Genomic DNA, 57,671 nt, shown 5'->3' with positions numbered 1-57,671 from the left:
GGTCGGCCCGATACCAGATCTTTTATTGGGGCAAGTGCCAATAGCATTGCTGTTGCGTAGCATCCAGGATTACTGATTTTTATCGGCGAGCTTAATGATATTTTTCCTTGCTTGATGTTGTCGAGCTCGGGAACCGAATAATACCAATCCTCGTCAAATCGATAGTCTGCTGATAAATCAATTAATACACCGCTTTTTTGACAAGCTTCCAGTGCGTTCACATAAGGAGCTGCTAGTCCATTCGGTAGTGCTAGCACCACTATCGATGTTTGCTTGTTAGCAACTTGCTCTGGTGATAAATCTTCAACGACTAGGTCATCGAAACCATCGACGATGGAATTGATTGTCTGGCCTTTCAATTGGCGCGAGCTGACCCATGCCAATTCGAGTAAAGGGTGACCTTTAATTAAAGAGAGTAGTTCTTTTCCAACATAGCCTCTAACACCAACGATGCCAATTGTATATTTTTTTTCGGCCGGATTTTTTTTGTTGTTCATTGTCTTATTATCCCTTCTAATTCAATGTAGGTTCTTTGTTTAGCGCCAGCTGAACGCAATTGTTAATTTGTTGAAAGTCAGTCAGTCCTTTCCAGAAAATAATCCATTGATCGGTTTTGTAACAACCGTCTGATTTTTTGTAGTAAAAATTATTTACCTGGTTGTCAGGTTTGGCTCGCCAGAAAAATTGAGGAATGTTTGCCGTCATTTTTTCCCATACTGCTTTTCCCAGTCCTTCCCCTTTGGCGTCGTCAGCCACAACAAACTTATCTAAAAATGGAATGTCGTTGAGTTTAGTAACAACGGCTGCCGCTCGATAGCAATAAGTAATGTATGCCTTGTTGATAATTGTTTTTTCAAAATAATTATCGTCAAGCTTTTTAGAAAAGCTCGATTCCAGAAGGTGTCTTAACTTGGATTTTTTGATTGTTTCTGAATCATCATGAACCATGATTGATTCGCCTCTTCTTATCAAAGTACCAGAGCCTTTATGTGTAAAAAGTTCTTTCGCCAGATTGGCTGGCTTAGTGATCGAAACTGATGCCGTTGAAGGTAGTTGACTTAAGATCTCTGCGACCTGTTTCACCTTAAGTTTCATACCACCATGAAGCCAGGGTTCCTGAATTAACTGATTGTATTCGGTGACCAGGTTGACAGAAGAAATCACTTTTCCTGCTTCATTCAAAAGACCACCGCTTTCAGTTAGAAAGATAATTTTGTAAGGTTTGAGGGCTATCGCCAACTGATTGGTTGCAATATCCGCGTTGATATTCAAACATTGTCCAGATTCAGTTTCAGCCAGTGATGATAAAATGGGAATGGCGCCGCTTTTTATCGCCATAGAAATCGGCTCCAGGTCTATTTTAGAAACCTCGCCCACTAACCCCAGCTGGGTATTTTTTGATTGGTTGGCGGTGAATACTCCCGAAGTAATCGAAGCGGTTTTAACGCCCATTGTTTGCAATCGGTTTGCCAGCTTCAGGTTTTGTTGTACAAATGTTTTCTTTGCGACAGTTAAAACTGAGGGCGTTGTAATTCGTTGACCATCGATAAACTCACTGACAATATTAGCTTGTTCCAGCTTTAAGTTGAGCTGCGGACCTGCGCCGTGAACCACTATTGGAAAGAGTCCAATTTGTTGCAAAAAAGCAAGGGATGAACAGAGGTTATCCAGGTCGTTATCTAATACCGCGCCACCGACTTTAATCACGGCGAAATGAGTTTTTCCTGCGCCGACAAAGCGTTTTAGATATTGCTCAATTTCTTTAGGGTGAGCGAGATTTGATAACAGTTGAATAATGGTGTCTTTAATCTGTGGATTACTTTGTGCAACAGATGGCGTGGCCTCCATCGAACTGTTTTTTAGTTGAACGCTAGCCATTGGCCTGTACCTTCCCATTGTTAATAATCTTAATATAGTGATTTTCGACCGCTTGAAGTTGTTTAAGCGAAACCCATTCATTGGCCGTATGTGCCTGCTCGATATTACCGGGACCGAACACCAGAGAGGTTAATCCGGCCTCAGAAAACAGACTTGCTTCGGTCCAGAAGTTAACCGCATTTCCGGCAGGCAATTGGCAGTTATCAGCTAGTGCTTGCGCGCCTTGAATTGCCTGTTCGAAGTTTTGATTAGCTGCTGGTAAAGTTGGTCCGGTAAAGCTACCGGTAATCGTGATGTCGTCAGCATACTTTGGAATTAATTGACTAAGTTGCTCGAGAATTTGTTGTGAATTGTGGCCGGGCAATGGTCTGAAACCAAAAGTCAATTGACAATCTGCCGCGATCATATTGGCTTTGATGCCACCTTCTATTTTGCCAATGTTAAACGGCAATCCTTTTAGCCCGTCGAAAGATTGCGTTTGTTGTGATACCCATTCGATCGCTTTTGAAGACCACTGGGCACCTTTGTGAATTGCGTTGTCGGTTAAAGCTCTGGCTTCTGAAGCGTGGCCCGAAATACCGCTTATTTCAGCCTTTGCTGATTGAATTCCTCGATGAGCAAATATTGCTTTTACCTGGGTCGGCTCTGCGACGATCACCTGGTTAAATCCATGCTCTGTTGCTAGAAATTGTTTAATCGCAGCACTTGAACCAAATTCTTCATCCGATGAGAAAAGCAACGCGACGTCTCCAGAAGTTTTAGCAATCGCCGAGAGCATACAAGCAGACGCGCCTTTTATATCGCAGGCTCCCAGCCCTGTTGCAATTTCGTCATCGACAATCAATGTAAAAGGATCGCTAGTCCAGTTTTTTGCGACGGGAACAGTATCGATATGAAAGTTAAAGAGTAAATCTGGATTGCCTCGTTTTGCCAGCAAACTAATACAACCGTCTCCAGCATCGAGCAGTTGAGTCTCAAAACCAGTTAAATTCGCCTTTAGATAATTGAAGATTTCGCTTTCCGTGTTAATTTTCCTCGGCGGATTCTGTGTATCGAAACTCACCAAAGTGGCTAAATGTTGCAATGTTGATTGCAAGTCTTCATTTAGATCATTACTTGAGTCGTTCATTGGTTCATCCTTGTGCTTGAGTCGTTTGTAAACCGGCTGCCAATGATGAAGACTTACCAAATAATTTAATAAATCCTAAAGCCTCTTCAATATTCCAGGAAGCGGATTGTGCATAGACCGACTGACTGTCTTTTAATATATTGTCTGACTCGACGGCCACCGCTAATAACTGTCCTTGAGAAAGTTGTAAGGTGACTGTACCGCTCACTTGTGTTTGTGACGACTTTAAGAAAGCTTCAAGATCATATTTTAAAGGCTCGTAAAAAAAACCTTCGTAAACCAGTTCCGTCCATTTTTCAGCAATCGTAGACTTAAATCGGTTTTGAGCTTTGGAAAGTACGCATTCTTCTAAAGCGGTATGCGCGATATTCAATGCGTGTAGAGCGGGCGCTTCGAAAACGATTCGGCCTTTTAAACCTATGGTTGTATCGCCGGTGTAAATGCCCCTGCCAATCGAGTAACTTCCAACCAGTTGATTAAGTTGTTGCATCACTTTTTGGCCTGAATAATTATCAGTGATTGGTTCACCATTCAGCGCTGAAAGTGACCCTTGACTAAATGTTAACTTGATTAATTGCGGTTTGTTCTCTGTGTGACCGGGGAGTGCAGTCAAAACATAACTTGCTTTATCTGGCTGTTGCCATTCGTCAATTTCTGAACCTGAAATTGTCGCTCCCAATAGATTTTCATTAATTGAATAACTAGAAACTTTGTCTGAAACACTAAACCCTTTATCGAGCAGGTATTGTTTTTCGTATTCCCTAACTTGTGAAGTTTTTTTCTGAATTTCTCTAATAGGAGAAATAATCTTGTAGTCACCCAGACAGTGAACGGCGAGATCAAACCTGACTTGATCATTGCCCATCCCGGTGCAGCCGTGAGCGAAGTTTTTAGTACCTAGTTCATCGCACAGTTTTAAACAGGCTTCTACAATCAGGTATCGATCAGAACAGAGCAATGGATATTGATTTTGATACCAGTGACCGCTATAGATGAGTGGAACAATCACTTTGTCCCATAGCTCATCAGCGATGCTGACTTCTTTGTGATCTGTCGCACCAAGTTCGATGGCCCTTTGTTTTATTGCCTGTTTCTCACTCTGAGTGACGCCGCCTGAATCGACGAATATGGTTGTAACCTGATAGCCTTGCTCGGTAAGGTAGGGAACGCAAAAGCTAGTATCGAGTCCGCCGGAAAACGCGAGAACAATTTTATTGTCTCCTGCTTGATGATCCGAATTCGGATCGGCGTTTTCATCTTTACTTTTTATGCTTGTTTGATTGTGATGGCTCATTATTTTTTCCTAATTTTTTTAAATGTAAATTTTTAAAATGTGAATTTTGATAAATTTTCAAATTTTTGTTACTGGTTGATTAGCTGGCTCATAATGGCTTTTTGTACGTGCAATCGATTTTCTGCTTCGTCAATTGCGACGCAGTAATCGGCGTCCATTACTGCATCTGTCGCTTTTATATTTCGTCTTAGTGGCAGGCAATGGGAAAAAAGGGCGTTGTTGGTCATCGCCATTTTATTTTCGTCAACAATGAAGTGTTTATATTGATCTCTGATGGTTTTTTCCGGTTCCCAATTACCAAAGTAGGGCAATGCGCCCCAGCTTTTCGCATACACAATTTCTGCACCGGCATAAGCTTCTTCAATGTTGTGGGTTACCTGGAAACTTCCACCATACTGATCTGCGTTTTTTTGAGCGAGCGTCATGTAGTGATCGTCGAGAAGATAATTCTCATTGGGACAGAGCAAAGTAACATCCATGCCAAATTTTGAAGCGATTAATAACGAAGAGTTGGCAACTGCAGTATTAAGTGGTTTGGGGTGATAGGTCCAGGTCAGTAAATATTTTTTCTTTTTGGGATTACCGAGTTTTTCTTGAATGGTTTGCATGTGGGCGAGTTCTTGGCATGGGTGAGTAATAGTCTCCATATTGATAACAGGAACAGTCGCGTATTTGGCGAATGCGTTGATCATTTTATCTTGCTTATCTTCTTGCCAATCAACGAACTTTGGAAAAGCCCTGATGCAAATTAAGTCGCAATACCTGGAAAGAACTTTAGCTGCTTCAATAACATGTTCTTCTGCGACATCATCCATCTGGGAGCCGATTTCAAACTCAAGTGGCCAGGCGCTTTTTCCAGGTTCCAGCACGATTGCATGTCCTCCCATTTGCCAGGTTCCCAGTTCAAATGAAGTTCTGGTCCTCAAGCTAGGGTTAAAAAATAACAATGCGACAGATTTATTTTTCAGACATTCGCTGGTGGCTCCCTGCTTAAACTCGTTGGCTAAATCTAGCATTTCCTGTAGTGCCGCCTGATCCCAGTCAGCTGTAGTGATGTAGTGTTTCATTGTTGTTTCCTTAAACTCTAAAAAATTTTTACTGGTTAATTTACAAAGTTGTTAAAAATCAGGCATAAAAAAACCCGGCTCAATGGCCGGGTTTTTTGAAAGTGTCTTTTCGTTATTTGCTATTAAACACCATCGCACCCAGCCCAGTAGGTACGGCGGCGGCGAACAACGCTGATGTTTTGTGCAGGTGAATTTGAAGCAATAGCAGCATAACTGACAGAATCTGTCAGGTGTTTAATCGAGTCTTTTGCTTGGCTGCTTAAGTGCATGAGTTTAGTTTGCTTCAAAATCATTCAATTTGGTTAATGCACATATTAGTAACACAGGTATTAATTTGAATGCAACCGGTAAGATCCAATTTTTTGGAATATAGCGCCGGTAGGGGAGATTATTTAACCCCAGCTCGGGTTATTTAGTAAGGTTAACATCTAAGAAAACCTTACTAAGGTTTTAATGAGCTAGTTCGATTTCTTTAAATATTTAGCGACCAGGACGATTCGAGTGCCATTGACTCGACCTTCGATGTGCAGAGGATTTGATGTAAGAGAGATATTTCGTACCGCGGTGCCACGTTTTGCAGTGAAACCAGCACCTTTGACTTCCAAGTCTTTAATCAATGTCACAGTGTCACCAGCTTGTAAAACGGCGCCGTTACTATCTAGAGTGGCTTCGTCGGATTCATCTGAAATTCCCGACTCGGCCCAGGTGAGCATTGCTTCGTCGAGATAAAGCATATCAAGTAAGTCTTGCGCCCAATTTTCTGAGGACAAGCGTTTAAGCATGCGCCAGGCAACAATTTGCACGGCCGGAACTTGACTCCACATGCTATCGTTCAAGCAACGCCAATGATTAACATCAAGTTGTTGGTCTCCATTGATTTGGGCGTGGCAACTTTCGCAAACCAGAATACATTTATCGCTATCGGCGCTATCAGTTGGTGGAACCTCGTATATAGCCAGGTTCTTTACCGCTTTGCACAATTCGCATTGGGAGTCTGCTCTTTGCATCAAAGTATGCATGATAGTCATCGTCGTGGGCCTTTTAACCTAAATCAATTGCTGGCTGCATTATGCATATATTTCGGAATAATGCACGGAATTCTGACGGTGGTGATGTTTTAAGCTGGGCAATTTAATTGCTACTTAAAATAAACTAACCCCGATATTAGCTATCGAGCGTTTATAATTTAACTGGGATATATGGCCAGTGATATGCTATTAATAATATTGCTCTCTCCAAAATCTGTATTTCCGAAAAAAAAGCGTATAAAAATACAGGAGTATCATAATTTGACAATAAAAGGTTGGGTTTACTCAGCAATTCTACTTTGTGTTCTAACTTTATTTCCATCAATTGTTAAAGCTTATTCTGAAAATGTTGATGAATACTATGGGCGTGTTTCAGTGTTAATCTATGATAGTTTTTACGGAAACCATGAAGTGAATTCTGGTTTTGCTGGCAAAACAGGAGACTTTCTACACACCAAACTAAAGCATTCTGACGATGAACTAAAGAAAATTCGTCAGGAATATCTTAAATCCGGGCAAGGATTTGACACTTTTGAGTATTTTTCATTTTCATTTACAATTGAAAAAATTCAGCAGCGCAGGTTTGAAGCTTACCTGCGGTTGTCCGTTAAGTTGCGATTACCTGAAGATCGGAGCGCTCACCGAACTTTGCGTGAACACCGGGTGAAAGGATGGGTTGGTATTGATAATCAATATGAATTCTCTTATGAAGACGATTCAAGTTTAGCGGTGGCGTTGCGAGTAATGAAACCTTCTGAGAGGATGCTCAACGATGACCTGAGCAGTTCACTACCTGAATTAACCGAATAATTGTCGATAAAAACCAACAAACATTTTGCCAAGGCATAGTTTAGCGCAGAACTTTGCATGTTAATTTGAATTAAAAATTCAGGTTTAGGTTGTTATTCAAATCGACCAAAGTCTGCGCTACTGTTGTTTATTAGTTAAGCCAACCTGAGTGCCGGTCAGTTAATTAACGCGTCTGTTTTCGCAGCACAAATAAAATCGTTTTTATGAAGCCCTTTGATTTTATGGGTCCACCAGGTGATAGTCACTTTTCCCCATTCGGTCAGTAGTGCAGGGTGGTGACCTTCGGTTTCCGCCATATCACCGACCCTGTTGGTGAAGGCTATGGCTTCCTTAAAGTTTTTAAACTTAAACACGCGTTCCAACTGCATGATGCCGTCTCTTGCGTGGGCTGACCAGTCTGGAATCTGTTTAATCAGCTCTGCTAATTCTGCATCGCTGACATGCGGTGCCCCGGCTTGACAGGCTTCACATTGCTGTTTGTTCAGTTCGGTCATTACTAATTTCTCCAATAATACTAATTTTGTCAAAGTTGAGTTGCACTAATGCTGGTTAATATTTCGTTTAGAAATTCTGCTAAGAGATTCTTCTAACACGCAGCGTTTTCTTTTGGCGCATGGTCAGAAGGTTTCATCCCCAATTTTATCGCTTGTTGAATGAGCAGGTTTAAGTCTAGATCGATTAAACATTGAAGATCAGACAATTGCTCGATAATAAAGTAGTTTTTCTGCAGTTCGTCAATTCTATAGTGAGTGCGAAAGACTTCGAGCACATCGAGTGGCCGACGTTTTGGAATGTCACTTTCCAAACTGTAGCAAGTTTCTTCTTTGGAAGAGAGAATGCCGCCGCCATAAATTTTGAGCCCCTGGTTAGATTTGATCAGACCAAACTCAATGGTGAACCAGTAAAGACGTGCCAGCATTGCCCTGTCTTGTTTATTGGCCGCTAATCCTAGCTTGCCGTAATGTTGCGAGAAATCGGCATAGTTTTGATTAGTCAGCAACGGGCAATGACCGAATAATTCATGAAAAATGTCGGGCTCTTTGATGTAATCCAGATCTTCTCGGCGTCGAATGAAGGTCGCCGCGGGAAACTTTCTGTTAGCAAGTAATTCGAAAAATCTTTCAAAACCAATTAGCGCTGGTACTCGTTCTACGGTCCAACCGGTAAGTCGAGACAGTTTTTCGTTGATTTCTGAGAGCTGAGGCACTGCGTCGGGAGTCATTTTTAAAATATCAAGGCCGTTAATAAACTCATCACAAGCGCGATTTTTAATCATTTTCATCTGGCGTTCGTAGAGGATTTTCCAGGTTCCATTTTCTTCTGCCGTATAGTCAATATACCCGCGGCTGTCTGGGATTTTTGACTCGTAACTGGAAGCTGATTTGACTGGTTGGGAGGCGACTGATTGAGAGACAGTCACTTGATTCGAAGCCGATTTCATTTTTGTTCCTTGAAGTTCCTCTAAAACAGACGATAGGATAACTAATTTCAAAAAAGCATTACAGATTCAAAAAAACAATAATGTTTGCAGTACAAAAATATCATTTGTATACTGTATTGGTTATAAATTGAATAATCTGTACTGGTTTTTGACCTGACTGGCTATTTGAACTGAATGGCCATTTGAGTTGAGTAAGAGCTGCTTTTAGAGGAGCTCGCGAGGAAAAGCTGCGAACTATGGTGATGAAGACGAATTAATGAAACTTTACGAACAGATTGCGGATGATCTAAGGGACTTGATTAATCAAGGCGTTTACCATCCTGGCGACAAACTTCCGTCAATCAGACATCTTTCAGTGCAAAGAAAAGTGAGTATTGCAACTGTTCAGCGAGCGCTGGAGGAACTTGAAGTCAGAGGTTTAATCGAGGCAAAACCCAAATCTGGCTGTTATGTTCGAATGCCAGTTCAACAAAATGTTAGTTATCGAACGCCTTTAATACCTCTCGTTCCGAAATTAATCAAAATTCACGAGTTTGCAAGTCACATATTCCATCAGTGTGATGCTGATGAAGTCATTAATCTCGGCACTTCTTACCCGGCCTCAAAATACTTTCCTGAAAAATATATTCAACAGATTGCTTCTCAAGTGGTTAAGAAACAAATTGACGATGTTGTAGAGGTTCACTTTTCTCCGGGCCACCCATTTTTGCGGGAAATTTTGGCGAAACGCCTCAACGAATATGGCTGCCGTGTGAAAGCCGATGAATTGATTGTGACTAATGGTTGCCTGGAAGCAATGTCGATCTGCTTGCGTGCGGTGGCAAAACCTGGCGATACCATCGCCATAGAATCGCCGGGATTTGTTGGATTGTTTCAGCTAATTGAATCACTGGGTTATAAAGCGCTAGAAATTCCTTGTCACCCGATTGACGGTATTAGTCTGGAAGCATTAGAACTGGCTCTCGAGCAATGGGATATCAAGGCGGTGGCGGTGGTGCCAACCTTTAGTAATCCTCTGGGAACCAATATGCCGCTAGAAAATCGCCGACGTCTGGTGGAGATGCTCGCCGAACAATCAATCCCGTTGATTGAAGATGACTTATTAGGCGATCTTTCGTTTGACGGTTCGCGTACTAAGCCTTGTAAAGCTTTTGATAAAAAGGGCTTGGTTTTATATTGTTCTTCGGCGTCAAAAACAGTGGCTTCGGGTTTGAGAATTGGCTGGATTGCGCCTGGCGCTTTTTATAAGGAGGTGTCTTACTTTAAAACCTTTACTAATATTAGCGCTCCCAACATTACCCAGATTATTGTCGCTGAGTTTTTTAAAAGTGGAAAATACGACCGTTACCTGCGGCAGTTTACCAGTGTCCTGGCGCAACGGATGTATCAATTTCAACAATTGATTGAAAAGTTTTTTCCTGAGGATACTCGTATGTCGAGGCCGCAAGGGGGTTGTATTTTGTGGGTGGTGTTGCCAGTAAAAATTGATGGATTTGAACTTTTTCAACGGGCTATTAGCCAGGGAATTGCGATTATTCCTGGTCAGGTGAGTAGCGCGTCAAAAAAATTCAACCATTGCATAAGAATAAACTGCGCTTGTGATCCAGATGTGGAATTAGAGCCAGTGATAAAAACGCTAGCGAATATTGTCAATGAAATGCTCGCTTCTGATCATTAAATGACATGATTGTTGATTGAAACAGAGGAACTTGAATAATGCAGCATTTGAACTCTACCGATAATCGATACGGCGGCACTTATGTTTCTCCAGAGGATTTACCTGAGAAAAAAAGTGATTTTGCCGGATTATTATTTGAATCGATAAAAATATGGAAAAACCACAATATCCTGGTTGTATGGATCAAGATCCCCAGTTCTCGGGCAGACTTATTACCTATCTTATACAACCTCGAATTTGAAAATCACCACAGCGGAAACGACTTCATCATGCTCACTAAAAAGCTTCAGGAAGAAGCTATTGTCCCACCGTATGCTAAGCACACTATTGGTGTCGGCGGTTTGGTGATTAATAGTGAAAATGAACTATTAACCATTCGCGAAAAAGCTCACGTGAAGAAATATCCTCATAACTGGAAGTTTCCCGGTGGCATGCTTGATCCCTTCGAACACATTGAAACTGCAGCGATGCGAGAAGTGTTTGAAGAAACCGGTGTTAAAACCGAGTTTGAGAGTTTTATTGGCTTCAGGCACCACCATCAAGGACAATTCTCCACCTCAAATATATATGCTGTCTGTCGACTAAGACCATTGACCTGTGAAATCACCATTCAGGAAAGTGAAATTGCTGATGCGCGGTGGTTTCCAATCGAGGAATATTTGTCTGATGAAAAAATAGGCAAGTACAACAAGCAGGTTTTGACTAGCGCGTTAAATTGTAGCGGATTGGAGAGCATTAAACTGCCGGGGTATATGTCCTCCGACGAAGACTACGAAGTCTTTTTATCGCGTTAGTCCTGGCTAATGGTTGAAGATTGATGCATGTGGTTTATGAGGTAATCAATCGAAATTCGCAATTGAGGCTTGTGATTACCTTTGATTAGCTTTACAGTGCTCTATGTGCTGGCACATTGGCACACGCCTCTTTTATCCTGTCTGGAATTGTCTAAGGCAGTCACCTACCGCGTTAACACGCCTGAATTACAAGGATATCTAAATGAAAAAACTCTTTGTTGGCAATTTACCGAATTCTACCAATGAAGCAGAAGTCACTGAGCTTTTTTCACGATTTGGCACTGTGCGCTCAATTAAGCTGGTCAAGGATATTTTTTCTGGACAGTGCAAAGGTTTTGGTTTTATTGAAATGGAAGGGCATGAGGCCCGCGCCGCCATTGCTGATCTAAATGGTAAAGATTTTGGCGGTAAGCTAATTCGTGTGGGTCTTGAAGGAAATAATAAACGAGGCCGTCGTTAACCCCTCTAACTTTTCAGTAAACTACCGCGAAATTTTGCTCAGGAACTTTGCGAAAATAGCTTGATACATCTAAGTTTCTGGCAAAATAGCGATACTACCAACCGCATTTCACAATGCAGTTTTCAAATAAATTAATCGTATAGCTTACGAGCTTTGTACTTCGACAGAAGAATGCTGATAATTGTTAATGAGCGCTGGATAGTGAACTAAAGCTTTCAAAAAGCGTTTGAAAAATTTTTTCGACAGACGACTTCTTTATAGAAAATATAGTGCGGTTTTAATTAAATTTTATTAGCTGTACGTGTTCTATGGTGTTTCACTTTTCTACCTTTCTCTGCCTTCTATTTTGAACCTCAAAATTATAGCTTTTTTAGATATAAAAATATTATTGTAGATAATATGAAAAAGCCGCACCGACATTTTATTTTTTACCAACAATATTAATTTTTTTGGGTGTTTTTTTATTAAAGAAAAACATGCTAGTTGACGAGAGCAAAGTGGTCATTATCTTGTGTCTGTACTATTTTAACTTCGCATAATACAAACGAATTAAAATAGCTTAACCAGATATATTAAAATAATTAATTTCTTTCGAGGAAGTTTTTATTACTTTGAATTTTATTAATGATACTTGATTTGAGATGAAAAGGTTAGCTTATCCCTTCGGTAATATTAACCAGTTTTTTTCGTTGTTTTTTGTTCTTTTGGTAGCTCGAGCCAGGTCAATTAAATATGTTGATGTGGTTAACTTTAATTGTTGAACGTGTTTGAAGTATTTGCTAACAAAGGCAACAATTTTAAAAAAAATGGCACGATTATGAAATCTATAGACTCTTCGAATTTGTATAGTTTTAGGCAGGTTTATATTAGACCTGCAATTATTACAAAATTATAACTTTAGAAAAAATAATAAATATTTTATTTAAAAAACTATATAAATTAAGTATCACGAGGAGGTACAAAGATGCACTTAAATGAAATGATTAAAAGGCATCAAGAACTTAGAAGAATAAGTCGAAAGAAAACTCGTTTTATGAGAACTCTTTTTTTGGGCGTTGCCGGTTTAGCTTCTGCTAGTTTGTTTGCAACGGAAACTTTGACTAATACTGAACCAGAAATTAATCCAAATATTGTTGGTGGTGTTGAATCTGCGCAAGGTTCACGATCTTATCAAGCAATGTTGTTAATGAATGGGCGTCAGGGGTGTGGCGGTACATTAATTGCTGATAAGTGGGTTTTAACCGCAGCACATTGTTTGTCAGGGGTTTCCACCAGTAACCTGACAGTGCGTTTAGGCGCGCACTATCGCAACGGTAATGAAGGGCAAACACATCGACTTAGCCAAATAATTCGACACCCAAGTTGGAGTGGAAATGTGCAGTATGGCTATGATGTTGCGTTACTCGAACTGAGTACACCGGCTAATTCAAGTCACACTCGCGCGGCTTTACCCACTCAGGCAATTCAAGAAGCAATTGCTGGTGTCGGAAAAAGTGTAACTGTTTCTGGGTGGGGTCTAACTTCTAATCAAGGATCGCCAAGTAATGTACTGAGAGAAGTGGATTTACCGGTTCTTTCAACTTCACAATGTCAGCAGCAGCTCGGTAATACAATAGATGGCAGTGTTGTTTGTGGAAGTGGCGCCGGTGGCAAATCGGCCTGTAACGGCGACAGTGGTGGCCCGTATGTTGCGCTTCAAAATGGAACTGCATATAGCATCGGCACTGTAAGCTGGGGAAGAAGTTGCCGTGGTGCAACTGCGTTTACTCGAACTTTTAGCTACAAGAGTTGGATAGAACAATATATCGGCTCAGATGACGACGATGATGATGACGATGATTCTTCAAAACTAGCTAATGGTGTTGCTGTGAGTGCTAGCGGCGCGAAAGATAGTAAGAAATACTACTATCTCGATGTTCCAGCTAACGCAACTAACCTGAGTTTTGTTACTGCTGGTGGTTCAGGAGACGTTGATTTGTATGTAAAAGCGGGTTCTCAACCAACGACTTCAAGCTATGATTGCCGCCCTTATAAAAATGGTAACAGTGAAAACTGTACTATCTACAATATTCAACCGGGAACTTATCACGTTATGTTAGTGGGTTACTCTCAATATTCCGGAGCGACTTTAACTGCTAGTTACACTGCTGGCGATGACGATGATGACGACGATGATAATACTGGTTGTAGTGGTCTAAACGAATGGAGTTCTTTGACTTCTTACGTGCCGGGTGATGTGGTTTCCTACAATGGTGTCAGATACGAATCGACCTGGTACTCAACAGGTGCACAACCCGACGTCTTTACTCAGGTTTGGGATAATCAAGGAAACTGCCAATAATTCAGGCTGCATTCAATGAATAGATAATAAAACTGTTTAACATGTGTTGTTGTTGATTAGAGCGGGTTTCCCGCTCTTTTTTTTAAATCCTCTTTCCTAAATTCAAAAGCTTAATTACAATTGCCTTAGTCTCTCATGAAACTCAGTAGATTTTGAGTTAATGATGCTTCATTCAACTTAATGACCTGTTTTCAGTTGTTCCATCTTTCACCGAACACTTAATTATAAAACGTTTTGTAAAGAGTATATTTTTTGACATGGCTGTTTGGTAGTGGTTGACTCTCTGGTTCATCAAGTTGTTAATGAAAAAAGTTTCCTATCGCTGAATTAATTTAAAGTGACAGTATAAATCCACTCGTTTTTTAAAGGCATTTTATATTAAGTCAGCTATAAGTATTTACAATTAAAAATAGTATTGCTTTTAATTGTTGAATTGAGGAGTTAGTTTTTAAGATGGTCAACATTTTGTGTTTTGGCGACAGTATTGTTTTTGGCGAATGCGATCAAAACTATGGTGGATGGGTTGATAGACTCAAAAAAGGATACATTGAGCAATATGCTGACTCGCTCAAGCAAGAAGTTTTTCTCTATAACCTGGGAATAGGAGGGGAGACAACTGATGGGCTGGTCAAACGATTTTCTGTAGAACTCAAAGCAAGAAAAATCGGTAAGCAAAAAACATTAGTTATCTTTGCCTATGGTGCTAATGATATTGTTGTTCACAAAAATAAAAATATTGTTCCAGCCAACTATTTCATTAGAAATCTTACCGATGCTATTTCGACAGCAAAATTGGAAGATTGCAAAGTGTTGATACTAAGTTTGTTACCGATATCGAATACGATTGAGGGGAAAGTCAATCAACACGATAAGCTACGATATGATTTAGATATTCAGCAGTATAATTTAATTTTAGAAAAAATCTCTGTTGAAACTGAGTCTGAGTTTTTGAATTTATACTCACCATTTAATCAAAATGATAAAGAGTCTTTGTTAAGTGGCGATGGCGTTCACCCGAACTCAAAAGGGCACGCATTGGTGTCTCAGTTGGTTAGAGAGAAATTAATTCAAATGTTGCCTGCTTATCATTAAAGCAAATCAGGTGAAAAATTGAGGTTAGGTGTAGTTCCAGGAAAGATAAAGCTAAAACAAGATCAGAAATAAAAATGCGCCACTATAAAGTGGCGCTAAATAGACAACAACAGTCTATAGGGAAATTTGCACTCCTGCGTAGTATTTTCTTCCAATTCCATCGTATAACAATCCACCAGAGTTCAAGTTAGGCAGATTGACAGGTTCTTTATTGGTCACATTATCGATACCAAGATAAACACTGAGGTCATCAGTAAAGCGATAGTTGAAGTTAAGATTATGATAGGTAAAAGCTTCAACCTTATTATCAAACTCGGTTGGGTACTGTTCTGGTAACGCGAGCTTGTTAAATGTGCTCTCACCAATGTAACTCATAGACCAGGTGGCTGAGAAATCATCGTTGCTGTAAGAAGTATTTATTAGCGCTCTAAACCGAGGAGTTCCAACTTGTCCTGCTAGACTGGTTACATCTTCTGGGTCGTCTGGATTCTGGAAAAATTCTCGTTTATCTAAATAAGTTCCGTTAAACGATAAACTTAGCAATCCTGAATTAAGTTCCCAAGTATATCGTGCTTCTACATCAGTACCGCTGGCCACAAATTTTGCAGCGTTAATCGCTTGTGAACTCATATTAACGATCTGGCCACTCGCGTCGCGATTGATTAAACCACAAAATGCCGGGTTTAGTGCTTCACCGCTGACACAGTTTCTAAGGATGTCATTAGGATCAAAATTGGTAATTGCATCAGTAATTTCAATATCCCAATAATCTGCGGTAAAACTAAAGTTATTATTAGGAGTAACCACAAAACCAACCGTCAGAGTTTCCGCTTCTTCTGGATTTAATTCGGGATTTCCCTCACTAATTAAAATACGCGTGCCGAAAGCTGCCTGAGATTGGAAATCTGGTGCCAAACCTAATGCTGCACAATTCACGCGATGCGGATCGTTTGGATCTTGAGGTCGACTTGCCAAATTGCCTGCGTGACAAGGATCCGTTACAAAGGCTCCTGAAATTTGTTGTGGCGCAAATAGCTCTTGAATATTGGGCGCTCGAACAGCTTTAGAGTAGGTTACGCGAGTTCGAAAAGTGCTATTCAAACCCCAGTTTATCCCAGTTTTGTAAGTGGTGTCGGCACCGGTCTCGCTTTGATCTGCATACCTTACTGCTGCTTCGAGTTCGAGTGAATCTATAAGTGTTTCGTCCATTACTAGAGGAATAATCGTTTCGGCGTATAGTTCTTTAACGTCGTAATCACCTTTTACCGGTAGTATGAAAGAGTTTTGTTCGCGACTAGGTCCAGTCGTCGAACCAACTAATCCTGAGCCTATGCCGTCGGCGTCTCTTGCTTGAGACAATGGGTCTGGATTACTTTTTGCAGTTTCACGTCGGTAGTCTATTCCAGCAGCAAACTCAGCAGTACCTGCTGGTGCTTCAAACCAATCTCCACTAATTGAGAAGGAACCTATTGTTTGTGTAATCTCGCTGTCACTCTTGAGCATTACTGATGCATAGTTAAGCGCTTCTCGCGAGGCTAGATTGTTAATCGGGTTAAACGCGACACAAGCGGCATTACCACTTCGACAGACTGGATTGCCATTGGCATCAGCAACCGCATCTAGCGCTTCATAGTAGCGTTCGTTGAGTAGGTCTTGACTAAGAAATTCACCTTCAACTTTGCCATGTTGAACATAAAAGTTATAGTCGTAGTTACCACCGAAACTGCCTTCACCACCGAATGTGAATTGCGTCGTTTCTCTTGTGTTAACTGAACGAGAATTAAGTCCGACGACTGCGAGTGCAACAACATCGAGGTTTCTGTCATTCATTAATGTGACTAATTCTTGCGGGCGGAACGGATTATCACTTCTTATCGTGATTAATGGCCCAAAGTTATCGTCATGGAAAACACTCGCCTGTCCGGAAGCCGCGGATTCTGTTTTACCGTACTTAGCTTCGGCAAATAGTCTTAAATCAGGATTCACATCGTACCGGCCGCTCGCATTAAAAGAAATTCTTTCGCTGGGAACTTTTAGCGTATTTGTTTCTTGCGTTCGAAAACCATCACCGCCATCACATGGAACGACACCGCAATTCTGGCCTGCGACGAAAGGTCTGAATGAACCATCGTCTCGATCGATGGTGAATGTATCGAAACCTACTCTTCCGAACGGAAGGAAAAGTGGGTCATTGGCAAATGTAGGGAAAGGTAAATCGGTGATTGGTGTATTTCCAAACTGATAATTAGCGTTTGGAACGTAAAATAAACCTTCTTCACTGAGTGCCTGGAAACGAACATCTTGAGCGAAAATAGTATCAGGAATGCCATCTTCTGAGTTTACATTCTGTGGATTTGGCAAAAAGCCAGGATCTCTATTCGCGTAATCCCTTGCTGACATTGGAATTTCTTCATCGTCTGAGTAGGTTGCGTGAAGTGTGATATTTCCTTTGCCGTCTGAAAAATTACTGCCCCAGGTAATTGCCAGATTTTGACTATCGCCGTCACTTTCAGCAGTTGTTCCTGCACTAACATCTAGTAGCGTGCCCTCAAAATCACTTTTTAAAATGATGTTGATTACACCGGTAACTGCGTCTGCACCATAGATTGCAGATGCACCACCAGTAATAATTTCAATTCTTTCAATGAGTGTGGCAGGAATCATTGCAAGGTCTACTGCCGATGAGGTTGAAGAACCCGGTACATGGCGCCGACCATTTACAAGAACCAATGTTCGGTTAACTCCGAGGCCCCTGAGGTTGGCGTTTTCTAAACCGCCCTGACTAATGTCTGCGGTTCCTCCAGATGCACCATTATCGTTAATATTGTTACTCCCGATTCCATCTAGCAGTGCTGGCATACGATGGAGTAAGTCACCAATGTTTTTAACCCCTGACTGTTCAATAGTCTTAGAGTCAATAACAGTGGTTGGTGTCGTCATCTGTGCACTAGAACGCTCAATACGAGAGCCTGTGACGACAATTTTTTCTGAATCTTTATCTTCATCTACTTCTGCGGCAAAGGAGGGCTGACTAATCAACATCGATGCCGTTGCAATTGTGAGAACTCCCCGAACTGCTTTGGAGAGCCGACTGTAGTTGTGTTTAGGTTGCATTATTATTCTCCGAATTTTAAATACCTACCCCTCAGGAAAATGCGTTTTCTCTGACAGATACAAAAGGATTCAAAAGTTGAAACAACGCGACAACCGGTTATTTTTTGGCAGATCAAAATAACCAGGAAACAGTACATAAAAACTGCGAAATACCAGTTTGCGTTTATTATTCAATATCAAATTCCCCTGAAACCATCTAAGATAGTATCTAAGATAGTCACTAAAACCTAACAGTTTGGGGAAAGTGGGGCAAATTGATTTTAAAAAAATAACCTCGATATTTTTGTTGTAACAACATCAAAAAATTGGATGGTTGCTTTTGTTATGGTATGCTCTTGGACCATAACTTATTGAGATTTAATAGAATATTCGGTTCTGGAAAAATATTTTGGTTAAATTGTTTTAGGTTTTCAGGCTGTTTATATTATGCTCAATTACCGCTTATGAATAACAAAAGCTATTTTGGTGTTAAAAAACAAGTATTCTGTGCAAAGCTTGGGCTAGTATCTTGATTCGTTCAGATTGCAACCTGGTGAAGTAAAAAAGACTGATATTAAATACAGGAATTCGACGAAAGAATGTTAAGCAAGCAAGATTTAATGGTATTAAACCGAACCGGCGAACAACTCAAAAATGTGATTCGCAATTTGATCAGGGAGTTTCCAAAATCAGCCTGCAGTATTGCAGGCATGTCTAACTGGTTGGGAATAAATCGCTCAAATAGTCAAAGAGTACTGAATGCCGTCAATAAAAGCCACGATGGCAAAGACGTCATTTGTCTGGCGCCAGGCACGGCAGGAATGCAAGAGTTTGTTGATCTTTGTGAAGCGAAACAAATTAAAGGCGTTTTAATTACCGAGGCGCGAAAAGCGCTGGAAGCATTCCAGGTAACTATTAAACAGTATGGTCGTTCGCATTCTGAATTAAAAAGACTGTTAACCGAAATGCCGGACAAATCTCTTTCCGATGCATCTCACAGCGACAAAAAAAATAGTCGTATGCGTCACTACGAAGCGATGCGAGATCTAATTGGCGAAAGTACTGATTTTTTATTTTGTACTTATGTGTTGACAGAAAGCGAAAAAGATCCAAGTTTTCTTAAAGAGTTTGCGTTGGTTTCCAAACAAAATATACAACATTCTAGTAGTGCTAGGCCGTTTTTCCAACACTACACGCATTTAAATGTGCCTGGATTCAGAGGCCCGGAAATTGTGATGCGTGATTCGAAAATTGGTGATGATCAATTTCATGTCGGCATCGCGCAAGATTACTCTAGCCCGGAATTGGTTCATGGTTATTCAGGTTATTCCGCTAATCGTTCTTGCCTTGTGTTTAACAACGTAAAAAATAAACATAATCCTTTTGATGCGACTTTTGTTTTTTGTAATCCCGATGAAATTAAAAATCCGCTAAATAGTGATACCAAAAGTAGCTCAACTGCCATCTCAATTAAAAACCCTACCAAGCGACTAGTTATGATGGTTTTTATGGAGAAAAAACTCGATATGTGTAGCAGTGTCAATGTCGGCTGTTATTCGGCAAATAATTCAATTCCTGAAGGTCAATTAAGTGTTGATGAAATATGGGATGATCGATTTCCTGAATTTCCCGAGCTAAGAATTGTTAACCAGGACTCGCCGATTGCTTCTGGCGTTGAAGGGTATGAGTATGGTTATCTAACCGACTTTTTGTTTCGTTGCGCAGATTTAAATAAAAAAGATTTTGTCTGTTATCTTATGGATGTTCCTTATCCAATCTGGTCTTCCTGTTATCGGATTTATTTTGAGCATAGCTAATTTCAGGTTAGCTAGTTTGCCGCATTAAAAAATAGTCGAAGTTAATCGTGTTAAAGTTCATGGTTGGCCGTGACTAAAGATTAGAAGAAACTCAAACAACGAATAATAAAAGCCCCGGTAAATATTTAGCGTAATATTTACCGGGGAAGGTTGGGGGTTGGAGCAATACCTGAATGCTTTATTTAAGCGGGTCTCAATTCTTGTTCAAGAGATGGATAATCGGTATAACCTTCCTCATTTCCACCGTAAAAAGTATTGGGATCTGCGTCGTTTAATTTTGCGCCCTTTTTTAATCTTAGCGGCAGGTCAGGGTTTGAAATAAAGGGCGTTCCGAATGCAATAAAGTCACTTTGATTATCACCTAAACTTTTTTCCGCTGACTCGCCGGTATAACCACCATTTGCAATATAAGCACCATTAAATCGCTGACGTAGTAGAGCAAAGTCAAAGGACTCATCATTGACATCACCAAATCTTTCGACGACGTGAATGTAAGCCAAATTAAATGCATTGAGCTTCTCAACGAGATGGTTAAATAACGATTGAGGGTCGCTATCAGACATTGAATTAAATGTGCCTGTCGGTGAAAGGCGTATACCGACTCGATCGCCGGACCAAACTTCACTAACTGCTTTGATGACTTCAATCGTTAAACGAACCCTGTTTTCCAATGAACCACCGTATTCGTCGGTTCGTTTATTCGTGCCGTCTTTTAAAAACTGGTCAAGTAAATAGCCATTGGCAGCGTGAACTTCTACACCATCAAATCCAGCTGTTTTGGCATTAATCGCAGCTATCTTGTATTGCTCTACAATACCGGATATTTCATTCGTTTCTAGCGCTCTGGGAATTTCAAAATCTTTGAAACCTTCTTCAGTAAATGCCTGACCTTCAGGTGCTATTGCCGAAGGTGCTACAGGTAAAACGCCGTCGGGTTGTAAACTTGAATGTGATACTCGACCGACATGCCAAAGTTGGAGAAATATTTTTGAACCTCGTTGATGAACTGCGTCGGTAATTTTTTTCCAACCCTGGATTTGTTCATTAGAATGAATTCCCGGCGTGTATGCGTAACCTTTACCTTGCGGAGATATTTGTGTCGCCTCACTGATAATCAGCGCAGCGGTTGATCGTTGTTGATAATAAGTTACATTTAAGTCCTGAGGTACGTCTCCAGGCTGAGCAGAGCGAGAACGAGTTAATGGTGCCATTATAATGCGATGGGGGAGCGTTAAGTCTCCCAACTTTGCTTCGCTAAATAAATGATCGTAAGACATGTTTTGATCCTGTTTTGTATAAGTTTTCAGTTTAAGAATTAGTTACAAAATTGTGCGTGTTTAATTTAGAAAAATTAAGCTGTTAAGTAGCTGTTTTTTCCTTTTAGATAATCGACATAGACTTCTTCAAAGTTATCAACCACTGACTTCTTAACGAAATCGAAACGAGTCAAACGTTTGCCGAGCGCTGCCAGTTTTGGAAAGTCGGCCAGGAAGTTTTTTTGAAATGTATTAGCCATAATGTCAAAGCGAGTAAAAAGAGGCGCCAGTGCTGTATCGACTAACGAAAAATTCGCGCCATTGAAATAGGCATCGTCGCTAATAATCGTTTCCAGTCTTTGGAGTTTTTCGGTTAAAGACGTTGAGTGTTTTTCAAAGTCGCTCTGATTGTCCGCAACCGACATCACGAACTGATTCACTAGTACTTGGCTGATATATTCGATCCATGCCCTGTCTTTGGCTTTTTGTAATGGATCTTCGGGCATGAGTCTGTCTGGTGTTATTTCATCGAGAAACTCGTTGATAACGGCTGATTCAAACAAAATATTGTCGCCGTATTTGACGACTGGCACTTTTCCCAGTGGAGAAATTTCTAAGAACCAGTCAGGCTTATTGGCTAGATCGATGTAGGTAATTTTAAACTCAATGTTCTTTTTTAAAAGTGTAATTACTGATCGCTGTACAAAAGGACATGTTTTAAAACTGATAAGTTCTATTGGCTGTAATGACATAATAATAATCCTTGTTGACTAAGTGTCGATTCGATTCTTGTCTGCTTTCAGGCTGAGTATGTCTCAATTTAGTTATCGAGATTGAGGCTTGATATAAAGTCGGCTCAAAACAGGCGCTTAAAATCGAGTATAAAAAATAGTGCAAGTATACTATTTATACATGGTATACTTTAGAAACCAATGTAACTATAAGGTTGGAGTATAGACTTAACAAGTACGTACGAAAATGATAGTAAGTTTCCAAGAGGTGCCTAATGGCTAAAATTAAGGCTTCTAGCCACGAAAAAAATTTTGATGAATCCGAGCATAATGCTCAAGGTCGTGATATGGCCAATTGTCCGGTAACTACCGCGATAAATGTAATCGGCGGGAAGTGGAAGGTGATCATCCTATATCAGCTAAGAGGTCAAACTCTGAGGTTCGGTGAGTTGAAACGCGTTATCCCCAAAATCACTCAGAAAATGCTTACTCAACAGCTGAGAGAACTGGAAAAAGACAAATTGGTTAAACGTGTTGTCTATGCGGAAGTTCCACCTAAAGTAGAGTACACCTCTACAGAACTGGCTGAAAAATTGAACCCCGCGTTAGATTTGCTCTGTGCATGGGGTAGTGAGTATGAAAAAGCCCATCAGTCTGAATAAAATAACGATAGCCAGACTGAACTGCGATCATAATTTCGACAAATTTGGCACTAACCACACCAATAAGGAAAGTCTTAGTGAATGCAATAGAACAATTTAAATCACAATATTCAGTGACTATCGCTCAGGATATTATATGGGGTGATATGGACGCGTTTAATCATATTAACAACACTGTTTATTTCCGTTATTTTGAAAATGCGCGCATCGAATATTTCGAACGAACCAACATTAATGCCCTGATGCAGAAAACTAAAATTGGACCGATTTTAGGCGAGACGGAATGTAAATATCTAGCTCCTTTAACCTACCCGGATAAAATTACCGTCGGCGCGAAAGTTACTGAAATTAAAGAGAAGCGCTTTAGTCAGCACTACGAAGTTTTTAGCCATAAAATGAATAAAGTTGTAGCTAAGGGGCGTGGTGAGATCGTTTATTTTAATTACGCTGATGCACAAACCTGTCGTATCCCAGATGAAATTTTAGCGGCGATAGACCGATTAGAAAATCAGGTGGCTGGGGAAAGATAACAGGGCCTAACTACCGAATATTAAGTTCAAGCTGGTTGGTATGGCAGCTGACGAAATGTTGTCGGTTATTTTCATCGATAATATTAATTAACGAATATTTCATGGTGATCGAATAGTTTTTACCGCGCTCGAGGGCATAGGAGGGGGCCAGATCAAAGTTGTTAATCAGTGGTTGATCGGGGTCGACTTCAAGAAAATCTGTAATGTCAGGTTCTCGCCGTTTCAACGACGGACCTTTATAGCTGATGGGGGAGCCTTTTTCATCTTTAATGAAGAATAGATCTCCCAGAATACCTTCTAACGGGGTTTGCCATGGTAATAATTTCACCGGGCAGTCATGCTTTAGTCTGAGCTTAAAGGTGACCCAAATGCCATCATTGATCGCCTGAGTTGATTCCGCTGTGAGTGCACAAGCCAAAGAGATGTGGGATATCCTATTCATTATAATCTTTCCTGGTTTACTAAAACTATTCTCGCGGTCGTTGTATACTTCACAAATTGTAGTTGAGTTTTTGTTGGTTTTCCGAAAAATCTCACTCTGTAATGTGAGAGATTGGGTAGCTCCCGACAAATCTGCTCAGGTTAATTGACACATCCTGCTATAGACTCCAACCAGACAGAGTACCTATTTAACTGTGAGATATTACACTTGTTTTTAAAATTCATAGTCTGTAGAGTTACTTTTCGCTATTTTGAGGTGTTTAGAAGCCGCAAGCGACAAAATAGCATCGAATTTATATTAAGCAGTTACTAATTGGTTGAAGGTCATTAAATTGATGAAAAGTTTAGTATTCTTAGTTGTAGTTTTCTTCGTAAGCGCATGCTCGATGACACCACAAAATTCCGCAGAACCACCTGGGTCATTAGCTGATCAGCTCAGAAGCTTCAGCGAGGAAAACGCTGTAGATTTTGCTGCGACATTCGAGGAGCCGGATGAATCTGAAGATGCAGAGTATGCGGAATGGTCGGAAAAAATCGAACAAATTAAACAAAACCCAATAGAAATTGTAGAAGTGGATGAATTACAGAGTTCGTTTTATATTGAAATGATCGAAGCATCCAAGCAACTCCTGAGCTTTATTATCACCGGCAATGAGAAAGAAATATCATTTGATGCGAAAGAATTTCTCTGGGAGCACGATATTGATTCTGGCAGATTGATTGAAGTTAACTTCAATGGCCAGTCTCAGTGGCATGTTCTGGTTGATGAAAAACTGAAACTTGAAAGTCAAAGGGAAGTGCAATTCTCAATTCTAGGCGTCGCTAAACCTGAAAATACTGCGGGTTTTCTTTTGTTGAAACCAGCGGAATAGACTTAACAACAATCTGCTGTAGCTAATAAATGCACTGCCAATAATCATGGGCCTGTTTTTATAGATATATTTACAACAGGCTTTCATCGTTTTCCCATACTTCATTTTTTCTATCTTACTTCAGGATCTACTCGATTTAAGATTTAATTTTGTTGCTCCTGCTTAGGCTAGAAGTAGCCGAGTGCCATAAGCAGATTAACTCTCTTCCAGCCAATTATCGTTTCCAAAATTATCGTTTTCAAAAACACTGTTTCCCCAAAATAAACACTTTAAATTCAAATAGATATGATGCCTGCCTTGAACATTCCCCAAGCCTGATAAGCATATTTTCTAAATATTAGTTGATAATGCAAATGATAATGATTACTATTTGCGATGATTTTAGGGTCTGTTTTTGGAGAAATAAATGAAAAATAATAACAAACCGTTGATTTTAGGTGGCCTGGCGTCACTGATTGCGGTTAGTTCAGGGGTATCTGCAGATACCGTCAGTTACGATGATGAGTCATCAGAAAACACGATGCTCATCACTGCAACGCGTTTACCTCGTGAGGTTGAGGACGTTGCCGGAACAGTGACACAAATTGACAGTGAGGAACTGGAAAAGCAATTAGCGGAAGATCTTGATGATGTGGTTCGTTATCAACCGGGATTATCGATGCGCACCAGGAGTCGAGGTGGTAATCAAGGCTTTACTATAAGAGGCATGGATGGAAAACGCGTGCTGATGTTACTTGACGGTGTTAAGAGTAGTGACGTTTTCTCTGCAGGTCCAAGCGGTTATGGCAATGACAATTATGAATTGGATGATCTCAAGTCTATCGAGATAATTCGTGGACCAGCTTCCGCTCTATACGGCGCTGACGCTTTGGGCGGCGTAGTGTTACTTCGCTCTAAAGATCCGATGGATTATGTGACTAATGATGATGAAGTTTATTTACGTTTGAACGCTTCAGCAGCTGATGCTAATGACCTGACGAAACTGGGTTTTACAGTGGCCGGTCAGGCTGACAAATGGGGTTACATGCTGCAAGTTACTCAACGAGATTTTGCAGAATCAGAAGTCAAGGGCGAAGGGTTTCTTACACCACAAGATGGTGAGTCTACCGGCGGAATTTTTAAGGTGGTTTATCAACCCAGCGACAGTCAAAAATGGACTTTCGCAGTCGATAATTTTGTCGAAGAAATTGAATTTGATCTCACAGCAGTTGATACACCGGAGTTGCCGAGCACTGGTCTCGATGACAATGAAAGAACTCGCTTTAGTATCGGACACGACTGGAATGGAAACGCTGCTATTGCAGATCGGATTGAGTCCCGAGTATTTTGGCAAACTGCCGATGGTTTGCAAAATACGCGTCAGTTGAGGGCCAATAGTTTTTCATTTGACTATGCACCGTTTGGTAACAACACGCCAACTCAACGTGTGACAGACTTCGAATTTAACCAGGATGTCAGTGGATTCTCGACGACTTTATTTAAGACGATAGAATCAGAATCTGCAACTCACTCGTTAGTTTACGGATTAAGTTACGAAGTTGTAGAAACCGAACGGCCTCGTAATCGTTGCGAAACCGATAGTGTAACTGGTGCGACAACTTGTAGTATCCGAGCTTTTCCTATGGCTGCACCCGAAGTCTTTCCCAACAGGACTTTTCCCGATACAGAAACGACTCGAACTGGTGTTTTTATTCAAGATGAAATCGTATTTGGAAATAGCGGTTTTACTTTGATTCCCGGTATTCGGTACGACCAATTTGAGATGGATGCCGATACTCAGGGATTGCAAGATATCGTCGATTTGGGATTTGAAATTCAATCGACAGATGAAAGTGAAGTATCTAAAAATCTTGGTTTAATTTATGACGTTTCTGAAAGTAGCGCGTGGTTCTTTCAGTATGCGGAAGGCTTTCGTGCACCGAGCTATGATGAAGCTAACCAAGCCTTTGTGAATTTAGGTTTTGGTTATGCGACAGTTCCCAATCCTAATTTAAGACCTGAAACCAGTGAAGGTTACGAAATTGGTTTCAAGTCACGTATGGGCAGTAACTATGTTGCAGTATCTGTTTACGATAACCATTTTGAGGACTTCATCAGTAGTCAATTTATCGGGCAGCAAAATGGAATCAATTTGTTTCAAGACACAAATATTGGAGAGGTAAGAATTTACGGTGCTGAATTTACTGGTGTTTGGACGTTGAATGATAACTGGCGTATGAGAAACTCGATTGCTTATTCCAAGGGGCGTGATGAAGAAGCCGATACTTACCTCAATCAAGTTGATCCTTTAACTGCAGTTGTTGGTGCGGCGTATCAAAGCGATTCTGACCGTTGGGGGTTCGAAACAATTGTCACGTTGGTCGATAGAAAAGATAAAGTTGCTGATGAAAATGATGTCACCGGTAAAAGTTATGGATTGCTCGATATGGTCGCGCACTTTGATGTAACGCAAGACCTAAGGTTGAGACTCGGCGGATTTAATTTACTTGATAAACGCTACGCGCGTTGGGCTAATATCCAGGGACTAGATCAAGATTCTGCCTCAATTGCAAATGCTCAAGAGCCAGGGCGAGAGTTTCGCTTTGGATTAACCTGGACGTTTTAATAATTGTTGAGTCATTAACAATTCATCAACCTTGTTTGCCTCGAATCATTTCGAGGCAAATTTCTGAGTACTGTTTTCTAAGTATTTTTTCTAAGCATTATCTGATTATTATTTGGGGGTCGAGATGATTATTCAGTGGTTAGAACAACTGATGTATGAGTTGTCTGATTTTTTTATGGCACCGGTCATTATGTTACTGGTGGTTTTGTTTGCTTATAGTTTATTTGCTGCAGGCGAATTCTTTTCTCAAAGTTGGCAAAGAAGGCAGCAAAAAAATAATTATTTAAAAGCTGTCGGTTTAAAACTGGGTGAAGCTAACAATTTAAATCTAAAAGGATATCCTTTAGTTGAAATTGCGCACAGCCATCCGAAAGTGACCAAAGATCAACTTGATGTGGCTGCACTTGATATTTTGCAGGGTGTTCGCTCCGTAAGTCGATTAGCGCCGATGCTAGGTCTTATCGCTACGATGATTCCTATGGGGCCGGCATTGAAAAGTTTGGCGGATGGTAACGTGCAGGGAATTTCAGAAAACCTGGTGATTGCTTTTTCTGCGGTTATTTTTGGATTGGTGATTGCTTCCATTACATTCTGGATTGCCGGTGAGAAGAAAAAATGGTTGGCGAAAGAATTAGTTGCCATTACGCCATTGTTGGAAGAAAGTAAAATACCGCACAGCGAGGTCGCAATCAGTGAAGCTGCTTGATGAAGATGAGTCAATAAATCCAGCTCTGTCACTGGTTAATCTTGTCGATGTCTTTCTTGTGCTGGTTGCTGCATTACTCATTGCCATCGCACAAAATCCTTTGAATCCGTTTATGGAAGATGATGTGACCGTCATCAAAAATGCCGGCAAACCCAACATGCAAATGATCATCAAAAAAGGCGAGAAGATTGAAACCTACGAAAGCACTGGAGAGATTGGTGCCGGTGATGGTGTTAAAGCAGGGATCGCCTACAGAATGAATGATGGGTCAATTGTTTATGTTCCTGAAAAAGAAGATGTTTCCAAAAAAGAATACGAAAATAATCAATCTCAGTCAGGCAGTAACAATGTTGAGTAATTATCTTTCGAATAAATTGAGGTTAAAAATGGGGTTGAATTTATTTATCAAAGCTTTACTTGTCAAAACCTTCCTGACATCGTTTATGTTGCTTGGGGTTGTTAATTTCTCTTTCGCAAACACAGCAGGTTCATCTGAGGCTGCGAATACTAAAAACAATTTGAATGATAAACGTCTTTTAGTCGTCCGAACGAATCATACTTATAAAGCTAAAGTTGAAGAATTAAAAAAGCGCGCTGGACAATTTGGGCTTGATGTAGAGTCTCGTTCGGTCACCAAACTCAAAGATTTGAACGAAGCAAAAACGCTATTTGACGAGTTCGATATTGTATTGTTCGATGGTGCCTCAAAGCGCGAGTCAAAAAAGGAGTTCGAAAAGTTTGCGCCTGTTGTTAAAGAGTCTTCTAAACGTTTCTTGGCGCTCAAATGGATTGAAAGTCAGGTTTTAACCAAAGGCCTGAAAGCCGAGCAAGCGAAGAAATTATTCGATTATTACGATAATGGGGGAGAGCTTAATCTGACTCGCATGGCAAATTTTATCGCCAACAAAGTATTACAGAATCGATCGGTAAAAGTTGAAGAGCCCATTATCTACCCTGAAGTTGGTATTTATCACCCCGACTACAAAGGGCTGATTTTTTCTGGACTTGACGGGTACTTGAAATGGACAAACAACGCTCAAAAAAAGAATGAGAGTTTCGTTACTGATAATGCTGCTCAACCAGTTGTCGGTATAATGTTGCAGCGAGCACTGATTGAGTCTTCTCAAACAGCAGTTCTTGATGCAACTATTCGTGCTTTTGAAGCAAAAGGAGCCGTTGTGTTGCCGTTCTTCTTCGAAGTCAGCCCAATGTCCTCACCTTACCTGCATCTACTTCAAAAAGATGGTAAAACATTAGTCGACGTGATCGTTAATTTTAGAACCATTCATTGGGCCAATAAACGTAAACAGGAATTTGAGCAGATTGGTGTGCCAATTATTCAAGCGCTTACTTATTTTAGTGGCGATCAAAAAGATTGGGAAAATGATATTCAGGGAATTTCTCCGGGGATGACACCATTCTTGCTGGTTTTGCCTGAAACTGCCGGTGTGATCGACCCGCAAATTATTGCAGCAAGAAATAAGAAAACGGAAAGAGCCGAGGTGATTGATTATCAACTTGACCATTTGGTTAATAAAGCTTTAAACATGTCTAGCTTAAAGCGAAAGCCTAACCTGGAAAAGAAGCTTACGGTATTCTTTTGGGGAGATCGTGATATGGGGGCATCATTTCTAAATGTCCCCGATAGTTTACACGTCATCAGTCATGAACTGGAAAGTAAAGGCTACAACTTGAACGGTGTCGAACCTGATTTTTACACGGAAAAAGTCAACAAAATACTGGATCCGTTTTATCGAGACTATCAACTAGACGAACTGATCAAAGAAGATCTCGCTGAGTTAATGCCAGTCAAAGAATACTTATCATGGTTTAATCAACTACCCGAAAAAGTCACTTCTTCTATTAACCAGCATTGGGGAAAAGCCGAAGATAATTTTATGGTCGTGAAAAAGGAAGGGAAAGCTTATTTTGTTTTGCCCAGAATCCGAAATGGCAATATGTTGGTGATGCGTCAGCCGCCGCGATCGGATGATAAAGATCAAGATAAGTATTTGTACCACAAAGGTGAGATTCCAATGAATCACTACTATCTTGCGGCCTACTATTACGCGAGAAAGTATTGGCAAAGTGATGCAATTATTCACCTGGGTACACACGGTTCACAAGAATATCTCGGCGGAAAAGAAAGAGGTTTGTCGAAGTACGACGGACCGAATTTAGCGGTTTGGGATACGCCTGTTTTTTATCCTTTTATCGTTGATGATGTCGGTGAAGCAATGCAAACCAAGCGTCGTGGAAGCGCTACCGTTATTTCCCATATGACGCCGCCATTTGCTGCAGCAGGTTTGCAAGGTGATTCCGCTGATATTCATGAGTTAATGCACCAATATGATTCGTTAGACGAAGGTGGTGTTAAGCAAAAAACTGCCGACCAGATTATCAACAAATGCGTTGAGTCAAATATCTGTGAAGATATGGGGTGGCATAAAGAGAAAATCGACCAATTGTCGACTCAAAGAACTTCAGCCAAAATGACTGATTTTCTGGATGTGTTGCATGATTTTCTAGGCGAGTTAGCTGCAGAAAACCAACCACTAGGATTACATTCCTTTGGCGAACTCGCTGAGGAGCGACTGCTCATTTCGACAATTACCCAAATGCTTGGTGAAGAATTTATTCGAACTGCATCTGCGTTCGAAGCCAAACATTATCGAGATTCTGGTCATGGTCATTCACATGATGATCATTCAGAGCAAGGCCATTCGCACGACGATAGCAATAAAAATAAAGCTGCTCACGACCATGGAGAAGAAGGTTTTCATGAAAATGAAACCGAGCTGGAAAATCTTTCAGGCTATAAAACGGTTCGAGATTTTATTGTTGGTGCATCGACTCACAGGCATGGCAATGAGACTCACACGCACGGTAACGTCGCTCACAGCCATGACATCAGTGATGAATTACAGGTTTTCATTGATAAAGGAAAGACACTCTATCAAAACCTGTCTGGTATTAAAGAGCTTGAGCATTTAACCGATGGACTGGCCGGTAAATATATTCCAGTAAAAACCGGTGGAGATCCGATTCGTCATCCAGAATCTTTGCCAACTGGCTTTAATTTGTATGGTTTCGATCCAGCTCGTCTTCCAACTAAAGCGGCATATGAACAAGGTAAAGAGCTGGTTGAAAATGTGATCACAGATTACTACAAAGAGAACGGAAAATATCCTGACAAATTAGCCTTTTCATTGTGGTCGATTGAAGCGATGCGTCATTATGGCGTTTTGGAAAGCCAGGCGTTATACGCTATGGGTGTGAAGCCTAAATGGAGTAACGATGGTCGTGTTATTGGCACCGAAATTATTCCCGCATCAAAACTGAAACGTCCCAGAGTCGATGTTGTTTTATCAGCAACCGGACTTTATCGAGATGCTTTTCCTAATGTGGTGCAGCGATTAGCGAAAGCGATCAAAAGTGTAGCGGAGCTTAAAGAAGCCAATAATTCAATTTGGGATAATACGCAACGAATTCAGTCCGATTTAATTAAACAAGGTTATGACGAAGAAGAAGCGCTTTATCTTTCCAGCGTCAGAATTTTCTCCAATGCATCAGGGCAATATGGCTCAGGAACTGATGGACCTGTATTCGCGAGCGACACCTGGGAAAGTGATAAGAAAATTGCCGAAAATTATCTCTCGAAAATGGGCTATGCATTCGGCACTGATCCAAAGCGTTGGGGAGAGCAGATTGAAGGACTTGATTTGTACGGCCAACAATTATCAGGAACTGATGTTGCGATGTTTTCTCGGTCTTCTAACATTTACGGCATGCTAAGCTCCGATGATCCCTTCGAATATTTTGGTTCATTGTCGTTAGCGGTGAGAAACCTCGATGGGAAAAGCCCTAAAATGATGATTTCTAATTTGCGTAATGCCAACAAAGCAAAAATGGAAGACGCGGCCCAGTTTCTAGCAAAAGAGTTGCGAACTCGTCAGTTTCATAGGCGTTGGATAGAAGAAATGCAAAAGGAAGGTTACAGCGGCGCGGTGACCATGGCATCACAGGTTGCAAACTTCTGGGGCTGGCAAGTGGTTGACCCTAACCTGGTCAGAGCCGATCAATGGCAGACTTTTCATGAAATCTATGTGGAAGATAAATTGGATCTGAAACTAGATGAATGGTTCGAACAGGTTAATCCCGGCGCACAGGCACAACTTATTGAAAAAATGTTGGAAGCAATTAGAAAAGACTACTGGCAAGCGTCGGAAGAAACGCAGAAAAAGTTAGTAGAGAGATACATCGAACTAGTTAATCGCCATGATCTTTTTGTGGAAAACGATAAGCTAAGAGATTTCACTAATACCTCGGCTCAAGGTTATGGCTTAAATATGCAGTTGCCGCAACCGGCCCCAATTGAGAGTCCAGCTGTAGCTAATCCAGCGCAAAATAGCCAGCAGGTTGAGGGGCAAAAATTAGAACAGGTTGATGCAATGGAAACCGATCAAGAGTGGAATATGCGTCTAGTGGCAATGATACTTTCATGTTTGTTGATAGTTGTTGCAGGTTCTATCTATCAATCAAGAAAGTCATACCGATTTACCCCGATATAGTTGTTGGCCGTTTATTGTACGGGGAATTTGGGTCGATTATTACAGGTCTTCGACCCAAATTTTTTTTATTTAATTAAGTTGAATTCAGGTTTGTTCGTAAATTGAGTTAAATTAAAGTAAGCGTCGAGCAGCTTGCGACACTCAATAACTCTGTTTCAAGACTCAACGTTTCGAGTATTAATGAAACTTTCATGATGTCCTTATGCTTTCTTCGTCTACAAAACCTACCAGACTATCTATCGGTTCTTGATTTTAACAAGTGGGTATGACTAAATAGATCTAATTTATTGCTATCTCTACGACAGATTAATTAGGTCAGCATTCATGTCTTGTTTTCGTTGGAATTCGTTATTTGTTGTCTGTATTGCCATCATTGGGGTTGTGATGTTACCGATGAATGTTTACAGCCAGTCGCAGCCCCGTCAAAAAAACAACACTCTTTCTTACTCAATATGGAGCCCACTGACGGAGCTGGAAATAGCGACTCTTAATCAAGTGAGTAAGGCGAAATCTGGTGATGCTGATGCGTTGTTGATGTTATATCTGATGGCTTCAGGTGATAGCCGTCACTTTAGTGACTTACGTAGACATCAGAAAACGATTGAGCGCTTCATCAATGCCAATAAATCGGTAATCAACGAAGAGAAATCTGAATGGCGCAAAGGTTATTTATTGCACAAAGCAATGCATGAATATTTTTTTCTCGGAGGAAATTCGCGTAAAAATGCTGGAAAAGGTTACTACTTTGAACAAAGTCAGCTGAGCGAAATATTTTATAGTAAACGATTTAATTGCGTCAGCTCTGCACTTTTATACACAGTATTAGCAAGGAAATTTAACCTTGATGTTGAGGCAGTGTTGTTGCCTTCGCATGTTTTCGTCCAACTAAATTTAAGCGATGGTAAAAAAATCGAAATCGAAACCACTTCGATTTCTGGATATGATTGGGTCCATGACAAAGATTTTTATGAAAAGGAAGATTTGTCCTGGTTTAACCAGCGAGGCTTGACACCTTCGACCTATCAGGACTATCAAAATCGAGAAATCGTTTCTCCATTCCAGTTAGGCGTTCAAAATATGTATAACCAACATACATTTGAGGAGCGAATGCGAAGAGACGACCGATTTAGAATGGCTGAACTATTAACTTCATTGGATAAATCAAATATTAAAGCACACAAGCATCGGTTAAATTTTTACAATGATGAATTTGTTCGGTTAAAAAATAGCAAAGATTTTCGTTCGCTTAACCAGATGTACGAGAGAATTTCTGCTTATCTTCAGAGTCTTGTCCGTTTCGCTTCGCAAGATAAAGAGTTAGCTAATATTCTGGCGTGGGTTGATTCTCAAAGAGCCTACACGCTGTTAGAGGATGGCAAACTTCAAAATGCAGTAGGTCTGGCTAAAAAAGTGCTCAACGAATTGCGGAATAAGAGTCAGGCAATCAGTGATGCTGATAAGATTAAAAATAATGTCTATGTGACACTGAACAAAGCTGCAAAAAAATTAGTTGATAATGGGGAATTTGAATCAGCGTTGAAAATTTTTGGAGATAACCCGACTGATTGTTTAAAAAGCGATGATTGCACTGTCATTCGTTATCTTTATTCAAGGTGGACTTCATCCTATTGGAATCAAAAACAGTGGACCAAAGCAATCGCTAAATATCAAGAATTTTTAAAACTGGAAAGCGAAGGCGAAGCCGCTGAAATGTTTAAACGTAATATGCAGGGGGCACATATTAACTGGGCCAATACATACTACGAAACCGGCGATTGGCAACAAGTTAAGCGAATACTAACTCAATGTGTTAATGCTGATAATAATGCTGATAAATGTCGTTCTCATTTGACCGAACTTCAAGAAAGGCACCGACTAGACTAGGTAATTCGCACTATTCCTATTTGAGATATTTGTGAGTTGAATCACAAAATGGTTAAAAAACAACCATTTTGCAAGACAATAACGCAGATAGTTTCTAGTATGAAGAGTATGACCAGTCATTCAGTTTGAATATTGGCCATTGGAAAGTGGAATCCAGGCATATTTAGTCTGGTTAATTTACGAGCGAATATTACCAACGGGTATGATTCGGAAGTGACGAAATTCAGAGGTTCTATGAGCTATCCGACTATTGAAGACAAAATCCTCGACGACGGACGTTTAAGCCAATGGCTGTGCGAACAAATTGTTGAAACGCGAGAAATCGACCTGGAACAGGCAATTGATGATGTTAAGAAGTTAAAGGTGATTCTTGACAAACGTCTTGACCGTCAAATCAAAGAGCGTAAGACTTTTAAAACCCAAGTGAACCTGCGGACCATCGACTTTTAAAAATTGCTTTTACTCGCAGAATTACCTACTCTTTATTCTATTGGTTGTAACAAGTATTTATTTTTGTTCCGCTGAACTTTTAATCTCCCAAATAGTTAAAAAACACAACAATTATTTTTTATTAAAGTTAATTAAGCTATGCTTGTTGTATTCTCAATTGCGATAAACGAATTTATCAGGTGATATTAGTTTTACTAAATGACCAAGAAGGTCGCCAGTTTTTGTTTGATGAACTTTCCAGGCAGTCGTTCCCAGTCTTAATGTTTGAATCGGTTGCTGAGCTTCAACACTGGTTAGAGTTAAACCCTGAGCCCTCTGGATTAATTGTCGACTTTACCACATCGGTGTTTCAGGATTTTCTAATACGGTTTTCACTTCGTTATCCCGAAGTTCCGGTACTCTCCTTAAAACGTCAATCTGACGAGCAGTTGCAACTAAGATTGTTGGCGTTCACTAATCGCCTTACCAGCCCTCAAAGTGCTTCAGAACGAGGCAGAATCTTACTGGTTGATGATTCCCGAACAGTGCAAATGCAATATCGTAAAATTTTAGAGGCGAGTGGATACCTGGTAGATGTTGCTGACGATGCAGAGCAAGGATTTATTAAAGCCAACCAGAATAAGTATGATCTGGCGATAATCGATTTTTTTATGCCTGGCGATAACGGAGCCCAGCTGTGCCAAAAATTACAATCTCGTGAAGAAACCTACGAGCTGGTTTGCGCGATTTTAACTGCTCAATACAAACAGCAGGTTGTCGACGAGTGTCTCAAGTCGGGGGCTCGCGAATGTATGTTCAAAAATGAATCGTCAGATTTGTTTCTAACCCGTGTCAGCGCGCTTATTCGAAGCGTTGAAAGAAAGCGCCAGGTCGAAAGCGAGCGAACCAGGCTGATTGGATTACTCTATTCAGTCGCCGAAGGGGTTTATGGGGTTACGCCTGATGGCAGAATACAATTTGTTAACCCAGCCACTTTAAAATTACTAGGCCAGTCGATGGTTGATCTGATGGGGCACTTTCCCCACGAATGTATTCATCCGATTGATAACGGCGGCCAGAAAACATCCTTCGATCATTGCTTTTTACAACAGGCATATTTATTGGGTGATGAGCTGAGAGATTGGCGAACTTTGTTTCAACGGGCCGACGGTTCATTATTTCCAGTTGAATGTAGTGTTACATTGTTAGGAAGCGAAGATAACAACGAAGGCAGTGTCGTTGTATTCAGAGACATCTCAGAACAACAGCGACTTGAAAAAAATTGGCAGTGGCAACTCAATCATGATCATCTCACCGGTCTATTAAATCGAAGTGCTTTTGAAGAGGTTCTGAATCGAGAATTAAATCGTATCCGCAGGACTAAAGAAAACTCGTTATTACTGTTTATTGATTTAGACAAATTCAAATTGATTAATGATGAACTTGGTCATGCTGCTGGTGACCAATTGTTGATTAACCTGGCAGAAAACTTGAAAACTCGGGCAAGGGATACTGACCATGTCGGCCGGCTCGCAGGCGACGAGTTTGTGGTGCTGCTAACCCATGTTGCGCCAAAAGAATTTACAGAAATGGCCGAGCGTTATCGTATGATTCTGGAAGAATCTAACTTATTTTGGGAAGGAAAAAGTTACTCGGTTACCGGATCGGTCGGGGCAACTATTCTAGATGCCTTCGCAGACTCAATCGGTGAGACGCTGGCGAAAGCCGATCAGGCGTGCCAGCAAGCAAAACAAAAAGGACGTAATCAATGGGCGATTTATAATAGCTTAACCGAAGAACAAACTGAACAGGGTAACTGGTTTAAGCGATTGACCAGTGCAATGCGGGAACAAAAATTTGTGCTATTGCAACAGCAGGTGTTCAGTGCCGATGATTCTCCGCGGTCGGTTGGTGCTAATTGTTCATTAAGATTGAAGGAGGGAACAGCATTGATTTCTCCGGCAATTTTTATGTCAAATGCAAAACGCTTTGGGGTGATTAAAAACATTGATCGTTTAGTCATCACTATGCTGATTGATTTTTGCCAGGCTAAGAAAAGCACTGCTGAACAGTGGTTCTCTGTGACCTTATCGACCGAAGCTATGTCCGACGAAAATTTTCGTGATGAGTTACTCTCTAGTTGGATAGAGTCTGGTTTGGCGCCCAAGCGTCTCAGGTTTGAAGTGGGCGAAGAAGAGTTGTTTAATTTTCCTCAATGGCAAAAGCATCTTGCGAAGATACGAGAAAAAGGTTTTGGTGTCATCATCAGTCATTTTGGGATGAGTTCTCAATCCTTGTTAAACCTGCCTCAAATGCCGGTTGATGCAATTAAGCTCGATTCTTCGTTAACAAGAAAGTTGGCGACGAGCATGCCTCGTTGTAATTTAATTGACGCGATTGTGAAAACCGCTAGTCAAAGTAAAGTCGAGGTTATTGCAACCCATATCGAGTCGGTTGAAGATCTGGATTTAATCCAGGCCAGGGGAGTCGATTGTGTACAGGGTTTTTATTTGAGTAAGCCTGAAGTGCTATAAGATTTTTTTAGCCGCCAAAAGGTTAAATGAAACTCAAGTCAGGTATTTTTGATCTGATTTGAAAAGCTGCATTTAAATCCTGTTTCGCGGCTAAAGTCGTGCCGGACATTAATTGTCCCGAACTAAGATTAACTAGCTATTTTCTTCCGTCTTTTGTTCTTCTTCCTCTTTTTTCGGCGTATTTTTGACGACTGTTAATGCTGGTTGATTTACCTGGGTAATTTCATCAAAATCAGTTTTACTAATTTCAAAAAGCGGCTCAAAGTCGTTTCTTTTAACGTAGTATTTTTCCTCATTCGCAAAGAACTGATAGTTTTTTGAGCTATCTTTTGTGGAAACTTCTAGTGACAGCTTCGGCCCGGAAACGCTTTTTTCGGCCACTCTTAAAACCTGCAAATTCTCAAGTTTTGAGGTGAATTGAAGTGCCTTTTGAACATCAATTTCAAGTCCGCTTTGCGTATTTTCCATCTCTTTGGCATTTTCATTATTTTCAATGTCACCTTCGGTTGAGGTCACAGTAGAGCCTGATGAATCCCCCCACTGCCAATTACCACCGACAATTTTTAACGAATAGTCCGGACCTTTAACAGCTGATAAATCAGCCAGTTTAAGCAGACCTTTATCCAACCAGTCATCTGCTTTTACAGGAACATCGTATTGAGCCAGTTTTACTGAATAAACATCACTATCACTTGCTGACCTGACATGACTTTTTCGAAAGCCGGGAGAGGTTCCCAGGTAAAGTGTTTCCACTAAAGTATCACCTTTGAAAATTTCCAGTTTTCGCTGAAAATTGTCTTCGGCCACTTCAAATCGAGTATGGCTTGATTTAGTCGTTGATACCGGCCAGTTAACCCGGATCGAGTTTAGATTATCAATTAAATCTGAAGTTTTTGATTCGTTGGCCGGCAAGTTTCGCAGTTCGGTTATTTGCCAACCAGAATCGGTTTTGATCAAGTTGACCTGATTTTTTTCTTCTCCGGTTGTGGATTCTTCTCCGGTAATCGTGAGCTTATCGATCTCAGCAAATTGTTCAAGTAAAGGCTTAGCCGAACTCGCCGGATCGTTGCCTGAGTTATTCCACGCTAATACTCCAACAATCAACAGTTGAACGAATAATACAATATAAAGGACTGATATTTTTTTATTCATAATATTCACCCTAAGCGTTGACTAAAAGTTCAACGTGTTTTAACTGTTTCAATTGACGCCTGCGACTTTGAATCATGGCAATACTCAAAATCAAAAGAGCTGTCACAATGTAATTTGAATATTCCCAAAAAGTGCGTTCGTCCTGTTCCATGGGCGGTAATGTTTGATTGTAATGTCCGCGTGAACGAATGCTCATCAAGCCGTCATCTTCGAGTGACCAATCAACGGTATTGGCAACTAATTGCAATGTTCCAAGGTATTCATTACCACCAGAAGAGCCTGAGAGTTGTAATACCTGATCGCTAACAAAATCATTGGAACTAAATAAAATAATTCTGGCCGATTCGGCAGACTTTTCGATAACGCTGGAAACGGTCAAACTTGCTTTTTCTTCCGCTTGATTTTTCTCGGCAGAATCAGGTGTAGGTGTGTCTTCAGAAGCTTCTGCTTTAGACTCGTCAGGCTGTTTCAGAAGCGGTGAGTCTTTACCAGAAAAATAAGAACTAAACCGGCCTTGAACAATTGCGCCTAGCAGGTGTGAGGACTGCTCACCCTGAGGTTTAAAACTATTGTTAGCCTGATCTAATTGTGGTGCCACATCTGTTGATGCTGACAACCAGGATTCGGAAGAGCTGCTAACCAGTTGAGTTGTCGACTTGCTTTCGAGTTTGTCCTTATCGATAAGGATAGGAGAGGCCCAGGTAACTGTTGCTTGTGGAAGAGCGGCAGTAATCGCGTTGTCTTTGTTAAGGCCTTCGTCACGTATATCGATAAAAAACGGGTAATCTAGCATGTGAACTTCTCTGACGGTATAGCCACCAAGGTTTCGAGCAACCGGTACTGGAAATGCCATGCTTTGTGTATCGAGTACTAATTTTTCTTCGAGAGATAATCCATGATGAGTTAACCAATCTTTAAGGCCGCTATCGTAAGTTTGCAACTCTAGTCCCTGCATGCCCATATTGGCGCTGTAGGGGGCTGTTGCAGCGATGACGGTTCCACCTTTCATCAAAAATTGGTCGACAGCAAAAAGTTGTTTTTCATCAACCGATTTTGGTGCCATTAACAACAAAATATCAATATCACCAGGTATCTCTCCACTGCTTAAGTCGACATTTTTTACTGTTAACTCTTCACCCAGAAATTGCTCCAGCGCGCCAAATTTCGGTCCGCTTGGTGGGGCATAGGGAGAGTAATTATTTTCCTGCTTTGGAGTAACGAGTCCAACCGTTTTAGTAAAACCACTGGCAAAGCGTTTAATGCCTGATTTTAGATTGCGTTCAAAACTGGCTGCAGATAGATCATCTAATGGAAGCTGAATAATCTGATCTTGTTGTTGTAGTGTCAGATAAAAATAAAACGATTTATCACTGAGCAAACCAAGCCGAAATGGTTGAAAGCCATAATCGTTCTGAATTTGCTGTGCCACTACGCCGTTATTGTCATCAGGATCGATTATGTCGATTTTGAAACGATTGCTCGACTGAGCCTGAACTTTTTCTAACTCGGTCATAACAACTTTCTTGAACTCAACCAGTTGTTCAGGCAGTTTTTGATCCGGAGAAATGTAAGCTTTAAGTGCAACCTCACCTGTGACAGTATCGAATAAATTTCCGCCTGACTGGTAACTATTTAAAACGCTTTTTATCGCCCGAGTAATATCATGCTCGGGATTTCTCAAAGCGACCTCAACTTCTACATTACTGCCAGACTTGATTTCTATCAACTCCCTAAAACCAAGAATTTTATGCTCGTCGCCATACTGGATCAAAACGTTAAAATAGGAATTAACAATTGACGCCTGATGCCTGTCAGAAATCTGAAAGGGTACAGGCCGAATGTTGTACTTTTGATTGGCTTCGCTTTCTTGTTCTGGATCGCTTTGTGGATCAATCAATTCGACTTTTACTCTGCCATCACCGGCTACCTCATATTCCTTTAACAGATCCTTTATTTTAGGGACTAACGGGGAAAGTAAGGGGTGAGTTTTAGAACTGAAATAGCCCCGGATAAGTAAAGGTTCTTGCAAGCGGCTCAAGTAATTTTCGGTAGCATCTGAAATTGAATACTGATTGCCTCGGGTTGTGTCAATGCGTAAATAATTAAAGTGTCCAAGCCAAAAGTTAACAAGGAAAACATTAATCACCAACAATGCGCTGATAGCACGCCAGGTGTGATGGGATTTTCTTTTCTCAGTTAGCGTCCATCGCTCTTTTTCTAAAGAGTAGGTATTTAATACCAGGAAAGTAACAATAATACTTAGATAGTAGTAAAAGTCCCGTAAGTCGATCAAGCCGCGAGTTATTGCATCAAACCGAGATCCAGAACCCAATAGTCTTAACCACTCGCCAATTTCGTGACCAAAAAAGTTTGTCAAAGTGCTACTGCCAATCAGGTAAAATAATCCGCAAAAAGCAACTGAATAAATTAAACTAACGATCTGGTTGTCACTGCGGGCAGAGGCGAATAAACCAATACTGATGTAAGCTGCGCCCAACAATATCGTTGCCAGATAACCGGCGATTACCGGTCCCCAATCAAGGTTTCCGATCAATGCAACAGTCAGCGGAATCGGCAGTGTAATCGCCAACGTGATTAATAATAACGAAAGGCAAGCTAGAAATTTTCCGACAACAAAATGCCACAAAGGAACAGGTAAAGTGAGCACGTGTTCAAGGGTGCCTGCGCGTCTTTCATCACTCCACATCCGCATTGTTAACGTGGACGTTAAAAATATTAACAGTACCGGCATCCATTCAAATAAGGGCCGAACATCAGCAACATTACGCGCGAAAAATGACTCACCCCAGAAAAAGATAAATAGGGTTATTGCTGCAAAGGTTGTCATAAAGAGATAGGCGATCGGCGAGGAAAAAAAGAGGTTGATTTCTTTTCTCGCGACTCTTTTTATAGTGTGATCAAGCAACATTGGTCATTTCCTCCTTTGACTCTATTTCGCTTTGTCCTGCGTCGCGGAAAAGAGATTCCAAATCTCTCTGAACTGTTTGTAAGGCGTAAAGATTAAAGTCGTTGGATAAGATAATTTTGGCAATTTGGGCACAAATATCTTCTTGATTCTCTGCTGTTCCCAAGGTCAGTTGATAGACATTAGCGGGTGCATCCTTTGCGTTGATTACTTTAATTTTGTTGACTGACTGAATGGCTTTTAGCTTTTCTTCAACTTGCGCGAGGGGCATGTCGGTTTTTAACGCAATTACATTAGAACTTTTGAGTTCGCTCATTTTTTTGTCAACAATTAAGTGACCATCGTTAATAATTAATACGCGATCACAAAGTGCTTCCACTTCCTGCATGATGTGAGTAGAGAGGATCACTGTGGCATGATTAGAAACGGCGCGTATTAGTTCGCGCATATGTTGTGTTTGACTAGGATCGAGGCCATTTGTAGGCTCATCCATGATAAGTAGTTTTGGATTGCCTAAAATTGCCTGCGCAACACCAACTCTTTGTTTATAGCCGCGAGACAATGTTGAGATTTGCGCTGTTAACTTTTCTGAAATATCGGTTTCAACGACTACACGTCGAATCTCGATATGCTTTTTATGGCCTTCTATACCCTTAAGATCAGCAGCGTAATCGAGATAATCAATCACGGTCATTTCGGGATAAATGGGTAAATTTTCTGGCAGATAACCGAGATTTTTCTGAATTTTTTTGAGGTTGTTTTGTAAATCGGTATCGTCAATGGTGACAGAGCCGTGGCAAGGTTCGAGATAACCACTGAGCATTTTCATTATCGTGGTTTTACCGGCGCCGTTGTGTCCGAGTAGCCCAACAATTTCGCCATGATTAATTGTAAAATTGACGTCTTTTACCGCTACAAAGTCACCGTAGCGGCGCTCCAGTGCAGTTACCTGTAACACGTTTTTCTCCTGTACTATTTATTTTGGTAGTGATTAACCTTAAAAAAGTTATTTAAATCAATATGTTATTTAAAAGTAAAATTAATTTGGGCGATATTTTACTGCGAATTTTCAGGAATGGCGAGTCGTTTTCTTGAGATAAATAATCGGACAAAGCGCTAGTTTTAGCTTTGTCATTTAACGGGGACATTCCCAAAGCATTAAGCCCGAATATTATTGTCGGAGCCGACCGTAAATTAAGGATTTACTTCACCAAAGTTCAGGCTTGGCTGCGCGACGGAAAGTAGAATATATCAGCTTAAGAAAGATCGCCAGAGTGAAAAGTAACAAAATTTTAGAAAGGCTTGAAAAGCAATATTTCAGTCCTTATTTGAATAATGAAGTAGAAGTGGGGAGCGGGTTCTTTATGAGGTTTTTTTACTCGCTCTCCAATCCATAATATCAGGCCAATCTGAATCGGTTAATTGGTAATATTGTTTGCAATAAACCTGATTTGAGACAGGCTTAAATCAAATAAACTTAATCGAAATAAGAATGGAGGTTTAAGAATGAGAAGTGCGCAAAGGTTTTCATTAGCATTTTTGATTGCTTTGCTAGTTTCAACTGGAGTGAGTGCGGCTTTGCCACAAGCCGATGGTGAGGGAAAACCTTTGCCGTCACTATCCAAAATGCTAAAAAAAGTTAATCCGGCAGTGGTGAATATCGCTACCTTTTCAGAACAGCAACAAACTTTAAATCCACTATTAAATGACCCATTTTTCAGGCATTTTTTTAACATCCCAGAACAGCCCCGAAGAAATGCCAGACCGCAGAAAAAGCAGATGAGCGCCGGGTCTGGCGTTATCGTTGACGCAGAAGACGGTATTGTAATTACCAATTACCATGTAATAAAACAAGCCGATGAAGTTCGCGTTTCTTTAGTTGACGGGCGGCATTACACGGCGAAGGTATTGGGTTCGGATCCAGAACTTGATATTGCGGTACTCGAAATTGAAGGGGATAAATTGTCGGCGGTAAAATTAGGCGATTCAGAAGCGTTGGAAGTCGGTGATTTTGTTGTGGCGATTGGTAATCCTTTTGGGTTAGGCCAAACAGTAACGACAGGTGTTGTAAGCGCACTTGAGCGGACTGGTCTTGGTATTGAAGGCTATGAAAATTTTATCCAGACTGATGCCTCGATCAACCCGGGAAATTCTGGTGGTGCACTGGTTAATCTACGTGGTGAATTAATTGGTATTAATACGGCGATTATTGCACCGGCTGGCGGTAATGTCGGTATTGGGTTTGCGATCCCTATGGATATGGCTAAGGCGAGTATGGCGCAGATTTTAAAAAATGGTGAAGTACGGCGTGGCCAAATCGGCGTTGGTATTCAGGATATCACGGTAGACCTGCAAATAGCATTCGGATTAGAAAATGGTCAACAGGGCGTGTTGGTCACTCATGTCGCCGACGACTCTCCTGCTGAGGAAGCTGGCCTGGAAGATGAGGATATTATTGTTGCGGTGAACGATGAACCAGTGACTTCAACTGGTCAATTACGTAGTCGAATTGGTAAGCGAAAAATTGGCGATGAAGTTGAAGTCGCTGTGTTACGAAATGGCAAACGCAAAGTGTTTGAAGTGAAAGTAGGCGAACCTTCTGAGATTGCGGCAAGTGAAGGCGCTTCTCATCGTTTACTGGACGGGGCCAATTTTGAAAACAATGATGAAGGGGATGGGGTCGTTGTCGCGAATTTAGCTCCTCACTCCAATGCGGCATATTCTGGCTTACGGTTGGGCGATGTTATTGTTGGTGCAAACAAAGCCAGAGTCAAAAATATACGAGATTTTTCAAAAGCACTAAAAAGAGACAATAGAAAAATTTTACTTAGAGTTAAACGAGGGCGCTCTGCATTCTATCTTGTTATTCAATAGTCAATTGTATTTCGGTCGACTAGATTTTAATTACTGGTATTTCGATCAGTATTAATTTCACCAGCTGTGCTCCTTTTCCGTTATGGTTTTATGCACATTGAGGGCAAGGAGCGCAGTCTTTCCATGTTAATTGGCTGTCATTTCATTTATGGTCTATCCCGCATTGTATTTCAAGGTAAACAGGCCAATTTGCCTGACGAAATTATGCTCAATCAATTATTGCTTTTTTGAGATATTCTGTTTACGATGTGGAAGCTACAAATAGTTCGAGGTTGTTAATTTGTTAGGAGACAAGCAGTATCAGTAGTTAAGAAAAGGAGTTCGATACGTCGATTCTTTGGGTGGCATTCCATCCCTGCCTTTTTCTGTGAATTTTCCAAATATAAAGTTCAAACGAACACTACGCTGGTTCTGCCGTTTAAATCACATCTTTTATGATTAAAAAACAAACAACTTCCATTGTTGTCGACTTCGAAACTTTTGGACTAACTGGCTGTTAAGTCTTTGATATTTAGAGAATGTCCGATTTGTGTTAATCATTGTCCGAATTTTGATAGTGGTTAGTGGGTGAGTTGGGGCATATTCATATGGGCGTTAGAGTTGCGTTTAGAATTAATAAAAACTGGAAGATAAGAACTATGGGATTTATCGGTAAGAAATACGCTAAAAAGATCATTGCTTCATCTATTGCTTTAGTCTTAGGTTTTTCAGGGGCTGCTAATGCCACCAATGAAATCCTTGGGGATTTTAATGGTGATGGTAATCAGGATGCTTTCGTACAGGCAATTAATCCCGGCGAAGCTTCAAAAATTGAAGCGAAACAGGGCGTCCCTGACCTTCTTTATCATCGAACCTGGACGAAGACCCACCCCGATATTCCAGCCATTCCAGATTGGAGTGCAGACAGTTACACCGCACTCAGTGAAAATCTGAATTCTAGCCCAGGTGATGAGCTGCTGCTTCTGGGTCATAACAAAATTATTCTTTTGCACGGCAGAATTATTACGCCAATCCTTATTCCTAAAGATATTCGAAATGCCATCGTTTCCTGGAGTTCATCTGGGGTTGCGACATTCTCTTCCTTTAGTCTTGACGTTGATCCTGACAATTTTAACCCACAGTTTGCGGATTTTGACGGGGACGGTGACAAAGAAATTTTCATTCAGAATAAATCCAAAGGCGGCACTTCATACATCGTGACCGGCGAAGGTGTGGTTTCTCAAACCCTAGTCAATGGTTACCTGGGGACGGATTGGTCGGCCGGCAGTACGATTGTTTTAGTCGATGAAAATGGTGATGGCCGTGTAGATATGCGCATTACTGATGGTAGCGGTAATGTGACGGTGGTTTATGCTTCGGGTAGTGGGACTTTTGTGACTAATCCAGTTGCTTATCAACCTGGCTACGCGAAGAAGTTTAGCGGAACGGTTGATGATGTTGATTTGTCTGCTCCGACTGTGCCAGCTAACGAGGCTGTGGGGGCAGTCGAAGGTCAGGCCGGCGTGTCTGGTGGTGCGGCGACTTATTCTGTGCCGATCGCGATCCCGCCTGGACGTAATGGTATGCAACCAAATGTGGCTTTAAGTTATTCGTCTAGAAACGGTAACGGTATTGCTGGTATCGGATGGGGACTCAGTGCAGCCTCATCTATTCGCCGTTGTGGTCAGATTGTTGGACTTGATGATAAATCATTTGGAGTGACTTATACCGGCGAAGATCGACTGTGTCTTGACGGTCAACGATTAATTCTAACTCAAGGCGCCACTTATGGTGCGAACGGAACTGAATACCGAACCGAGCAGGACAGTTTTGCTCGGATAATCTTAACCGGAGATTACAATGCGACCGATAGCAGCGGCAGTCATTTCACAGTAGAGCACAAAAGTGGGATGGTGAGTTATTATGGTAAAACCAGTAACTCTCGACATACCGCAGACGGTCAATCGAAAACACTGAGCTGGGCATTAACAAGCAGAGAAGACCGCACAACCCAAAAAAATAATATTCAATATACTTACGCCACATTTGGTGGCGGCGAACATCTGCTTACTGAAATTAACTATACTGGCTCTGCTTCAACAGTTGGTGACCGTAAAGTTAAACTGATTTATGAGTCTCGACCCGATAAAAGCACCAATTATTTAGCAGGTGGAAAGTCTGCAATCACCCAACGCTTAAGTAAAGTTGAAACTTATTATGTCAGTCAAAAAATTCGCTCTTACAATCTTTCATATGGTTCGGTCAGCGGTGCAACACAGCGCTCGTTACTTAGAAGTTTGGAAGAGTGTGCTTTTGATAGTAATGGCGCATCGTCATGCCTGCCCGCAACGACATTCAATTGGCAAGATGCACCGACTCAATTTACATTGGAGCGAGTTCAGGAAAAACAATCGGATTGGTTAAATGGTTATATCCGCCCTGTGGGTGACTTTGATGGTGATGGTTTTAAGGAATCAATAGTTAACCAGACGAAATATGAGTTAGGTGTTGGTTATACTAACCAACCCAGGTTGGTTTCCTTTAATGCTGATGGCAGTGTGAAATGGGAAGTCGACCTCGATAAATCCTGGATTGGGCTAAGCGGCATGCGAACGCTTGAACGGATCGCGGATATCAACAACGATGGTGCTGCGGAATTAATCATTAAAGATCCAGCAGTAGAAAACTATGAAGCCGGAAGCCTGACTATTTACAAAGTGGTCGTTCAGAGTGGCAACGCACAGTTAGTGGCACTTTACACTACGCCGTTCACTGCAACACAAGCAGAGCTGGCAGATGTCGACGGTGATAACAAACTAGACATTGTTACGGTTGATTTTGATTGGCAAGGAACAACACAGTACCGGGTATTTTCATATCATAAAAATACTAGTGCACTTCCTGCTCTATCTTTCCAGACAGCTAAAACGGAAATCGATCGCTACCAAACGATCAGTCCATGGCAACCTGACAATTATCAGCATAATACTCGCCAGGTTAACCTCAGTAGCATCCTGGATTTTAACGGCGACGGTATCCAGGATTTACAACTGTCCAACAATATGTGCAGTAGCGAACCACAACCTGATGATATTTTGTTGTCGCACTCGACCGGGTATAACAGCCTCAGCTATACATCAATGGGAATTGCCGCCGAAAATCACCCAAGTGATACCTATCACAAGTGGGTTGATATCAATGGTGATGGCTTAAGCGATTATCTGTTTGTACCAAACCGAACTTCCAGCCTGTTTCACGCTACGGCACCAAGTTGGCACTATCAGCTTAACAACGGGGTTGGTTTTGAAGCGGTGGTTTCAATGAACTCCATGGTCGGCTTTTTAGATGAATCTGTCTGTAACACTGGCACCTGCGCACAACGACTAGAACCTGCCGGATGTGGTACTAGCTATAGCGATCTCTATGAGCCGAAGTTTTCTCATATTATTAATACTGCTGATTGGGATAATGATGGTCAGCCCGAGTTGATTGTTCCATCAAGTGAGGCTCCTGTTGCGCGTTACTGTAAAGTGACCAAAGTGTTTAGCGGCGGCGGTGGTGACGGTACGACTCCGCCAGAAGTTCACGATGTGGTTTATTGCGCCAATGATGCCGGTGGTTACGATGGCGAATTACACGCTGCTGGCTTCTGGAGTTCTGATCAAAGTGTGTACAAAACGGTTGCTTATCGTTTCGTGCAGCAAGCCAATGGCGACTATTCCTTAGTACTGGATAGTAACAGCGAAAAATATAGCTCGAAACTCTCTAACACTTCAGATTTATACGGTGATGGTCTTAATGATCCAATGGTGCATATTATTGGGTTAACAACTGGCTTTTTGGTGTGGGATGACACTGCAGCGGAAGCTAAATTTAATGGTCATGGCACCCATGTTTATCGCTCAAAGGGCGCGACATCTAACGCTGCCGAAACCATGAAGTCTCCAGATATGATGATATCGTCTACAAATGGTCTGGGGGTCGAATCCAAATGGCGTTATGCACCACTTTCCTCCAATGGAAGTCGTGATGCTTTGGCACCTAAACTTTATGAAGTGAAAGACGTGGATGATCCCAGCCGTTATGTTGATGATAAGCATTTCTATTTCACTTCCTCCATGATGGTGGTTGATGATTTCACTCAGAGTGATGGCGTAGGAGGAGATAATACTACTCGTTACAGCTACCGTGAGGCGATGTATAACAATCAGGGGTATGGTTTCCAGGGATTCCGAACAATTTTAGTCGACGGTCCAGATGGCATCCGTTCAGTTTCCGACTTCCACCAGAAGTTCCCACTGTCGGGTCAAATCGAAGCAATTCGAACCTGTCTGATTGCCGATTCGAAACCCGAGTGCGCCGATGGGTTCTTGAGTCAATCAACCACCACCTACCATCAAAGAAACACGGCTAATAGTCGTGTTCACTGGATAGTGCCGCACGTTAGTACACAAACTCAATATGCGCTGAATAATCGAGCGACCGAGTTATCAACCTCAACGACCACGATTGAAGCGGCAGACCTGGATACTTATGGCAACATCAAGAAAACGGTTTCCACGGTTAATAATGGGTTTAGTACCGTTAAAACAACCGTTCTTAATAATTTCGATACCAGTGTAGCAGGCTGGCGAAATAAGCTGAACTGGACCAGTGTTCAAACAGAAACGATGTCAGGCTCAGCGATTTATGACGCGGCATTAGACCCTGTTAAAAAGGTGAAAACCAGTTACACCTGGACCAGTGCCAGGTTGCCTGACGTGGTGACAGTCACGCCAGAACTCGGCGGCGGTAAAACTACCGAAGTTGATACTGATTACAATGCCTATGGTTTACCGACAAAAGTGTCGACCTACGAGTCTGGTAGTACCGACAAGCGAGCGGTTGAAACCAAGTACTCAGCCGATGGTGAAAATCTAAGTACAGACGGTAAAGGGTATTTTGTTTACCAGGTTATCAATGACAAAGACCATGTGGTTACCACCAAGACTTACCCGACTCATGGTCAGGTGAAGTCGGTCACCAGCAATAGCCTGACGACGACCACTGAATATGATGCCTTTGGGCGGGTTGAGAAGATTACTCCGCCGGCAGATTCGGGACAACCCAGTTACCTGCGTTATGCCACCTGTAATAATGGTTGTGATGGCTTATCGGATACCAATATTCGATATAAGGTGACGACCTATTCAGCCGGCGCACCAGAGTCTGTTGAATATAAAGACCAGTTGAATCGCGTCATTTATAGCAAAACTGAAGGGTTTGACGGCACCGCTATTTTTGTCAAAGCCCAATACGATAATCTGGGTCGAATGACGTTTGAATCCATTCCTTCCGGAAGTGCTTCTGAAACCTTGGGTACAACCTATGACAGTTATGATGCACTGGGTAGATTAACCAAGAAAAGTGTCAGCCAGCCGTACAATAATAAAATGGAAGTGATTTACGCTTATAGCGGCCATCTCACTTCGATTAGTGCGACGGATGTGATTAACGGTGTGACCAATTCAATGAGCCGAACCTATAGCGGTAACGGCCAATTGATGCAAACCAGTCAATATGATGGCACACAAGATATTATCACCCAGTATGCCTATGACTCATCGGGTAACCCGATTGTCTTGCAGGATGGTAACGGCAATCCGATTAAAGCGGAATACAACGCACTAGGCCAGAAGAAATACGTCAACGACCCGAATATGGGGACTAAGACTTTTGCCTATACCGGGTTTGGTGAAGTCTACAGCGAGCTGGATGCCAATGGGGATACTTACTATTACGCGTATGACGATTTAGGTCGTTTGCAGTATCGTTATCTGAATGTTATCCCGACACCGAGTAATACCAGCAGTGCAGAAGCCTCCTTTAGCTATGACTCACAGTGTGAAGGATTGCCGGATGGGGAAACTCGTCTTAACCTGCCGGCCGGTGAGAGCTTTTCCAAGAGCTATGGTTATGATGCCTGGTGTCGCCCCTTTGAGACGATTACCAATATTGACGGAACGGCTTACAAGGTATCGACTCAGTATGATGGCAACTATGGTCGCGTTAAAGCGGTGACCTATCCAACGGGATTAACGGTTGAGAACATTTATAACGAGCGGGGTTACCTGACTCAGGCCAAAAATGCGGCGAGCGGTTATGTGTATCACCAAATCGATAAGATGGATGCACGGGGTCAACTGCTGGAAGCGAAGAAAGCCAACGGGGTGTTAACCGAAGGTTTTGAGTATTGGGATGAGACCGGCCAGATGAAGGAGGTTTACACCAATACAACGACTGGTGCATCTCAGCGACATCGTATTGAATATTTGTACGACGGCTTTGGTAACCTGAAAACCCAGACGGTTGAGAATAAGCGCAATGGTCAGACGATTATTTCAAAGGAAACTTATACCTATGACGCGTTACATCGCCTTAAAGTTTCTTCCCGTGACATTGGTGGTGTCGCTGAAAATGACATTACTTATGACTATGACAAGGTGGGGAATTTAACCAGGAAGGATGATTACGCGACCAGTTATGTTTATGGCACCGTTGCTAAGTCAAATGGCAATGCCGGTCCTAACGCGGTTTACTCGGTTACCAAGATTAATAGTGGTGGCACCAAAACCTTTAGTTACGACAATAATGGTAACTTGCTCTCTGGTGATGGTAAAACCATTGCTTACAATGCCTTTAACAAACCGGTGTCGATTAATCGCAATGGCGTGACCAGCTTATTCTCTTATGGCGCTGACCAGATGCGTTATAAGCAGGTTAAGAAAGGCATTTCCGGTGGTGATGAAGTGACTCGTTATGTTGACAAGGTGTATGAAGAAATCACGCATAACGGCAAAACCGAGAAGAAGCTTTACCTGGGTGATGCGATTGTGACTGAAACGGTGAATAGTAGCGACACCAGCTATAAAGTCGGCTTTGTGCACCGTGACCGGTTGGGCTCTGTGGTGACCATTACCGATGAGACTGGTGAGGTGGTTGATAATAAGAGTTATGACCCCTTTGGTAAGCCGCGGAAGGGAACTCTGGAACTGGTTGACCCGGCTAATCCGGCGACATTGACGCAGATTGCTTCTTTAGATGGTTTTGAGTTACAGACTGACCGTGGGTTTACTGACCATGAGCATCTGGATGATGCTGAGCTCATTCATATGAATGGGCGGGTTTATGATTATAATTTGGGTCGGTTCCTTTCTGTTGACCCGTTTATAGTTGATCCCGGTCATAGTCAATCGATAAATCCGTATTCATACATAAGAAATAATCCGCTAGCTGGAAAGGATCCGAGTGGGTATTTAGAAGAAACTGCTTATGGAGCTGGACTTGGAATTGCGAGCGACTATACCGAAGTCCATATCGAGGCAGAAGAGTGTATTGCCTGTACACCGGGTGCCGTTGAGTCAGGAATAGAGGTTGGAACAGCCGTTAAGGCTGTAGTTGCAACAGGTACCGTTGTAGTTATAGGAAAGCTGATAGAGAAGGGCGTTCAGAAAAGAAGAAATAGAAGTTCTAATACCAAAGTTGAAACTGATAATGCCGAAGGTCCTATGGAAGATACTGGTGAGCCTAGTACTCTTGGCGCTAAAGCTGAGCGAGCTGTGGCAGACGCAAGGGCTAGTGGGAAAGGCTATGGAAAAAGAGGGGCGGCAGGTACAATAAAGGTATCCGAAGAAACTGCGTCAGTTACTGGCGAAAAGTATTATTCTGCTGGTAGCAAAGAAGCAGGAAAAACTATTGAAGTTCACCCTGTAGTCAAGGACGCGTATGGAAATGTCCCCGAAGATATGAGAACCGGAGCCCACGGAAATTGCGCTGAGGCGGCTTGTTTGACCAAGATTCTTAATGATGTCGAAAAAGCAACCGGCAAAAAAATAAAAACTAAGGAACAGGCTAGAGCTGTTCTAAAAGGTGCAAAAAGTGATATAAGAGAAACTTCAGCTCGCAAAGGTGTTGGAAAGCCTAAGGAAGCATGTGGTTCATGTAAGCCTCCGTTGGAAGATTTTGGCGTTGAAGATGTAAATAAGAAGAAATAATTGGGTAACGTAGACTAATATGCAAAAATATACAAAAGAGCTTTTAAAAGTACTAACTGAGGCAGGATGGAGTCTTGATAGACAGCTAAATGAAGAAAATTTGGTTTTTACTGAGGACAAACGAATTTTTGCTCAGTTTTTATCAATTGCCAAAGAATTCGGCCAATTAGAACTTCATTTCGAAGAAAAGGAATCTGGTGATAGGGATGTTATGTATTTCGATTTGGATGAGTCAGAGTCTTCAAGAATGATGAGAGCTCGAATATTCGGGTATGCTGATTACAGAAATATTTCTCTGATTGAAGAGCCTGATTTTAAACTTCAGGAAGATTTTGAATTAACTCAAGAAGTTGAGGGATATATTGGAGAACCATGTGCAAGAGTGGGTTTTTTAGATGATGAGTTCGGATTTGAAGTTTATGTAATTAACGATGGGAGTATTTATTGGACACATAGTGGTGTTCCTGCAAAAGTTTGTGAATCCTTGCCTGTTTTTCTCGAAAACTTAGCAGCAGGTAAAAAAATGTATACTTGAAATAAGTGAGCAAGATAAAGGACACCCTGATCTTCCCCAAAAATTCCGGACACTCAGTTAGTGTACACCTGCAACTTCATAAGCTGTAGGTGTAGTAGTTCAGACTTGATCTGACAGTTACCCGTTTTTTCGAAGTGCCTGTCAGATTAGATTTGAGCTAAGTTCTTATTCACCCAAATCGACTTTCCTGTAGCGCGCCAAATTGGCATCGTAGTTTTTTCCAAGTTAATGGTCGTAGGATTTTGAAGTTTTACGACCGTTTTACCACTTTGTCATCTTAGTTTTTTTCAGTCTCCCAAATTCTCGTCGTTGTTTTTCCCAAACACCATTGTAAAAATTGTCGAATTGCTATCGTAGGATTTAAAAATACACAAGCGATGTTGCTTTTTGCGACAGGTTTGAGAAGTTTGAAGAGGTTACTGAGTGGCGTAATTTACACCACTTGTTGCTTGATTCAAATATTAAAGGACACCCATAATTTAAAAAGGTTAAAATTTTGAGTTTCTCTTCAATTGAGAATGATTTTCAGAGAATAAATTTCTACAGAGACAAGCCTCGATAAATTGAAATTAATTGATTTAGTCGAAACGGAAATTTCAATGTGGGTTGTTCTCAAATTTTCTTGATTTCAGAGAGGAATAAACGATGAAGGGAAAAATAACGAGATAACGGGTCAGGTCACTTGATTAATAACTAAGTGCCTACTATGATTTTCATATGCCCCGAGCCGAACGACTAGAATATGAAGATGCTTACTACCACGTGATGAATCGTGGTATGGACCGAGGCCGGGTTAAGATTTTTCGTTCCGGAGAATATTTCAAGGCATTTTTAGCGACTTTGGAAGAAGCGGCCAAGCGATTTGGTATTGTTGTGCATGCGTACTGCTTAATGACCAATCATTACCATCTTTTAATTCAAACCCCACGTGCTAACCTGAGTCGGGCCATGCGTCATGTCAATGGCGTCTATACGCAGCGTCACAATCGCCTTGCCAAATCGGATGGAGCAATTTTTAGAGGTCGCTTTAAGTCAATTTTAATTGATAACGATGCCTACTTATTGCAGCTTTCTCGTTATATTCATCGAAACCCCATTGAAACCAAAAAAACGATGGTGGAGGCGTTAGTGAATTACCCGTGGTCGAGTTATCCCGCTTATGTCAATCAAGCTGAAAGTCCAGAATGGTTGGAGCGTGACCAAACCTATGGAATGCTGGGTGCTAAACAACGCTATTCTGGCTATGCGAAATATGTCGCCCAGGGAAATAGTGAAGAACTCACACGGTTTTACAGCCGAGGTAATATTGCTTCAGTAATTGGTGAGAAGGAATTTGTCGAATGGCTAAAAGCAGAGAAAATTCCCGAAGTGAAACAAAAGGATTGGGTCAACAAAATCGTTCCGCACGGATTGTCGATTCAACAAATTACGCGAAATACCGCGAATTACTATCAGTTACCATTAGGTTTACTCAGGCAGCTAAAAAAAGGGCGACATAGTCAGTTACGAGAGCGAAAGGTTGCGATTTATTTATGCCAGTACCTTGGTGACCACACCTTAAAGGAAATAGGCGAATATTTCGGGTTAGGGCATATCGGATCTGTGAGTCATATCACCAGCACGATGCGGCGTGAAATAGGTTTTGATATCAATTTGTCAAAAGAAATTGAGCAGTTATGTCAGTTTATAATTAATAACGTGACCTGACCTATTGTAATGATCCGTTTGAGAAATATTTTCGGTGTCCACATTAGCCAATGTTTAGAGAAGGAACTCAAATTGGAAAAAAAGATTTAACTCAAGAGCAGATTTAAGAAATACTATTATCCATGAGGAACTACATCATAGATGGTGGAAACGAGGAAAAATGGGACATCATCATGCGCCTGGCAGGTATGTACTAAGAGGGGACGAGTTTTTTGATCAAATTGTTTCTCGTTATGAAAGAATGAGAAGATGGAATGAATGATAAGTCAAATTATTAAATGTGACGGTTGCAAAAATAGTGGAGAACTCCGAATTGGACAATCGTATTCAGAGAAAAAAGTTGTATGGTACAAGTCATTTCGCTGTGCTTCATGTGGTCAAGCCTATGAAGTAGATGGCGATGATACTCCTGAAGAGTTGAGAAATCTGTTATTAGATGAGGAAGGAGTACATTCCGTTGTTTTAATGGATAAGAAAAAAAGAACTTTCTCAATTAAAGTGCTAAGAAATACTTTAGGTCTCAGTATGGAAGAGGTTAAAGATATGCTTGCGAAAAAAGACGAAGTTTTATTTGAAGGTACTTCGACAGAAGCAAAGTTTATTGAAAATTGTCTAGCTAAGAATGGTATTGAATCGATAATCCAATCAAATAGCAGATAGAGGATACCTACGAAAATCCACATAAACACGGACGGCTACACACGTAGCTTCCAGTGAATCTTCACTTGAAAACACTGTCATTAGGCGGTGCTTTTTTGTTTGTATTCTAAACTGAAACTCCTAATTGCTTGGCAACATCGGACACAGAATAGCCACGTTCAAAGACCTATTTCATTACTTCTTGTTTGAATTCTTCTGGAAATTTGCTTTTCTTCATAAGGCACCTTACCTTAGTTTAAATTAAACTATAGTCGTGTCCACTGAAACTTGGGAATTCAATTTACCCTTAGGATTACTCAGGCAGTTAAAGAAGGGGCGTCATAGTTAGTTAAAAGAACGAAAGGTTGCAATTTATTTATGCCAATACCTTGGCGACCACACCTTAAAGGAAATCGGCGAGTATTTAGGGTTAGGGTATATCGGCTCAATGAGTCATATTACCAGTTCAATGCGGCGTGAAATAAGTCTTGATACCAATTTTTCGAAAGAAATTGAGCGGTTATGTCAGTTTATAATTAATGCCGCGACCTGACCCTTTGTAATTATTATGATTCACATCATTAATGGATAGCTAACTATGAAAATATTTATCTGCAAGTTGCATGTCATTATAAAATACGTTGGAGGGAACTCTAAGTCTGAAAGGTATTTTCCTATTCTTTTTATGGCTTTTTGGCTTAATATTGTTGGGCAAAGCTTTATATATTTAACTTACCTATATTTTATAAAAGATTTAATTCGAGTGGAAATATCTTACGCAACCTTGAAAGTGATTGCGATCGGTATAGCAATTTTATCTGTTGTTGTTTTGTATTCGCTAGTTAATGATGATGAGATTTATGGAAATGCGGAAGACTGGTTTCAATCTAAAGACCCTGGAGAAAAATTAAGAATGAAATTTGCATTGGGTATTATTCTCTTCAGCGTGTTTTTTGGTGCATTGATTTGGATGCTTTATAAATTGTAAGGTAAATTAAAACGTAGCGCCCCAAATTAGCCTCGTATTTTTTCAGTTTAATGGACGTAGGATTATGATGTTTACGGCCATTTTACTACTTTGTCATTGTAGGTTTTAAAAATATATAAGTAATATTGTTTTTTATGATAGGTTTGGGAAGCTCAGTGGGGTTAAAAAGGGGAAAAGGGGACAGGCTGATCTTCTCTGTGTGATTCACAGACATCCCTTCAACTTTTTTAGAGAATTCCTTTTGATAACATTAATGGGTGGCCTGTTATGCTACGAGTAGACTGATTATTACTCAACGCGGGCCGTTCTTAAATTGACAGGATGCTTGCCTTTTTATCTATTTGCGAATATTTTGGGTGTCCCCATTAGCATGCCAAAGATGGAAAACGTACCAGCTCGATCTGCTCACCTTGTCGGTATCAAGTACCTTTCTGTTTCAAGTTTATAAGGAGGTTGCTTAAAACTGTTCTCTCGTCGTGATAAAACGATAAGGGGGCGGACTCTCCGTACAATAAATTAAAATTGAATAAGTATATTCAAACATGACAAAATCAGCCTTCGCAAGATACGAAGAAGAATGTCACTATGTAATGAATTGAGGCTGTTACCTAAGATCACTCGAAGAAGCCAGAATTCAACGCCAACCCCCAAACAATTGTTTAAAGAATAACCATCGTTGCGCCCAAAAGAAAATCTCATTCCTGCCGCGATGACTTATACAACAACTTAGCAGCAGCAATGCCATGTAAACAGCGAACCTCCCACAGCCTGGCTTTCTGCCGAATTTTCTGGATAGTACCAACGACTCGAAAGTAATTGTTGCCATAGTTTTCAATTTGTTTAAGCCAATGATTCTTACGTAAGTTCAAGCGGTCAAGCGTGGGGGCGATATGCACGGGAATGTCAGCCTTCTCAGGTTTAACGATAGCGCGACCAGTCCATTCAACCAGTTCAATATAGTCCTGCAATCGCATCGGCAGTGGGTAAGGTCTCACTTTTCCGGCTACGGGAGTGACCTCATCTTTCCAGGGACAAAGCTGTTTAACTGAATCAATGTTATCGAGTCGTTGTTTGATTGAAGTGTGCTGAGACTCGGCCAGTTTATCGGTAATTTTCGCCCTGACCGGGTTCAGGTCGACATAAGCCATACAGGAGAACAGGGCGGCTTCATCAAGTAAGGCTTGAGAAGTATAACGACCTTCCCAGAACTTCCCGGTACAGTCATCTTCCCGATTACTGTTTTTAGCCAATGGCTCATTTAATCGGCGCATAAACCAGGATAAATCACCGAGTCGTTGTCGGTAGAGTGCCAGTCTTTCAGTATCATGTAGAATCGCCATTTTTTTCATCGCTCTCAAACGAGGATTAATGGCCTGGTCAGGCCGTCCGGGAAACAATTCCAGCCAACGCTCAGCAACCTCATCATCGGTCCAATTTAAGGGGGCCTTAGGGTCGAGGTAGAGGACAATATGATAATGATTATCCATAATGGCATAGGCATAGATTTCAATCGCGAAAAGCTCACAGAGCGCTTTCATGCGTTTTTCTAGCCAGTGTTTACGATGCGCATAGTTACGACCGGAGTGTTGGTCGACACCACAGAGGAAGGTTCTTCGGACACAGCGATTGGTGCAGTGGTAAAAGCCGGGGTTTTGAGAGTCGACCAGTTTTTTACGAGGGATAGCCATATGAATT

The 57,671-nt window shown here is 41.2% G+C and carries 40 protein-coding genes and 1 pseudogene (1 of these 41 running past the window's edge); 24 read left to right on the top strand and 17 right to left on the bottom strand.

What is annotated here, in order from left to right; genetic code table 11:
- The 7 genes from argC to FLL46_RS15715 all read right to left on the bottom strand — a co-directional run.
- On the bottom strand, positions 1-497 hold the 5' end (the start) of the coding sequence (gene argC / locus FLL46_RS15740; RefSeq protein WP_142932297.1) for an N-acetyl-gamma-glutamyl-phosphate reductase. Its footprint begins 577 nt before the window's first position; only the first 497 of its 1,074 coding nucleotides appear in the window; the start codon lies at positions 495-497; its stop codon lies beyond the left edge, outside the window.
- A gap of 16 nt (positions 498-513) precedes the next feature.
- Positions 514-1,878, bottom strand: a complete 1,365-nt coding sequence (locus tag FLL46_RS15735; protein ID WP_142932296.1) for an acetylglutamate kinase — start codon at positions 1,876-1,878, stop codon at positions 514-516.
- Positions 1,871-3,007 (bottom strand): acetylornithine deacetylase, encoded by a 1,137-nt coding sequence (locus FLL46_RS15730; protein ID WP_142932295.1) that lies wholly within the window; start codon positions 3,005-3,007, stop codon positions 1,871-1,873. The genes FLL46_RS15735 and FLL46_RS15730 overlap by 8 nt, the downstream gene beginning before the upstream one ends.
- 4 nt (positions 3,008-3,011) lie before the next feature.
- Positions 3,012-4,301: an argininosuccinate synthase gene (argG, locus tag FLL46_RS15725; RefSeq protein ID WP_142932294.1), complete on the bottom strand. Its 1,290-nt coding sequence runs from the start codon at positions 4,299-4,301 to the stop codon at positions 3,012-3,014.
- 68 nt (positions 4,302-4,369) lie between these two features.
- Positions 4,370-5,368 carry an N-acetylornithine carbamoyltransferase gene (locus tag FLL46_RS15720; RefSeq protein WP_142932293.1) on the bottom strand — a complete coding sequence of 333 codons (999 nt, stop codon included), beginning with the start codon at positions 5,366-5,368 and terminating at the stop codon, positions 4,370-4,372.
- 122 nt (positions 5,369-5,490) lie between these two features.
- Entirely contained in the window at positions 5,491-5,637 is a 147-nt protein-coding gene (locus FLL46_RS27015; RefSeq protein ID WP_168204193.1) for a hypothetical protein, read from the bottom strand.
- A gap of 189 nt (positions 5,638-5,826) precedes the next feature.
- Positions 5,827-6,396: a PhnA domain-containing protein gene (locus tag FLL46_RS15715; protein ID WP_142932292.1), complete on the bottom strand. Its 570-nt coding sequence runs from the start codon at positions 6,394-6,396 to the stop codon at positions 5,827-5,829.
- 261 nt (positions 6,397-6,657) lie between these two features.
- Here FLL46_RS15715 and FLL46_RS15710 point away from each other — a divergent pair, with 261 nt between their 5' ends.
- Entirely contained in the window at positions 6,658-7,206 is a 549-nt protein-coding gene (locus FLL46_RS15710; protein ID WP_142932291.1) for a hypothetical protein, read from the top strand.
- 155 nt (positions 7,207-7,361) lie between these two features.
- Here FLL46_RS15710 and FLL46_RS15705 read toward each other — a convergent pair whose 3' ends face one another.
- A complete protein-coding gene (locus FLL46_RS15705) occupies positions 7,362-7,700 on the bottom strand; it encodes a 4a-hydroxytetrahydrobiopterin dehydratase (protein ID WP_142932290.1) in 339 nt (112 codons plus the stop codon).
- Positions 7,701-7,792: 92 nt separating this feature from the next.
- Positions 7,793-8,647: a phenylalanine 4-monooxygenase gene (gene phhA / locus FLL46_RS15700; RefSeq protein WP_142932289.1), complete on the bottom strand. Its 855-nt coding sequence runs from the start codon at positions 8,645-8,647 to the stop codon at positions 7,793-7,795.
- A 256-nt stretch (positions 8,648-8,903) separates the two neighbouring features.
- Between phhA and FLL46_RS15695 the strand changes: the two genes are divergently transcribed.
- The 5 genes from FLL46_RS15695 to FLL46_RS15675 all read left to right on the top strand — a co-directional run bounded on the left by FLL46_RS15695 (position 8,904) and on the right by FLL46_RS15675 (position 15,012).
- Positions 8,904-10,325, top strand: a complete 1,422-nt coding sequence (locus FLL46_RS15695; protein WP_142932288.1) for an aminotransferase-like domain-containing protein — start codon at positions 8,904-8,906, stop codon at positions 10,323-10,325.
- Between the two features lie 38 nt (positions 10,326-10,363).
- Complete coding sequence (locus FLL46_RS15690; RefSeq protein ID WP_142932287.1) at positions 10,364-11,119, top strand: NUDIX domain-containing protein; 756 nt, start codon at positions 10,364-10,366, stop codon at positions 11,117-11,119.
- Between the two features lie 202 nt (positions 11,120-11,321).
- The gene (locus FLL46_RS15685) at positions 11,322-11,579 is read left to right on the top strand and encodes an RNA recognition motif domain-containing protein (RefSeq protein WP_142932286.1); all 258 of its coding nucleotides are present in this window, start codon (positions 11,322-11,324) and stop codon (positions 11,577-11,579) included.
- Positions 11,580-12,543: 964 nt separating this feature from the next.
- Entirely contained in the window at positions 12,544-13,920 is a 1,377-nt protein-coding gene (locus FLL46_RS27860) for a trypsin-like serine protease (protein WP_142932285.1), read from the top strand.
- Between the two features lie 453 nt (positions 13,921-14,373).
- Complete coding sequence (locus tag FLL46_RS15675) at positions 14,374-15,012, top strand: SGNH/GDSL hydrolase family protein (protein WP_142932284.1); 639 nt, start codon at positions 14,374-14,376, stop codon at positions 15,010-15,012.
- Positions 15,013-15,126: 114 nt separating this feature from the next.
- Here FLL46_RS15675 and FLL46_RS15670 read toward each other — a convergent pair whose 3' ends face one another.
- Complete coding sequence (locus tag FLL46_RS15670; protein ID WP_142932283.1) at positions 15,127-18,126, bottom strand: TonB-dependent receptor domain-containing protein; 3,000 nt, start codon at positions 18,124-18,126, stop codon at positions 15,127-15,129.
- A 578-nt stretch (positions 18,127-18,704) separates the two neighbouring features.
- On the opposite strand from FLL46_RS15670, the gene FLL46_RS15665 reads away from it, so the two are divergent.
- On the top strand, positions 18,705-19,922 hold the full coding sequence (locus FLL46_RS15665; RefSeq protein ID WP_142932282.1) for a hypothetical protein: 1,218 nt from the start codon (positions 18,705-18,707) through the stop codon (positions 19,920-19,922).
- 182 nt (positions 19,923-20,104) lie between these two features.
- Here the strand turns inward: FLL46_RS15665 and FLL46_RS15660 are convergent, their stop codons facing one another.
- Together FLL46_RS15660 and FLL46_RS15655 are read right to left on the bottom strand one after the other, a co-directional pair.
- Complete coding sequence (locus tag FLL46_RS15660; RefSeq protein ID WP_142932281.1) at positions 20,105-21,199, bottom strand: alkene reductase; 1,095 nt, start codon at positions 21,197-21,199, stop codon at positions 20,105-20,107.
- 74 nt (positions 21,200-21,273) lie between these two features.
- Positions 21,274-21,930, bottom strand: a complete 657-nt coding sequence (locus FLL46_RS15655) for a glutathione S-transferase family protein (RefSeq protein ID WP_142932280.1) — start codon at positions 21,928-21,930, stop codon at positions 21,274-21,276.
- 254 nt (positions 21,931-22,184) lie between these two features.
- On the opposite strand from FLL46_RS15655, the gene FLL46_RS15650 reads away from it, so the two are divergent.
- A complete protein-coding gene (locus FLL46_RS15650; protein ID WP_142932279.1) occupies positions 22,185-22,571 on the top strand; it encodes a winged helix-turn-helix transcriptional regulator in 387 nt (128 codons plus the stop codon).
- Between the two features lie 77 nt (positions 22,572-22,648).
- On the top strand, positions 22,649-23,101 hold the full coding sequence (locus tag FLL46_RS15645; RefSeq protein ID WP_210418724.1) for an acyl-CoA thioesterase: 453 nt from the start codon (positions 22,649-22,651) through the stop codon (positions 23,099-23,101).
- Positions 23,102-23,111: 10 nt separating this feature from the next.
- Here FLL46_RS15645 and FLL46_RS15640 read toward each other — a convergent pair whose 3' ends face one another.
- Positions 23,112-23,543 carry a hypothetical protein gene (locus FLL46_RS15640; protein WP_142932278.1) on the bottom strand — a complete coding sequence of 144 codons (432 nt, stop codon included), beginning with the start codon at positions 23,541-23,543 and terminating at the stop codon, positions 23,112-23,114.
- 334 nt (positions 23,544-23,877) lie between these two features.
- Here FLL46_RS15640 and FLL46_RS15635 point away from each other — a divergent pair, with 334 nt between their 5' ends.
- The 8 genes from FLL46_RS15635 to FLL46_RS15600 all read left to right on the top strand — a co-directional run bounded on the left by FLL46_RS15635 (position 23,878) and on the right by FLL46_RS15600 (position 37,143).
- The gene (locus FLL46_RS15635; protein ID WP_142932277.1) at positions 23,878-24,414 is read left to right on the top strand and encodes a hypothetical protein; all 537 of its coding nucleotides are present in this window, start codon (positions 23,878-23,880) and stop codon (positions 24,412-24,414) included.
- A 406-nt stretch (positions 24,415-24,820) separates the two neighbouring features.
- On the top strand, positions 24,821-27,019 hold the full coding sequence (locus FLL46_RS15630; RefSeq protein ID WP_142932276.1) for a TonB-dependent hemoglobin/transferrin/lactoferrin family receptor: 2,199 nt from the start codon (positions 24,821-24,823) through the stop codon (positions 27,017-27,019).
- A gap of 124 nt (positions 27,020-27,143) precedes the next feature.
- Entirely contained in the window at positions 27,144-27,725 is a 582-nt protein-coding gene (locus FLL46_RS15625; protein WP_168204192.1) for a MotA/TolQ/ExbB proton channel family protein, read from the top strand.
- Entirely contained in the window at positions 27,712-28,083 is a 372-nt protein-coding gene (locus tag FLL46_RS15620) for a DUF2149 domain-containing protein (protein ID WP_142932275.1), read from the top strand. The genes FLL46_RS15625 and FLL46_RS15620 overlap by 14 nt, the downstream gene beginning before the upstream one ends.
- Positions 28,073-32,296 (top strand): cobaltochelatase subunit CobN, encoded by a 4,224-nt coding sequence (locus tag FLL46_RS15615; RefSeq protein ID WP_168204191.1) that lies wholly within the window; start codon positions 28,073-28,075, stop codon positions 32,294-32,296. Before FLL46_RS15620 ends, FLL46_RS15615 begins: the two co-directional genes overlap by 11 nt.
- Before the next feature lie 324 nt (positions 32,297-32,620).
- Positions 32,621-34,180, top strand: a complete 1,560-nt coding sequence (locus FLL46_RS15610) for a transglutaminase family protein (RefSeq protein ID WP_142932273.1) — start codon at positions 32,621-32,623, stop codon at positions 34,178-34,180.
- A 132-nt stretch (positions 34,181-34,312) separates the two neighbouring features.
- The gene (locus tag FLL46_RS15605; protein ID WP_142932272.1) at positions 34,313-34,630 is read left to right on the top strand and encodes a hypothetical protein; all 318 of its coding nucleotides are present in this window, start codon (positions 34,313-34,315) and stop codon (positions 34,628-34,630) included.
- A gap of 179 nt (positions 34,631-34,809) precedes the next feature.
- A complete protein-coding gene (locus FLL46_RS15600; RefSeq protein WP_142932271.1) occupies positions 34,810-37,143 on the top strand; it encodes a two-component system response regulator in 2,334 nt (777 codons plus the stop codon).
- A 132-nt stretch (positions 37,144-37,275) separates the two neighbouring features.
- Here the strand turns inward: FLL46_RS15600 and FLL46_RS15595 are convergent, their stop codons facing one another.
- From FLL46_RS15595 to FLL46_RS15585, 3 genes are read right to left on the bottom strand one after another with little or no spacing between them, the layout of a single operon-like run.
- Positions 37,276-38,295 carry a DUF4340 domain-containing protein gene (locus tag FLL46_RS15595; protein ID WP_142932270.1) on the bottom strand — a complete coding sequence of 340 codons (1,020 nt, stop codon included), beginning with the start codon at positions 38,293-38,295 and terminating at the stop codon, positions 37,276-37,278.
- Between the two features lie 10 nt (positions 38,296-38,305).
- On the bottom strand, positions 38,306-41,224 hold the full coding sequence (locus FLL46_RS15590; RefSeq protein WP_142932269.1) for a Gldg family protein: 2,919 nt from the start codon (positions 41,222-41,224) through the stop codon (positions 38,306-38,308).
- The gene (locus tag FLL46_RS15585) at positions 41,214-42,179 is read right to left on the bottom strand and encodes an ABC transporter ATP-binding protein (RefSeq protein WP_142932268.1); all 966 of its coding nucleotides are present in this window, start codon (positions 42,177-42,179) and stop codon (positions 41,214-41,216) included. Before FLL46_RS15585 ends, FLL46_RS15590 begins: the two co-directional genes overlap by 11 nt.
- Before the next feature lie 548 nt (positions 42,180-42,727).
- On the opposite strand from FLL46_RS15585, the gene FLL46_RS15580 reads away from it, so the two are divergent.
- From FLL46_RS15580 to FLL46_RS15545, 7 genes and pseudogenes are all read left to right on the top strand, one after another.
- The gene (locus FLL46_RS15580; RefSeq protein WP_142932267.1) at positions 42,728-44,095 is read left to right on the top strand and encodes a DegQ family serine endoprotease; all 1,368 of its coding nucleotides are present in this window, start codon (positions 42,728-42,730) and stop codon (positions 44,093-44,095) included.
- 587 nt (positions 44,096-44,682) lie between these two features.
- On the top strand, positions 44,683-52,107 hold the full coding sequence (locus tag FLL46_RS15575) for a SpvB/TcaC N-terminal domain-containing protein (protein WP_142932266.1): 7,425 nt from the start codon (positions 44,683-44,685) through the stop codon (positions 52,105-52,107).
- Between the two features lie 19 nt (positions 52,108-52,126).
- Entirely contained in the window at positions 52,127-52,642 is a 516-nt protein-coding gene (locus tag FLL46_RS15570; protein WP_142932265.1) for an SUKH-3 domain-containing protein, read from the top strand.
- A gap of 717 nt (positions 52,643-53,359) precedes the next feature.
- A complete protein-coding gene (locus FLL46_RS15565; protein ID WP_142932264.1) occupies positions 53,360-54,349 on the top strand; it encodes a transposase in 990 nt (329 codons plus the stop codon).
- Positions 54,350-54,440: 91 nt separating this feature from the next.
- Positions 54,441-54,611: pseudogene (locus FLL46_RS27960) on the top strand (hypothetical protein); the annotation flags it as partial.
- On the top strand, positions 54,608-55,009 hold the full coding sequence (locus FLL46_RS15555; RefSeq protein ID WP_142932263.1) for a hypothetical protein: 402 nt from the start codon (positions 54,608-54,610) through the stop codon (positions 55,007-55,009). The pseudogene FLL46_RS27960 and the gene FLL46_RS15555, both read left to right, overlap by 4 nt.
- Positions 55,010-55,586: 577 nt before the next feature.
- Positions 55,587-55,976 (top strand): hypothetical protein, encoded by a 390-nt coding sequence (locus FLL46_RS15545; protein WP_142932262.1) that lies wholly within the window; start codon positions 55,587-55,589, stop codon positions 55,974-55,976.
- 695 nt (positions 55,977-56,671) lie between these two features.
- Here FLL46_RS15545 and FLL46_RS27005 read toward each other — a convergent pair.
- Positions 56,672-57,671 (bottom strand): transposase (locus FLL46_RS27005; RefSeq protein ID WP_168204190.1); only part of this gene is annotated, 1,000 nt, incomplete at its 5' end.

This window comes from Aliikangiella coralliicola, assembly GCF_007004725.1.
Lineage (GTDB): Bacteria > Pseudomonadota > Gammaproteobacteria > Enterobacterales > Kangiellaceae > Aliikangiella > Aliikangiella coralliicola.
Note: the sequence above shows the minus strand (reverse complement) of the source record. Positions and strands in the feature narration are given on the sequence as shown.

Bases quoted from the DNA above. Each gene is read 5' to 3' on its own strand.
- FLL46_RS15640 (WP_142932278.1), bottom strand. From the start codon at position 23,543: ATGAATAGGATATCCCACATCTCTTTGGCTTGTGCACTCACAGCGGAA.
- FLL46_RS27015 (WP_168204193.1), bottom strand. From the start codon at position 5,637: ATGCACTTAAGCAGCCAAGCAAAAGACTCGATTAAACACCTGACAGAT.
- FLL46_RS15630 (WP_142932276.1), top strand. From the start codon at position 24,821: ATGAAAAATAATAACAAACCGTTGATTTTAGGTGGCCTGGCGTCACTG.
- FLL46_RS15660 (WP_142932281.1), bottom strand. From the start codon at position 21,199: ATGTCTTACGATCATTTATTTAGCGAAGCAAAGTTGGGAGACTTAACG.
- FLL46_RS15715 (WP_142932292.1), bottom strand. From the start codon at position 6,396: ATGACTATCATGCATACTTTGATGCAAAGAGCAGACTCCCAATGCGAA.
- FLL46_RS27860 (WP_142932285.1), top strand. From the start codon at position 12,544: ATGCACTTAAATGAAATGATTAAAAGGCATCAAGAACTTAGAAGAATA.
- FLL46_RS15720 (WP_142932293.1), bottom strand. From the start codon at position 5,368: ATGAAACACTACATCACTACAGCTGACTGGGATCAGGCGGCACTACAG.
- phhA (WP_142932289.1), bottom strand. From the start codon at position 8,647: ATGAAATCGGCTTCGAATCAAGTGACTGTCTCTCAATCAGTCGCCTCC.
- FLL46_RS15555 (WP_142932263.1), top strand. From the start codon at position 54,608: ATGATAAGTCAAATTATTAAATGTGACGGTTGCAAAAATAGTGGAGAA.
- argG (WP_142932294.1), bottom strand. From the start codon at position 4,301: ATGAGCCATCACAATCAAACAAGCATAAAAAGTAAAGATGAAAACGCC.
- FLL46_RS15665 (WP_142932282.1), top strand. From the start codon at position 18,705: ATGTTAAGCAAGCAAGATTTAATGGTATTAAACCGAACCGGCGAACAA.
- FLL46_RS15730 (WP_142932295.1), bottom strand. From the start codon at position 3,007: ATGAACGACTCAAGTAATGATCTAAATGAAGACTTGCAATCAACATTG.
- FLL46_RS15735 (WP_142932296.1), bottom strand. From the start codon at position 1,878: ATGGCTAGCGTTCAACTAAAAAACAGTTCGATGGAGGCCACGCCATCT.
- FLL46_RS15695 (WP_142932288.1), top strand. From the start codon at position 8,904: ATGAAACTTTACGAACAGATTGCGGATGATCTAAGGGACTTGATTAAT.
- FLL46_RS15565 (WP_142932264.1), top strand. From the start codon at position 53,360: ATGCCCCGAGCCGAACGACTAGAATATGAAGATGCTTACTACCACGTG.
- FLL46_RS15615 (WP_168204191.1), top strand. From the start codon at position 28,073: ATGTTGAGTAATTATCTTTCGAATAAATTGAGGTTAAAAATGGGGTTG.
- FLL46_RS15545 (WP_142932262.1), top strand. From the start codon at position 55,587: ATGAAAATATTTATCTGCAAGTTGCATGTCATTATAAAATACGTTGGA.
- FLL46_RS15595 (WP_142932270.1), bottom strand. From the start codon at position 38,295: ATGAATAAAAAAATATCAGTCCTTTATATTGTATTATTCGTTCAACTG.
- FLL46_RS15675 (WP_142932284.1), top strand. From the start codon at position 14,374: ATGGTCAACATTTTGTGTTTTGGCGACAGTATTGTTTTTGGCGAATGC.
- FLL46_RS15575 (WP_142932266.1), top strand. From the start codon at position 44,683: ATGGGCGTTAGAGTTGCGTTTAGAATTAATAAAAACTGGAAGATAAGA.
- FLL46_RS15610 (WP_142932273.1), top strand. From the start codon at position 32,621: ATGTCTTGTTTTCGTTGGAATTCGTTATTTGTTGTCTGTATTGCCATC.
- FLL46_RS15670 (WP_142932283.1), bottom strand. From the start codon at position 18,126: ATGCAACCTAAACACAACTACAGTCGGCTCTCCAAAGCAGTTCGGGGA.
- FLL46_RS15685 (WP_142932286.1), top strand. From the start codon at position 11,322: ATGAAAAAACTCTTTGTTGGCAATTTACCGAATTCTACCAATGAAGCA.
- FLL46_RS15650 (WP_142932279.1), top strand. From the start codon at position 22,185: ATGGCTAAAATTAAGGCTTCTAGCCACGAAAAAAATTTTGATGAATCC.
- FLL46_RS15635 (WP_142932277.1), top strand. From the start codon at position 23,878: ATGAAAAGTTTAGTATTCTTAGTTGTAGTTTTCTTCGTAAGCGCATGC.
- FLL46_RS15570 (WP_142932265.1), top strand. From the start codon at position 52,127: ATGCAAAAATATACAAAAGAGCTTTTAAAAGTACTAACTGAGGCAGGA.
- FLL46_RS15580 (WP_142932267.1), top strand. From the start codon at position 42,728: ATGAGAAGTGCGCAAAGGTTTTCATTAGCATTTTTGATTGCTTTGCTA.
- FLL46_RS15655 (WP_142932280.1), bottom strand. From the start codon at position 21,930: ATGTCATTACAGCCAATAGAACTTATCAGTTTTAAAACATGTCCTTTT.
- FLL46_RS15590 (WP_142932269.1), bottom strand. From the start codon at position 41,224: ATGTTGCTTGATCACACTATAAAAAGAGTCGCGAGAAAAGAAATCAAC.
- FLL46_RS15690 (WP_142932287.1), top strand. From the start codon at position 10,364: ATGCAGCATTTGAACTCTACCGATAATCGATACGGCGGCACTTATGTT.
- FLL46_RS15625 (WP_168204192.1), top strand. From the start codon at position 27,144: ATGATTATTCAGTGGTTAGAACAACTGATGTATGAGTTGTCTGATTTT.
- FLL46_RS15705 (WP_142932290.1), bottom strand. From the start codon at position 7,700: ATGACCGAACTGAACAAACAGCAATGTGAAGCCTGTCAAGCCGGGGCA.